The organism is Micromonospora sp. DT47, assembly GCF_049844475.1.
Taxonomy (GTDB): domain Bacteria; phylum Actinomycetota; class Actinomycetes; order Mycobacteriales; family Micromonosporaceae; genus Micromonospora.
The window spans coordinates 221,961-277,965 of record NZ_JBNCLC010000007.1 but is presented as its reverse complement, the minus strand read 5'-3'; the positions used below and the strand labels follow the sequence as shown (position 1 = coordinate 277,965).

At 71.0% G+C, this 56,005-nt stretch carries 48 protein-coding genes and 1 pseudogene (2 of these 49 only partly in view); 24 read left to right on the top strand and 25 right to left on the bottom strand.

Translation table 11 applies throughout. From position 1 onward, the window contains the following. Positions 1–1,113, top strand: partial view of an O-antigen polysaccharide polymerase Wzy gene (gene wzy, locus ACLQ2U_RS14295; protein WP_425751097.1) — the 3' portion only. Its footprint begins 123 nt before the window's first position; 1,113 of the gene's 1,236 nt are visible here — the last part of the coding sequence; its start codon lies beyond the left edge, outside the window; its stop codon occupies positions 1,111–1,113. 54 nt (positions 1,114–1,167) lie between these two features. Further along, positions 1,168–2,175: an NAD-dependent epimerase/dehydratase family protein gene (locus ACLQ2U_RS14290; RefSeq protein ID WP_425751096.1), complete on the top strand. Its 1,008-nt coding sequence runs from the start codon at positions 1,168–1,170 to the stop codon at positions 2,173–2,175. A gap of 148 nt (positions 2,176–2,323) precedes the next feature. On the opposite strand, the gene ACLQ2U_RS14285 is transcribed toward ACLQ2U_RS14290, so the two are convergent. The 3 genes from ACLQ2U_RS14285 to ACLQ2U_RS14275 form a co-directional block, all read right to left on the bottom strand. Beyond that, complete coding sequence (locus ACLQ2U_RS14285; protein WP_425751095.1) at positions 2,324–3,526, bottom strand: glycosyltransferase family 4 protein; 1,203 nt, start codon at positions 3,524–3,526, stop codon at positions 2,324–2,326. Positions 3,527–3,799: 273 nt separating this feature from the next. Continuing rightward, on the bottom strand, positions 3,800–5,671 hold the full coding sequence (locus tag ACLQ2U_RS14280) for a polysaccharide biosynthesis protein (RefSeq protein WP_425751094.1): 1,872 nt from the start codon (positions 5,669–5,671) through the stop codon (positions 3,800–3,802). Positions 5,672–6,058: 387 nt separating this feature from the next. Beyond that, positions 6,059–7,321, bottom strand: a complete 1,263-nt coding sequence (locus ACLQ2U_RS14275) for a nucleotide sugar dehydrogenase (RefSeq protein ID WP_425751123.1) — start codon at positions 7,319–7,321, stop codon at positions 6,059–6,061. A gap of 395 nt (positions 7,322–7,716) precedes the next feature. Here ACLQ2U_RS14275 and ACLQ2U_RS14270 point away from each other — a divergent pair, with 395 nt between their 5' ends. From ACLQ2U_RS14270 to ACLQ2U_RS14250, 5 genes are all read left to right on the top strand, one after another. Beyond that, a complete protein-coding gene (locus ACLQ2U_RS14270; RefSeq protein ID WP_425751093.1) occupies positions 7,717–8,934 on the top strand; it encodes a glycosyltransferase family 4 protein in 1,218 nt (405 codons plus the stop codon). Between the two features lie 272 nt (positions 8,935–9,206). After that, the gene (locus tag ACLQ2U_RS14265; RefSeq protein ID WP_425751092.1) at positions 9,207–10,358 is read left to right on the top strand and encodes a DegT/DnrJ/EryC1/StrS family aminotransferase; all 1,152 of its coding nucleotides are present in this window, start codon (positions 9,207–9,209) and stop codon (positions 10,356–10,358) included. A 317-nt stretch (positions 10,359–10,675) separates the two neighbouring features. Then, on the top strand, positions 10,676–11,404 hold the full coding sequence (locus ACLQ2U_RS14260) for a nucleotidyltransferase family protein (RefSeq protein ID WP_425751091.1): 729 nt from the start codon (positions 10,676–10,678) through the stop codon (positions 11,402–11,404). A gap of 101 nt (positions 11,405–11,505) precedes the next feature. After that, positions 11,506–12,822 carry a nucleotide sugar dehydrogenase gene (locus ACLQ2U_RS14255; RefSeq protein ID WP_425751090.1) on the top strand — a complete coding sequence of 439 codons (1,317 nt, stop codon included), beginning with the start codon at positions 11,506–11,508 and terminating at the stop codon, positions 12,820–12,822. Next, entirely contained in the window at positions 12,822–13,787 is a 966-nt protein-coding gene (locus tag ACLQ2U_RS14250) for an NAD-dependent epimerase/dehydratase family protein (protein WP_425751089.1), read from the top strand. Before ACLQ2U_RS14255 ends, ACLQ2U_RS14250 begins: the two co-directional genes overlap by 1 nt. A gap of 396 nt (positions 13,788–14,183) precedes the next feature. On the opposite strand, the gene ACLQ2U_RS14245 is transcribed toward ACLQ2U_RS14250, so the two are convergent. The 4 genes from ACLQ2U_RS14245 to ACLQ2U_RS14230 all read right to left on the bottom strand — a co-directional run bounded on the left by ACLQ2U_RS14245 (position 14,184) and on the right by ACLQ2U_RS14230 (position 18,690). Then, a complete protein-coding gene (locus tag ACLQ2U_RS14245; protein ID WP_425751088.1) occupies positions 14,184–14,843 on the bottom strand; it encodes a sugar transferase in 660 nt (219 codons plus the stop codon). 74 nt (positions 14,844–14,917) lie between these two features. Continuing rightward, positions 14,918–16,015 carry a hypothetical protein gene (locus ACLQ2U_RS14240; RefSeq protein WP_425751087.1) on the bottom strand — a complete coding sequence of 366 codons (1,098 nt, stop codon included), beginning with the start codon at positions 16,013–16,015 and terminating at the stop codon, positions 14,918–14,920. 441 nt (positions 16,016–16,456) lie between these two features. After that, positions 16,457–17,539 (bottom strand): GNAT family N-acetyltransferase, encoded by a 1,083-nt coding sequence (locus ACLQ2U_RS14235; protein ID WP_425751086.1) that lies wholly within the window; start codon positions 17,537–17,539, stop codon positions 16,457–16,459. Next, a complete protein-coding gene (locus ACLQ2U_RS14230) occupies positions 17,536–18,690 on the bottom strand; it encodes an aminotransferase class I/II-fold pyridoxal phosphate-dependent enzyme (protein ID WP_425751085.1) in 1,155 nt (384 codons plus the stop codon). The genes ACLQ2U_RS14235 and ACLQ2U_RS14230 overlap by 4 nt, the downstream gene beginning before the upstream one ends. Before the next feature lie 317 nt (positions 18,691–19,007). Here ACLQ2U_RS14230 and ACLQ2U_RS14225 point away from each other — a divergent pair, with 317 nt between their 5' ends. Next, positions 19,008–20,033: a DUF389 domain-containing protein gene (locus ACLQ2U_RS14225; protein ID WP_425751122.1), complete on the top strand. Its 1,026-nt coding sequence runs from the start codon at positions 19,008–19,010 to the stop codon at positions 20,031–20,033. Here ACLQ2U_RS14225 and ACLQ2U_RS14220 read toward each other — a convergent pair. After that, positions 19,945–20,310: pseudogene (locus ACLQ2U_RS14220) on the bottom strand (hypothetical protein); the annotation flags it as partial. The gene ACLQ2U_RS14225 and the pseudogene ACLQ2U_RS14220 sit on opposite strands and share 89 nt — an antisense overlap. On the opposite strand from ACLQ2U_RS14220, the gene ACLQ2U_RS14215 reads away from it, so the two are divergent. Beyond that, the gene (locus ACLQ2U_RS14215; protein ID WP_425751125.1) at positions 20,197–20,424 is read left to right on the top strand and encodes a hypothetical protein; all 228 of its coding nucleotides are present in this window, start codon (positions 20,197–20,199) and stop codon (positions 20,422–20,424) included. The pseudogene ACLQ2U_RS14220 and the gene ACLQ2U_RS14215 sit on opposite strands and share 114 nt — an antisense overlap. Positions 20,425–20,692: 268 nt before the next feature. Further along, positions 20,693–21,691 (top strand): LCP family protein, encoded by a 999-nt coding sequence (locus tag ACLQ2U_RS14210; RefSeq protein WP_425751084.1) that lies wholly within the window; start codon positions 20,693–20,695, stop codon positions 21,689–21,691. Positions 21,692–21,811: 120 nt separating this feature from the next. Here the strand turns inward: ACLQ2U_RS14210 and ACLQ2U_RS14205 are convergent, their stop codons facing one another. Then, complete coding sequence (locus tag ACLQ2U_RS14205; RefSeq protein WP_425751083.1) at positions 21,812–24,238, bottom strand: Tex family protein; 2,427 nt, start codon at positions 24,236–24,238, stop codon at positions 21,812–21,814. A 103-nt stretch (positions 24,239–24,341) separates the two neighbouring features. Here ACLQ2U_RS14205 and ACLQ2U_RS14200 point away from each other — a divergent pair, with 103 nt between their 5' ends. Then, entirely contained in the window at positions 24,342–25,853 is a 1,512-nt protein-coding gene (locus ACLQ2U_RS14200; RefSeq protein ID WP_425751082.1) for a deoxyguanosinetriphosphate triphosphohydrolase family protein, read from the top strand. A gap of 3 nt (positions 25,854–25,856) precedes the next feature. Here ACLQ2U_RS14200 and ACLQ2U_RS14195 read toward each other — a convergent pair whose 3' ends face one another. The 5 genes from ACLQ2U_RS14195 to ACLQ2U_RS14175 all read right to left on the bottom strand — a co-directional run bounded on the left by ACLQ2U_RS14195 (position 25,857) and on the right by ACLQ2U_RS14175 (position 31,049). Further along, entirely contained in the window at positions 25,857–27,002 is a 1,146-nt protein-coding gene (locus ACLQ2U_RS14195; protein WP_425751081.1) for an MBL fold metallo-hydrolase, read from the bottom strand. Between the two features lie 135 nt (positions 27,003–27,137). Then, positions 27,138–27,443, bottom strand: coding sequence for a hypothetical protein (locus tag ACLQ2U_RS14190; RefSeq protein ID WP_425751080.1), 306 nt, complete (start codon positions 27,441–27,443; stop codon positions 27,138–27,140). A 176-nt stretch (positions 27,444–27,619) separates the two neighbouring features. Further along, the gene (locus ACLQ2U_RS14185) at positions 27,620–28,381 is read right to left on the bottom strand and encodes a succinate dehydrogenase/fumarate reductase iron-sulfur subunit (protein WP_425751079.1); all 762 of its coding nucleotides are present in this window, start codon (positions 28,379–28,381) and stop codon (positions 27,620–27,622) included. Then, positions 28,378–30,315, bottom strand: a complete 1,938-nt coding sequence (locus tag ACLQ2U_RS14180) for a fumarate reductase/succinate dehydrogenase flavoprotein subunit (protein WP_425751078.1) — start codon at positions 30,313–30,315, stop codon at positions 28,378–28,380. Before ACLQ2U_RS14180 ends, ACLQ2U_RS14185 begins: the two co-directional genes overlap by 4 nt. Before the next feature lie 2 nt (positions 30,316–30,317). Beyond that, positions 30,318–31,049, bottom strand: coding sequence for a succinate dehydrogenase cytochrome b subunit (locus ACLQ2U_RS14175; RefSeq protein ID WP_425751077.1), 732 nt, complete (start codon positions 31,047–31,049; stop codon positions 30,318–30,320). 35 nt (positions 31,050–31,084) lie between these two features. Between ACLQ2U_RS14175 and ACLQ2U_RS14170 the strand changes: the two genes are divergently transcribed. Next, a complete protein-coding gene (locus ACLQ2U_RS14170) occupies positions 31,085–32,014 on the top strand; it encodes a LysR family transcriptional regulator (protein ID WP_425751076.1) in 930 nt (309 codons plus the stop codon). Between the two features lie 139 nt (positions 32,015–32,153). Here the strand turns inward: ACLQ2U_RS14170 and ACLQ2U_RS14165 are convergent, their stop codons facing one another. The 3 genes from ACLQ2U_RS14165 to hrpA all read right to left on the bottom strand — a co-directional run bounded on the left by ACLQ2U_RS14165 (position 32,154) and on the right by hrpA (position 39,148). Continuing rightward, entirely contained in the window at positions 32,154–33,719 is a 1,566-nt protein-coding gene (locus ACLQ2U_RS14165) for a Rieske 2Fe-2S domain-containing protein (RefSeq protein WP_425751075.1), read from the bottom strand. Positions 33,720–33,999: 280 nt separating this feature from the next. Beyond that, on the bottom strand, positions 34,000–34,740 hold the full coding sequence (locus tag ACLQ2U_RS14160) for a DUF998 domain-containing protein (protein ID WP_425751074.1): 741 nt from the start codon (positions 34,738–34,740) through the stop codon (positions 34,000–34,002). Positions 34,741–35,107: 367 nt separating this feature from the next. Beyond that, the gene (gene hrpA / locus ACLQ2U_RS14155; RefSeq protein WP_425751073.1) at positions 35,108–39,148 is read right to left on the bottom strand and encodes an ATP-dependent RNA helicase HrpA; all 4,041 of its coding nucleotides are present in this window, start codon (positions 39,146–39,148) and stop codon (positions 35,108–35,110) included. Between the two features lie 154 nt (positions 39,149–39,302). Between hrpA and ACLQ2U_RS14150 the strand changes: the two genes are divergently transcribed. Continuing rightward, positions 39,303–39,776, top strand: coding sequence for a cytidine deaminase family protein (locus tag ACLQ2U_RS14150; protein WP_425751072.1), 474 nt, complete (start codon positions 39,303–39,305; stop codon positions 39,774–39,776). 5 nt (positions 39,777–39,781) lie between these two features. Here the strand turns inward: ACLQ2U_RS14150 and ACLQ2U_RS14145 are convergent, their stop codons facing one another. Then, a complete protein-coding gene (locus ACLQ2U_RS14145) occupies positions 39,782–40,141 on the bottom strand; it encodes a YciI family protein (RefSeq protein ID WP_425751071.1) in 360 nt (119 codons plus the stop codon). Positions 40,142–40,325: 184 nt separating this feature from the next. On the opposite strand from ACLQ2U_RS14145, the gene ACLQ2U_RS14140 reads away from it, so the two are divergent. The 4 genes from ACLQ2U_RS14140 to ACLQ2U_RS14125 are packed head-to-tail and all read left to right on the top strand — an operon-like array spanning position 40,326 to position 44,488. Continuing rightward, on the top strand, positions 40,326–41,372 hold the full coding sequence (locus ACLQ2U_RS14140; RefSeq protein ID WP_425751121.1) for a FecCD family ABC transporter permease: 1,047 nt from the start codon (positions 40,326–40,328) through the stop codon (positions 41,370–41,372). Continuing rightward, positions 41,369–42,544 carry a FecCD family ABC transporter permease gene (locus ACLQ2U_RS14135; RefSeq protein WP_425751070.1) on the top strand — a complete coding sequence of 392 codons (1,176 nt, stop codon included), beginning with the start codon at positions 41,369–41,371 and terminating at the stop codon, positions 42,542–42,544. The genes ACLQ2U_RS14140 and ACLQ2U_RS14135 overlap by 4 nt, the downstream gene beginning before the upstream one ends. 25 nt (positions 42,545–42,569) lie before the next feature. Then, positions 42,570–43,541 carry an ATP-binding cassette domain-containing protein gene (locus tag ACLQ2U_RS14130; protein WP_425751069.1) on the top strand — a complete coding sequence of 324 codons (972 nt, stop codon included), beginning with the start codon at positions 42,570–42,572 and terminating at the stop codon, positions 43,539–43,541. Then, positions 43,541–44,488, top strand: coding sequence for an ABC transporter substrate-binding protein (locus ACLQ2U_RS14125; RefSeq protein WP_425751068.1), 948 nt, complete (start codon positions 43,541–43,543; stop codon positions 44,486–44,488). The genes ACLQ2U_RS14130 and ACLQ2U_RS14125 overlap by 1 nt, the downstream gene beginning before the upstream one ends. A gap of 113 nt (positions 44,489–44,601) precedes the next feature. Here the strand turns inward: ACLQ2U_RS14125 and ACLQ2U_RS14120 are convergent, their stop codons facing one another. The 3 genes from ACLQ2U_RS14120 to trmB form a co-directional block, all read right to left on the bottom strand. Continuing rightward, positions 44,602–45,246, bottom strand: coding sequence for a hypothetical protein (locus ACLQ2U_RS14120; RefSeq protein WP_425751067.1), 645 nt, complete (start codon positions 45,244–45,246; stop codon positions 44,602–44,604). A 118-nt stretch (positions 45,247–45,364) separates the two neighbouring features. Next, positions 45,365–47,869 (bottom strand): DEAD/DEAH box helicase, encoded by a 2,505-nt coding sequence (locus tag ACLQ2U_RS14115; protein WP_425751066.1) that lies wholly within the window; start codon positions 47,867–47,869, stop codon positions 45,365–45,367. A 162-nt stretch (positions 47,870–48,031) separates the two neighbouring features. Further along, positions 48,032–48,742 carry a tRNA (guanosine(46)-N7)-methyltransferase TrmB gene (trmB, locus tag ACLQ2U_RS14110; protein ID WP_425751065.1) on the bottom strand — a complete coding sequence of 237 codons (711 nt, stop codon included), beginning with the start codon at positions 48,740–48,742 and terminating at the stop codon, positions 48,032–48,034. A 136-nt stretch (positions 48,743–48,878) separates the two neighbouring features. Here trmB and ACLQ2U_RS14105 point away from each other — a divergent pair, with 136 nt between their 5' ends. After that, the gene (locus tag ACLQ2U_RS14105) at positions 48,879–49,451 is read left to right on the top strand and encodes a hypothetical protein (RefSeq protein ID WP_425751064.1); all 573 of its coding nucleotides are present in this window, start codon (positions 48,879–48,881) and stop codon (positions 49,449–49,451) included. A gap of 2 nt (positions 49,452–49,453) precedes the next feature. Next, a complete protein-coding gene (locus ACLQ2U_RS14100; RefSeq protein WP_425751063.1) occupies positions 49,454–50,125 on the top strand; it encodes a class F sortase in 672 nt (223 codons plus the stop codon). A gap of 6 nt (positions 50,126–50,131) precedes the next feature. On the opposite strand, the gene ACLQ2U_RS14095 is transcribed toward ACLQ2U_RS14100, so the two are convergent. From ACLQ2U_RS14095 to ACLQ2U_RS14085, 3 genes are all read right to left on the bottom strand, one after another. Continuing rightward, positions 50,132–50,452: an antibiotic biosynthesis monooxygenase family protein gene (locus tag ACLQ2U_RS14095; RefSeq protein ID WP_425751062.1), complete on the bottom strand. Its 321-nt coding sequence runs from the start codon at positions 50,450–50,452 to the stop codon at positions 50,132–50,134. Between the two features lie 88 nt (positions 50,453–50,540). Then, positions 50,541–51,338: an exodeoxyribonuclease III gene (locus tag ACLQ2U_RS14090; RefSeq protein ID WP_425751061.1), complete on the bottom strand. Its 798-nt coding sequence runs from the start codon at positions 51,336–51,338 to the stop codon at positions 50,541–50,543. A 37-nt stretch (positions 51,339–51,375) separates the two neighbouring features. Beyond that, positions 51,376–52,296, bottom strand: coding sequence for a proteasome assembly chaperone family protein (locus tag ACLQ2U_RS14085; protein ID WP_425751060.1), 921 nt, complete (start codon positions 52,294–52,296; stop codon positions 51,376–51,378). Positions 52,297–52,715: 419 nt separating this feature from the next. On the opposite strand from ACLQ2U_RS14085, the gene ACLQ2U_RS14080 reads away from it, so the two are divergent. The 3 genes from ACLQ2U_RS14080 to ACLQ2U_RS14070 all read left to right on the top strand — a co-directional run bounded on the left by ACLQ2U_RS14080 (position 52,716) and on the right by ACLQ2U_RS14070 (position 54,626). After that, the gene (locus ACLQ2U_RS14080) at positions 52,716–53,597 is read left to right on the top strand and encodes a peptidase M23 (protein WP_425751059.1); all 882 of its coding nucleotides are present in this window, start codon (positions 52,716–52,718) and stop codon (positions 53,595–53,597) included. Positions 53,598–53,670: 73 nt separating this feature from the next. Next, entirely contained in the window at positions 53,671–53,820 is a 150-nt protein-coding gene (locus ACLQ2U_RS14075) for a hypothetical protein (protein WP_425751058.1), read from the top strand. 32 nt (positions 53,821–53,852) lie between these two features. Further along, positions 53,853–54,626 carry a hypothetical protein gene (locus ACLQ2U_RS14070; protein ID WP_425751057.1) on the top strand — a complete coding sequence of 258 codons (774 nt, stop codon included), beginning with the start codon at positions 53,853–53,855 and terminating at the stop codon, positions 54,624–54,626. Positions 54,627–54,731: 105 nt separating this feature from the next. Here the strand turns inward: ACLQ2U_RS14070 and ACLQ2U_RS14065 are convergent, their stop codons facing one another. Continuing rightward, positions 54,732–55,343 carry an antibiotic biosynthesis monooxygenase gene (locus tag ACLQ2U_RS14065; protein ID WP_425751056.1) on the bottom strand — a complete coding sequence of 204 codons (612 nt, stop codon included), beginning with the start codon at positions 55,341–55,343 and terminating at the stop codon, positions 54,732–54,734. A 213-nt stretch (positions 55,344–55,556) separates the two neighbouring features. On the opposite strand from ACLQ2U_RS14065, the gene ACLQ2U_RS14060 reads away from it, so the two are divergent. Both ACLQ2U_RS14060 and ACLQ2U_RS14055 read left to right on the top strand, forming a co-directional pair. Then, entirely contained in the window at positions 55,557–55,820 is a 264-nt protein-coding gene (locus ACLQ2U_RS14060) for a DUF6343 family protein (RefSeq protein ID WP_425751055.1), read from the top strand. 13 nt (positions 55,821–55,833) lie between these two features. Further along, positions 55,834–56,005, top strand: the start of a protein-coding gene (locus tag ACLQ2U_RS14055) for an NADP-dependent succinic semialdehyde dehydrogenase (protein ID WP_425751054.1). It continues 1,241 nt past the right edge of the window; only the first 172 of its 1,413 coding nucleotides appear in the window; its start codon is at positions 55,834–55,836; the stop codon falls past the right edge of the window.

Below are 56,005 nucleotides of genomic sequence, written 5' to 3'. Positions count from 1 at the left end.
TACTTCAGTCTCGGGCCGGCGGTCAACTTCGCGCTCGGTAACGAGATCTACTCCGGCATCGTGCAGAGCAAGATCGGTCAGGCGTTGGTGGGCATTCTGCTGGCGCTGATCGGGATGCTCGTGGTCGGCCTCCTGGTGCCCGCCCGCCGGACCGCCATGGACCGGTCCCGACTCAGGAACGCCGAACGCCGGTACCACTTCCCGCCGTTCCTGTTTTTGGGGCTGGCGAGCTACGCGCTGGTGGTGATGCTCATGCAGGGGCCAGCGGGGTTCACCGGCGACAAGCTGGAGCGCATCGAGCTGAGCGGGCCGTGGCACTACAAGTACCTACTCCTGCAGACCCTTGCCTGCGCGCTCTACTTCACCGCCACGACCCGTTTCGGGCGGGTGGCCTACTGGACGAACTTCGCCTGCTACGTGGGCTACTGCCTGGTCACCAACGAGCGGGACTTCATCTTCATGGCGTTCAGCCTCCTGCTGCACATCCAACTCTTCCGCCGTCGGCCGATGTCCCTACGGCTGGGGCTGGCGGGCGGGACCGGCATCGTCGGCGCAGTCTTCCTCTCCTATCTGCGTGATCCGACAAACGACGAGGGTGTCTCCCGCGCGTTGAACGAAGGCAGCACCCTCTTTCCCGACACGTTCGTCATGGCGCTGGTTCCGCACTTGACCCCCTACGCCTACGGCGAGACCTACCTGCGGAGCCTGATCAACCTGGTGCCGGGCGTCCCTTCGCAATCCCTGGCCGAGTGGCTGGTCGAGGCGTACAACCCGGGCTCGGACTACGGATACGGGTTTTCGCTTACCGCAGAGGCGTACCTGAACTTCGGGCTGGTCGGCATTCCCGTTCTCTTCGCAGCGCTCGCCTTGGTGCAGCGCTTGCTGGTCAACCGAGTCGATCAGGGTCACTTCTGGGCGTACGCCAGCATCCTGTTCACGGCGACCTGGATGTACCAGTTCCGGGGCGAGAGCTTGGCGATGGTGGCGACGCTGACGTATGGCGCGGTCCTCTTCGGCGTGGTCCGGCTTCTGTCCACACCGGCGCCGGCAGCCCCGAGCGCCGACGGACGCCCCGTCCGCCAAGCGTCACCCGCATCGCCCGCTACTCGTTGACATGACGACATCACTCCTGGTGATGCCGAGGCGGAGAGCGGGATGTTGATCTGAATGCGACTATTGGTCACCGGCGGCGCCGGCTTCGTAGGTAGCAATCTTGTCCGGGTGGTGCTGCGAGACGCTCCCTACGCGGATGTCCGCGTCATCGACAACTTTTCCACAGGCCTGGAGCGCAACCTCGCGGGGCTTGACGTCGAGGTGGTGAGCGGCTCGATCCTGGACGAGCAGGCATTGACTCGCGCAACAGCGGGCCGGGAGGCGGTTGTGCACCTTGCCGCGCTTCCGAGCGTGCCCCGCTCGATCGCTGACCCGGTCTCGACACACGAGGCCAACGCCACCGGGACGCTCCGCGTGCTGGAGGCGGCCCGCCGGGCCGACGTGCCCCAGGTCGTCGTGGCTTCCTCGTCCTCGGTCTACGGCGCGAACCCCGTTCTGCCCAAGGATGAGCTGGCCTGGACCAGGCCGCTGAGCCCGTATGCGGTGAGCAAGCTGTCAACCGAGGCGTACGCCCTCGCCTACCAGGCGTCCTACGGGCTGCCCACCCTCGCCTTCCGGTTCTTCAACATCTTCGGCCCCGGGCAGCGCCATGACCACGCGTACGCCGCGGTGATTCCCCGGTTCGTGCACGCGGCGCTGCGGGGCGAGCCGGTGATCGTCCACGGCGACGGCCGGCAGTCCCGCGACTTCACCTACGTGGACACCGTCTGCCGTGTCCTGCTGGACGCGGTGACCCGCGGCGTGCAGCACGCGCAGCCGGTGAACCTGGCGTTCGGCAACCGGATCGATCTTCAGACGGTCCTGACGCAGCTGGAGCAGATCATCGAACGGCCGATTGAGCGAACCCTGCTCGCCCCCCGGCCTGGCGACGTCCGGCATTCCCAGGCCGACACCGCCACCCTGCGCCAACTCTTTCCCGACATCCTTCCGACGCCGATCGAGGACGGACTCCGAGCCACGGTGGAGTGGTTCCAAGGCTGGCTGGCGGCACCGGCGCCGCGGGAGCGCGCCGGTCACGCGGAAGAGTTGGGTTCAACCGTCGCCGTGCCCTCCCCGTCCTGATGCCGGGCGCCGATCCCGGGGACCGGCAGCGTGCGGGGGCCGGAGTTGATCCGGGAGGGCGCACGCAGCATGCGGGGCGCCGACTTCGGGGCTGACCGGGGGCGCCCGCCGGACTGCGGGACTGACGGGCCGGCCCGCGTCAGCCGCTCTACACGTTGCTGGTCCCCGGAACACGGCGCTCGGTGACCTCCCGCAGCCGGTGGTAGAACGCCTCCCTCCGCTCGGCGAGGGCTTCTGCCGAGTAGCGCCGGGAGTGCGCGAGGTTCCGGGCGGACGCCGTTGCCATTCGGGCCGGGTCGGCCAGCATGCGAGCGATCGCGTCCGCCAACCCGGTTGGGTCGTCCGGCTCCACCAGGTCCTCATCGGCCAGCAGCTCGGGCACTCCGCCGACTCTGGCCCCGATCGCCGGCAGCCCTCGTGCCATCGCTTCGATCAGCGCCCGCGGGAGCCCCTCCGCCCGCGACGGCAGGACGAACAGGTCGGCCGCGTCGAGCCGCTGCCGTACGGGTTCGCCGGCGGGCACCTCGCCGAGCAGGACCACCCGGTCCGCCACGCCGAGCCGGGCCGCGAGCTGTTCGAGCCGGGACCGGTACGCGCCGCCGCCGAGGTGGACCAGGCGCAGGCCGGTGCCGGCGGACGTCAACCGGGCGACCGCCTCGATCAGGGTGTCGATGCCCTTGTACAGCTGGTCCAACGATCCCACCGACACCAGGGTCCAGGTCCCTGGCGACGCTGAACACCGCCTCAGCTGCAGGGCGTACGCGGCCGGCGGAAGGTCGACGCTCGAGTAGGCCGCGACGACGGCGTCGCGACGGGCGGGATACCGGGCCTGCAGGCACTGCTCCGTCACGTAGGACACCGCCTTGGCGGACGCGCACTGATGACGCAGCGTCCGGAACGACCACTGCCGCAGCAGCGGTCGCAGCGGATGGCTCACCACCCCCGGCGCGAACACGTCGTACGGGTCGCCCACCACCTCCAGCCCGTACGGCAGCCCTCGCCGCTGACGGGCGCTGGCCAGCAGCGCGCCGATCGGCGAGGGGACCCGCAGGATCACCGCGTCGGCGTGATCCGCCGCGGCGCGTACCGCCGCACCGACCCTCCGCCGGAACCGCAGGTACTCCCGCGGCCCGACGTAGTGGGGCACCGGCCACACCTCGACCTGGCTCCCGTCGACCCGTACCGCGTCGTCGGCGGGCGTCGGGACGTCGAGCGTTCGAGCCACCACGCGGACCTGCTCGAAGGTTGTCAGGTAGCGCGTCCAGAACCGGTGGCTGGCGCTGCCGACGGTCCAGACCGCGCCGTCCGGCGTACGTGAGAACCGGGTCTCGGCAGTCACCACCACCCTCATCGGCGCACCACCGACCCCTCGACGACGTCGGTCGCCCGGGTGGCGCGCGCCTTGGCGCCTCGCTCAGCCAGCTCGGCCCGGTCGACAAGCCTCTCGCGGGGGGCTAAAGACGGCAGCGGCGAGGGGCGGGACGAAGGACGGTAGGTGGCCATGTTGTCTCCAATCTGGATCGTGTGGCCCTTGGGGCCGCCGATCACGAGCCGGTACTCGCTGCTCGGCTGGTGTGCGCCGCGTGGCCCTCCGGCGCGCCGGCGCCGGAGGGCCACGTCGCTCCTAGTCGCAAGAGCCGACTGCAGGCTCTTCACCACCGGCCTCCGCCGGCTGTTGGCAGAGCCAGGAGAGGCGTTCGATGATCTTCTCCGGGTCGTCGAACGGGTCGAGCGCGGTGACCTCGGCGGGGCTGAGCGGTGGAACCGGCACGTGCGAGATAAGCGGGTGCAGCGGACGCAGGTCCGGCTCGTCCTCACCGAAGAGGTCCTCGTGCAGCTTTTCGCCGGGACGGAGGCCGGTGTAGACGATGCGCCTAGGCCCGGGGGCCTGGGCGGCGAGCTGGACGGCGAGGTCGTTGATGCGTACCGGTTCGCCCATGTCGAGGACCAACGCCTCGCCGTCCCGCCCGATCGTCGCGGCTTGCAGGACGAGGTGGACCGCCTCCTGGACCGTCATCAGGTAGCGGGTCACGTCGGGGTGGGTCACGGTGATGGGCAGCCCCGCCTCGATCTGGGCGCGGAACGCCGTCACCACCGAGCCACGGCTGCTCAGCACATTGCCGAAGCGGACGCTGAGAAAGGTGCCGGGGTAGGCTTGCGCGGCGTGTGCAGTCAGCCGCTCGGTTATCCGCTTGGAGTAGCCAAGCACGCTCACCGGGTCGGCGGCCTTGTCCGTGGAGATGTTGACGAACTTCGCCACGTCCCAGCAGGCGTCGAGGACTGCCTGGGTACCCCAGACGTTGGTCTTGACCGCCTCACCGGGATGTTGCTGCAGCAGCGGGAGGTGCTTGAGCGCGGCGGCGTGGAAGATGATGTCCGGTCGCCGCCGTTCGATGATCCGTCGGATTCCCTCGTGGTCGCGGAGGTCGGCGAGAATCAGCTGCGGGTCGTCCAGCAGGGCCCGTCCGGAGAGGGCAAGCTGCAGGCTGTGCAGCGCCGACTCGTCGCGGTCGAGCATCATCAGCTCGCCCGGGTTGGCCCGCATGATCTGCCGGCACAGCTCGGAGCCGATCGACCCGCCAGCTCCGGTCACCAGGATCCGCCGTCCGGCCAGCCCGCTCTCGTTGGTCACCGGATCGGTCACCACCTGCCGCCGGCCGAGCAGGTCGTCGACGTTGGGGCTGCGCACGTCGCTGACGCGGATCCGGTGGTCCACGAGTTCGCGGACCGGTGGGAGCACCTTGAACTCCGCGCCGGCCGCCAGCGTGAGCCGGCGAATCTCGCGGATGAGTTCCGCGTCCGCGTTGGCCATGGAGAAGACCAGCGTCCGGGCACCGGTCCGTTGGATGGTGCTGGCGATCTCGTAGCGGCCGCCGAGGACCGGCACGCCGTTGATGCGAAGGTGTAGCTTCGCCGGGTCGTCGTCGAGCAGCCCCACCGGGAGGTAGCGGCCCCGCGGCTCGCTGAGCAGCGCCCGCAGCAGCGCCTGCCCGGCCGAGCCCAGCCCGAACAGCAGCACCGGGGTCGCGGAGCGCGCGTCCGGGCGCAGCGCCCGGTCGTGTCGGCCCCGGTACGCGGAACGGATGGTCAGCATGCAGAGCAGAGCGATCGCGGCCCCGACGAGGGGCGAGCTGGCGGGCACGGGCCGTTCTACGAGCGCGATGACGGTGAGCAGGACAGCGGCGGCGGTGCAGGCGGTCGTGGCGGCCAGAGCCTGTGCTTCCTGCATGCTCCCCAGTGGAAAACGGCCCCAGTGCCTGCGCTGGACCCACGAGATGCCAAGGTGCAGGACTGAGGCCGCCAGACCGATGCTTGCGGCCCGGGCCAGTTCAGCGGCGGTGACGTGGAACTCGTACCTCGTCCACGTCGCCGCGGTGAGGCCGGCCGTCCATGCCGCGCAGTCCCAGGGGACCAGCGGAGCCGTTGACAGGTGCCAGGCCCTCCTGCGAGCAGGAGCCGCGGGGACGGGCCGGGGTGTGGTGGCGATGGGCGGCATGCGACCTCCGGGTTGCATACGAGGTAGAAGAGAGCGCGGTCGTTGACAAGTCCGCGCGCCGGTCCGGTAATCGGCCAGAATGACCGTAACCAGGACCTTTGGTGCTTAAGTCGCCATTTGAACATTAGCCCGGTGGATACACCCAGTTGGGTGGAGCGGCTGAAGTTCGTCATCGGCCGGTCCGGATGGTGGCCGGGTGCGACGACCGGACCCGACGCTGCCTCACCGAATAGCGTCAGGTCGGACGGCCCGGCCAGGCCGCGGCCGTAGCGCGGTCGTGGCTCGCGCGCCCACGCTGGTTCTGACGGACGCCTTTGGAGCGACAATCACGTCACGACCGTCCCGTGGTCCGCGTCGGCCGGCGACTTCCCGCTCCCGGGCGTGCGGTTACAGCCGTTCGACGTTGTCACCGTGACAGCGGCTACGAGCGTCGAAGACGTAGCCCGCCTCACGCGCGACAAGGTCGTAGTCGAGCGAGTCATGGTCGGTGACCACCACCACCGCGTCCGCCGCGCGCAGCTCGTGTTCGGTCAGCCCCACGATGACCACGCCGGCCGGGACGTGGTCCGCCTCGGCGTGCGGCTCCACCGCGCGGATCTCGGCGCCGAGCGCTTGGAGGCGGCGGGTGATGTCGACGGCGGGCGAGTCGCGCATGTCGCCGGTGTTTTTCTTGTACGCCAAGCCGAGCAGCAGCAGGCGGGACCCGTTCACCGGCCGCCCCTGTCGATTCAGACCCGCCGTGATCCGCAGGACCACGTGCTCGGGCATCTGGTGGTTGATCTCGTTGGCCAGCTCCACGAAGCGGAACTGTCGGCCGAGCGTGCGCTTCACCTGCCAGGACAGGTAGCAGGGGTCGATGGGCAGGCAGTGGCCACCCACTCCGGGACCGGGCCGAAAGGACATGAAACCGAACGGCTTGGTCGCCGCTGCCTCGATCGCCTGCCAGACGTCGATGTCGAGTTCGTGCGACAGCATCGCCAGCTCGTTGATCAGGGCGATGTTGACCTGCCGGAAGGTGTTCTCGATCAGCTTGGTGAGCTCGGCCACCCGGGTCGAATCCACGGGCACGGTCCGCTCGACGACGCGCTGGTAGAACTCGTCGACCCGGCGTAGGGCGGCCTCATCCACACCGGACACCACCTTCGGGGTGTTCTCCAGTCGCCACCGGGGATTGCCCGGGTCGATCCGCTCCGGGCTGTAGCCGAGGTGGAAGTCGCCGGGGCTGTGCAGGCCGCTTCCCGTCTCCAGCAGGCGACGGAGCAGTTCCTCCGTGGTGCCGGGGTAGGTGGTGGATTCGAGAATCACCGTGCAGCCCGGCCGCACGTACGGGGCGAGAGCGACGCCGGCCTGCTCGATGTGGCTGAGGTCGGGGGCGCCGTCGCGCAGCGGCGTCGGGACGGTGATGACGCAGACGTCAAAGCCGGCGGCGTCGGCGTAGTCGGTGGTGGGGTGGTATCGACCGCTGCCCAGGGCCCGACCGAGGCGGCTGGCGGGGATGTCCTCGATGAAGGAGTCCCCGGCGGCGAGCCGCTTGACCCGGCTCTCATCGAGGTCGACGCCGGTCACGTCGAACCCCGCCTCCACCCCACGCATCCCAAGCGGGAGACCGACATATCCCTGGCCCACGACGACCAGCTTCCCCAGGCTCACCATGGGCCCCGATCCCGACATATACGACATGGCAGCAGAGTAGCCATCTAACGTGCGCATGTCCGCAGAATGGCCGACACGGGGTGAGGCCGCATCCTGTTCAGCCTGCTCGGCGCCATGGTGGTCCGGCCGTGGCATCATGACGACAAAACGGGCGTAACGGGTATACAGTCCCAAGGGTTAATCAGGGTCGAGGCCGAGTTCCGTCGGAGTAGTTGCGGGCTACCGCCTCGGCCGGCTCAGCGACTTGTCGACCATGGAACGCCCCCCGCCGCGAGCGGGGCCCTGTTGCGACGAGGACCACGTTCTTCGCCGAGCTGGAGGCGATGGCCGAGCGCCACCTGGTCCTGGGGCCATCCACGAGGCGACCAAGTTGGAAGGAAGGGTCACGTCACATGGCAGGACTTCGCGTATCGGTCCTACTGAAGACAAACAGCGGGGGCCTGTGGACGATCCCCCAGATCGAGGAGCTTCGTCGTCGCGACCACCACGTCACGGTCGTCATCCCGCCCGGCCCCGGGCGGTTGAGGACCGAACTGGAGACGCGAGGCATCCCGGTCGTCGACGCTCCCTTCGACTTCAGATTTCGGCCGACCGTCTCCACGTTGCGGGGGCTGTGGCAACTACGTCGCCTCATTCGACAACTCCGACCGGATGTCCTCAACTACCACCTGTACGCTTCGGCGCTCGCCGCCCGCCTCGCCGCGCTGCGGCTTCCGCTGCGCCGGGTACACGTCGTCTGCGGACCGCTGTACCTCGAGTCCTGGCTGATCCGCCCGATCGAGCGGCTCATGCGGCGGATGGACGACGTGACGATCTGCTGCACGCAGCACATCTCGGAACTCTACGGCCAGCTCGGCTGCCCCGCCGAGCGCCGACCGGTTGTCCAGTTCGGCATCGATGTCAACTACTTCACCCCGCCCCACCTCACGTCCGGCGGCATGGAAACCCCCGATTCCCGAAAAGGCGCCCGCGAAAAGGCGCGAGCGGAGATCGGCGTGGACCCGGCCAGCTTCATCGTCGTCATGGTCGGGTACGTGTATCCGCCCAAACGCCTGGCGCACAGCGGGCGCGGCATCAAGGGTCATGACACCCTGCTGGCCGCCTGGTCGTCCTTCCACGCCAAGCACCCGCGGTCACATCTGGTCCTGGTCGGCGAAGGCTTCACCGCGGCCGGCAAGGCGTACCGGCAGGAGCTGATCGACCGGTTCGACGTCGGGCAGGATCCCAGCATCACATGGTTGGGTTGGCAGCCCGACCTTCGCCCTTATTTGACGGCCGCCGATGTCGGCGTCGTCCCCTCTCTGTCTGAGGGAAGCAACGGCGTGGTGCGTGAGGCGTTGGCCATGGGTGTGCCGAGCATCGTCAGCGACGCGGGGGGCCTTCCCGAAGCCGTCGACGCCTCAGTCGGCTGGATATTTCCGCGGGGTGACGTCGGCGCGCTGATTTCCGCCCTGGATACCGCGTACCGGGACTTCGAGAGCGGCCAACTGACCGCCCGCAGTGGGCGCGCTCGCGAGCACGCGGTGCGGACATTCGACAGAACCCAGACAGCGGCGGTCATGGCCGACATCATCGAGCGGGCCGGCGGAGTGCGGTCGGGCAGCAGGTAGGCCCAGGTCTCCGGCAACGTCGCCCGCACCGAAACGCCCGCTGCCCCTGGGGGCGCGGCAAGGTGGGAACCTCGCCCCGCCCAAGGCGCAACACGCGCGGGCTCCCTGCGCGAGCGGCACACATCGCACCGGGGCGCAGCCCCTTACCGGCGGCTAACCCCTCGGTTCACGAAGGTGCAGGTACCAATCGCTGAAGTAGGGGCTCGGGCGGAGTCGGGCATTCTATTCTTATCAATAAATAATACGAAGATGTCTCGACCAGGAGGACTGGGATGGATGATCGGCTTCCGTTCGCACTGCCCGACATCACTGAGGAGGAGATTGCCGCGGTGACGGCGGCACTGCGGTCCAGATGGTTGTCCAACGGTCCAATAGTGGAAGAGTTCGAATCCCGCTTCGCCGAGCGGTGCGGCGCAGGTGTCACGGCGATTGCCCTGAACTCAGCGACCGCCGGCCTGCACCTCGCACTCGAGGCTCTCGGCGTCGGGCCGGGAATGGAGGTGCTGGTCCCGAGCTGGACCTTCACCGCTTCTGCAGAGGTCGTCGTTTACCTCGGCGCCGACCCGGTCCTCGTGGACGTCGATCCCGAAACTCTCAACATCGACCTAATTGACGCCGGTCGCAAGGTCACATCCCGGACAGCGGCCATCATTCCCGTGCACTTCGCGGGCCAGCCGGTGTCCCGGTCAGGACTACAGGCGTTCGCCCGTTCCCATGGACTTGCGGTGGTGGAGGATGCCGCCCACGCGTTCCCGGCCGTCAGCGAGGGTGCGCCCGTCGGAGCGGGCGACAGCGCTGCGACAGTGTTCAGCTTCCATACCACCAAGACGATCACGACCGGTGAGGGCGGCATGCTCGTCACCCGCGACCCCGGTCTCGCCGCACGGGTTCGCACGATGAGGCTGCACGGTCTCGACAGGGAGGGTTTCGACCAGCGCCGCAGCGACCGACCAGCGTGGCGTTACGACGTCGTCGCAGCCGGTTTCAAGTACAACCTCACGCAGCCTGCGGCTGCCATGGGACTCGTCCAACTCAAACGGGCGGAGTCGATGCGCGTACGGCGGGAGGAGATCGCCGAGCGTTACCGGAGGGCCTTCGCCGGCTTGCCGATTGAACTGCCGCCTTCCCCAGCGGCGGGTGATGTCCACGCATGGCACCTGTTCGTCGTTCGAATGGGGCCGGACTCGTTCCTGAGCCGGGACGAATTCATCGCCGGGACGTCCCGGCTAGGTGTGGCGTGCAGCGTCCACTTCATCCCTCTGCACAAACACTCGTACTGGCGGGAGCGGTACTCGCTCGCCGACAAGATGTTCCCTGTCGCCAGCGCGGCGTCCGATCGCGTCGTCAGTCTGCCCTTGTTCTCCGCGATGACTGACGACCAGGTGGAGCGCGTAATACACGCAGCCACCAAGGTCCTGCAATGATCAAACGCCTCCTCGGCAGGGCTGCGGCCCGCCAAGGGTGCAGCGTGGCGACGGACTGGCAAACGAGCCGGTGACCTGCGGCGGCGAGTCGGCAATGGCAATTCTCGTTGATCGGACCAGCCGGTATCCGCGCCTGCCGCACAGGTGGACGATGGCCGCGCCCAGCCGACCAGCCGACAGTGTGCCGGTTTTATTCATTCTCATCCCTTTTGCGGTACATGTTCCGTAGAGTGCAAACCAAGGCCCCATCTAGCCCGTTGGCGTTGCCAGCCCACGACTCCCGTCTCCAAGCGGAGCTACACAGATCGGACTGTGACATGCACGCGGTGATCATGGCTGGCGGTAAGGGAACGCGCCTCAAGCCATACACGACGGCTCTGCCGAAGCCGCTCATGCCCATCGGCGAGGATCACGCCATCCTCGAGATAGTGCTGCACCAGTTGGCGTCGCAAGGGTTCACTGTCGTCACGCTGGCGATAAACCACATGGGGTCGTTGATCCGGGCGTTCGTCGGGGACGGCTCCCGCTTCGGGCTCCGAGTGCAGTACATCGAGGAATCCGTGCCACTGTCGACAATCGGCCCGCTCTTTGGCATCAGGAACCAGTTGCCCGAGTACTTCCTGGTTATGAACGGGGATGTCCTGACCGATCTCGACTACGCTGATCTGCTGCATTCCCATGCATCCTCCGACGCCCCCCTGACTGTTGCCACCTATCAACGGACAGTCAAGATCGATTTCGGTGTCCTCGAGGTGTCGGGCGGAAAGGTCGTGCAGTTCAGGGAGAAGCCGAAAATCGACTACCGCGTCAGCATGGGCATCTACGGTTTTTCCCGGCGAACTATCGCGTCGTATCCGCAAGGGCTCCCCTTTGGGTTCGACCAGCTGGTCCTCGACCTGCTCGCCAAGGGAGATCTCCCGGCCACTTACAACTTCGACGGCTATTGGCTCGACATCGGCCGTCCGGAGGACTATGACGAGGCCAACCGCAGGTTCGAGAGCCTCAAGCCGATCCTGCTTCCAGCGCGCATCCCAGAGCCGGTATGAGCGCCCCACCGGTCCTCGATTTCGCAGCTGTCCCATAGACGCTGTTCGGTCCGCTCCAGCTACACAAAGAAAGGCGAAAGGTGTTCCAAAGAATAGGTGTTGTGGGACTGGGCTACGTCGGTCTCACCCTCGCTGCCGCCTTGGCGCGGCGGGGATACCAGGTGTACGGTGTCGACGCGAATCCCGCGGTGCTGAAGTCGCTCTGCGCCGGGCGCATGCACATCTACGAGCCGGGCCTTGAGGAGGTGTTCGCAGAGCACCTCGGCCGTTCTCTTCTCGTCGGCCCGGAACTGCCGGATGCCCTCGACGCGGTCGTCCTCTGCGTCTCCACTCCTGTTGACGAACAGTCTCGCCAGCCTGACCTGAGCAACCTGGCGGCGGCCGCCACGCAGGTAGCGCGTTGGTGTGGGCGGGACACCCTCGTGGTGGTTCGCAGTACCGTACCGGTCGGGACCAGCCGACGCGTCGTACTGCCTCCGCTGCAGCGCGCCTGGGGGAACGTGCAACTGGTGATGGCGCCTGAACGGACGATCCAGGGACAGGCGCTGCGGGAGCTGGTGGAGCTGCCGCAGGTGGTCGGTGGCCTGGACGAGGAGAGCCTGGCAGCGGGCGTCGAGATGTTCGGCGGCCTGTCCACCGAGGTGGTTCCGATGTCCAGCCTGGAGGCGGCTGAGCTCGTCAAGCTGTCGAACAACTGCCACACCGACCTGATCTATTCCTTCGGAAACGAGGTGGCGTTGATCGCCGAGCGGCACGGTCTGGACCCGCTGGAGGTCATCCGGGCGGCGAATCTTCACTACCCGCGGCCGGACCTGAGCAGGCCGGGGTACGTCGGTGGTGGCTGCCTCTCCAAGGACCCGTATCTCATGATGAGTAGCGCCGAGGGACCCGCTCCATTCCTCATCGGCGCCGCCCGGCGGCTCAACGAGTACCTGCCCGTGCACGTCGCCGCCAGGGTCGTGGAACTCGTCAGACAGGAGTGCGGACGGACGCGGGGAGCGCGGTTGGCGGTCCTGGGCTGGGCCTACAAGGGATGGCCGGCGACCGACGACATGCGTGGCACGCCCATCGCCTCGATGATGCCGGTCTTCAACGAGGCTGGACTCACGGTGCTTGGCCACGATCCGCTGGTCACCGAAGATGTCATCCGACAGTACGGTGGCGAGCCAACCAGCCTCGACAAGGCGTTCAGCGACAGTGACGCCCTGCTCGTCATCAACGACCACCCTGACTACCGGGCGATCGAGATCGGCCCGCTGCTCGGCGAACGCGGCCCGAAGCTGGTCTTCGACTCCTGGCGGATCCTCGACGAACGGGTGCTGCGGTCGGCTGGCGTCCGGTACGCAAGCATCGGTTACCTTCCCGAGCCGGGCCCCACGGAGCGCCTGACGACGGTTCGGTCGGATGTGAACGCCTGATGCGAGCCCTCGTGCTGGGAGGTGCTGGCTTCATCGGCCTGCATCTTGCCGACCGCCTGGTCGCCGACGGGCACCGGGTCACCATAGTGGATGACTTCTCCAGGGGGCGCGACGACGAGCGGCTGGCGGCCATGCGGGCCCGACCTGCGGTCCACGTCATTTCCGCGGATCTGACATCGGCTGCCGCCTGGACGGCGCTGCCGCGCGACTTCGAACAGATCTATCTGCTGGCAGCAGTGGTAGGCGTCCGCAACGTCGAGGCTGACCCCGCCCGTGTGGTGCGGGTCAACACCCTGACGGCGATGCATCTGCTGGATTGGGTGGCACCGGGCCAACGGGTGTTCTTCAGCTCGACCAGCGAGGTGTACGCCGGCGGCGTGGATGCCGGCATAGTGCCGGTGCCGACCGCGGAGGACGTACCGGTCATGGTCGCCGACGTGACCTCGCCCCGGTTCGCGTACGGGATCAGCAAGCTGCTCGGGGAGGCTGCCTTTGTGCACGGCGCCCGCGCGAAGCGCTGCCAGCCGATCGTCGGCCGCTTCCACAACGTCTACGGGCCGCGGATGGGTGCGGATCACGTCATACCGGAGATGGCCTTGCGCGCGCTGCGGCGGGAGGATCCCTTCAGAATCTGGGGAGCCGACCAGTATCGGGCCTTCTGTTACGTCGATGACGCGGTCGAGGCAGTCATCCGGCTGATGGACAGCCCCGGCGCGGTCGGGGAGATCGTCCATATTGGAAACGACATGGAGCAGACGAACATCACCGACCTGGCCAAGCTGGTGCTCCGGCTGGCGGACGCTGCTCCGCAGCTGCAGCCGATGGCGGCACCACCGGGATCAGTCGTGCGGCGCTGCCCCGACCTTGGAAAACTGCGCCGGTTGACCGGGCTCGAACCGGTCGTGTCGCTCGAGGAGGGCGTGCGGCGGACCTTCGACTGGTACCGCGATCACGTCCCGTCGTAGTCAGCGGGGTGGCAGGCAGAATTCTGTCCCGTACGTCCACCGGGTGCGGCGAGGTTTCCACCTTGCCGCACCCTTCGGCGCAGCGGAGCGTTTCGGTGCGGGGACGTTGCCGGGAGACCTGGGCCTACCTGCTGCCAGGCCGCACTCCGCCGGCCCACTTGACGATGCCGACCATTGCCGCCGCTGCCTGGACGCTGTCGAATGTCCGCACCGCATGCTCGCGGGAGCGGCCGTGAAGGACGGGCGAAGGTCGGGGCTGCCAACCAGGGACGGGAGCTCGTCCAGGCTGGTGAACCGGAGCCGGCGACCGGACCGGGTCAGCGGGCATGCAGGGGGATCGCCGACCACGGCCGGTCCTTGAGGCGCCGTTGCTTCCGGCCGGGTAGGACGGTGTGATCAACGCCGGGGCGCGCCGCCACCGTCGACGTTCGCCAGCGACCCCGAGTCTGCGGTGCCGAGGAACTCGGGACCGGTCGCGTAACCGTCCGCCGTGACGCCCTCGCGGTGGAGGACCAATACCACCGTTTCCAGCAGGATGCGCAGATCGAGGCGGAGACAGCGGGTGTCGACGTACTGCACGTCGTAGGTGAACCTATCCTCGAAGCTCAGCGCGGCGCGCCCGCGTACCTGGGCCAGTCCGGTTATACCGGGCCGCACCTCGTGGCGGCGCGCCTGCTCCGGCGTGTATCGCTCGAGATATGACACCAGGAGCGGGCGCGGCCCTACCAGGCTCATGTCGCCGCGCAGGACATTCCAGAGCGTCGGCAGTTCGTCCAGGCTGGTCGCGCGCAACCACCTGCCGAAGCGGGTCAGCCGTACGCCGTCGCTGACCCGATCCGGACGCACCGGGTGCATCGTGCGAAACTTCCGAAGCTCGAACAACCTGCCGCCGAGACCTGGCCTGGTCTGCCGGAAGAGCACAGGGCGGCCCATCGCCAGGGCAACCGCGACGCCTACGCCCAGCAGGACCGGTGACAGGACCAGCAGGGCGAGGCCTGCGAAGAGCGCGTCGAGTCCCCGTTTGACGCGGTCGTAGGGCTGACCGTGGGCGGTCACGGAACCACCGAGTTTCCGTGTGCCTGCATCCGCCCGGTCAGAGCGGCTCGGCCTCGCACTGTTCATTCTTGCTCCTAAATGGGAGAAACACTCGGCTGTCGGTCCGGGGGCGTCGTGATCGGGTGGGGAACGGAGGTCGGGCGGTGCCGCGACGGATACCGTTGGCACATCTCGCGCACGACCGTCGCCACCTGCCGCATGTCGCTGCTGTCCCACCGGAAGTCGGTGTGCAGGTGGAGCATCCGGCGGCAGAAATCCAACTGGTGCGCTGGTGGGTTGTCCGGGGTGATGTCCCAGAGCACAGCCGGGTAGACGTTCCTGGCGATCAGTCCGTGGCGGACGGATTCGCGCCGTTCGGGCGAGTCGAACTCCAGCACCACGCCGAAGGTGTGGGTGTGGACTACTACGCCGGGCAGGTCCCGCAGCCACGAAGTGAGCTCCGCGGCGTTGGCGATCCGGTGCCGGCGCAGGTCCTGAGCGGGGAGGGCGTGCAGGGCGTGCCGGGAATAGTCGGAGATGCCGCTCACGGTGGTCGAGCGCAACCCCGCATCCCCCGCCGCATAGAGCGGGAGATATTCCTCCTTCAGCAGCGGTGCGCCGTCCAGATAGGCCGCCTTCAGGCACATCGCGGAGAGGATCCGGCTGACCGTGGCGAGGTGACCCTCGGTCGGCGGCACGGCGGGCGGCAGCGGGCGGCCGTTGCCCGACCAGAGCATTCCACCGTCGGGCAACGGCAGGGTCTTGTACAGCGAGGCGAAGACGTAGTCGGCCCGTGACCGGTCGAGCCAGGGTGCGACCGGGTCGTGCGTCACGTCGATGATCAAGGTTGCCGGAGTTGACGGCAGTAGGGGCGGCTCGCCGAAGTACGAAACGGTGATCACCGCGTCCGCGGGACCGGCCACGGGCCGCGGGTGGGGACCCAGCGGTCCGCTGTCGTACCGCCGCACGGAGATCAGGTCGACGATGCTGTCCACCACCGCAGGGCAGTAGTAGGCCGGAACGTGAACCGCCTCCCACCCGTACTCCCGCCGGCCGAACTCGACGAGGGCCCGCAGCGCCTGCCGTCCGGACCCGAAGAACCGGACGTGCTCGGGCGGTTCAACGCGGCTGTCGCCGGAGGGCGGCATCAGCGGGAACGCCGATCCGACCTCCCAGCGGTCACCGTTTCTCATTCGGCCAGTTCCATCCGGAACCACATCTCTCTCCTTGTTCGTGCAGCAGCGAGGCGGGGATCCGACTTCCCGAATCCCGTCCGACGGCGGCTGCGCCAGCACGTGAACGCCGAGCCCGGCGACGGCGTAGGGACCGCGAGGCGGGCCATGCCGGCCGGGGCTGATCGCGAATTGTCGATGCATGTGAGCCGGTGGATCAGCCCGGCTCGCACCGGATCCTCCGGCTGGCGGGCATACCGACTAAACCGTTTCTATCAGGACTCAGCCGGCAATATCCCTAATTATCCCCGATTAGGAGGGCTCTCGGGAGTTCGCGAATGGGACCGCTGCGGGCGGTGGCGTGGCTGGCACCCACCGCCTCGACATCAGCCTGTTCGGACCGATGCGGGCCCATCCTGGACGCCCCACGCCTGGCCGTGGACGGGCCGCGGGGACAGCCGGTCAGGCCGGTACGGGCGGCAGGTCCTGGCGGTATCCGGGGAAGAAGCCGGGATCCGGTTGCCAGTCGGCGAGTCGGCGCCGCGCCTGCGCCTGGTGCGCGTCGACCAGGTGCGCGTACGTCCGCTGGTCGAAGATTCTCGTGCCGGCCGAGTAGGGGACCAGGCCGTGGGGGGCGAAGGCCCGCTTGTAGCGGAAGATGCCGTCGTCGGGTTCGTAGCCGCCGCCGAGTACGACATGCGTCTTCCCGTGCTCCTGCCCCCACCGGAAGATCTCGAACGTCAGCAGGTAGTTCGGGCGCAGGTCGAATGCGGACCGGTCAGTGCCACCCACGAAGCAGTACAGCGTGTGGGCTGAGGCGAGGACGAGTCCAGTGGAGATGACGCGCTCGTCATGCAGGGCGTGGAAGAACACGAACTGTCCGGGTAGTTCCTGGATGATCGTCTGGAAGAACTCACGGGGGAAGTAGTAGCCCTCCCTGGCGTGGCGGCGGTCCATTGTGCCGTAGTAGATCTCGAGGAAGTCGTCCAGGCGGGCACCGGTCTCGTCGACCTCGATCTGAACACCCAGCCGCTTGGCCTTGTTGATGTTCTTGCGGATCTGGTGGTCGAACTCCCGCCACATGCGCTCCAGGGGCGGCCGCAGGTCCTGCACCACGTTCAACTTCTGTCTGGTCTGGCCCGGATACGGTAGGCGCCGGTCCTCGAACAGGCCGAGGCGGGTGAACTCCGACACCACGTTGCGGGTCCGGCAGAAGTCGTCGAACGCCGACCAGAACTCCTTGGCGTCCACCTCTCCAGCACCGGTGTGGAACGCTCCGCCGTAGCCGTACGGGCTGGTGATGTCGAAAACCGGCCGGCCAGGGCTGACCAGATGCGGCGCGGTGACCGGCCGGAGCACGAACGGGTACAGGATGAACCCGGACGGCGTCTCGGCGTACGCCGCGAGCGGCTCGTCCTGCTCGCCGGCGAAGAGGCGTACGTAGGAAGGGTGGGCGAACACCTCCCGGGCGGCCCACGCCTGGTGCACAGCCAGCCATCGGGCGGCGTCCGCGGTCCTTCGGGCGTTCCAGATCTCGAAGTTCATCTCACTGTCTCCCCCCGGGGGCATCGGCCCTCGAGGAACTGTTCGATCGAATTGAGGACCCGGACAACCTGGCTCTCGGTCATCGCGGTGCCGCTGGGCAGGGTGAGGCCGTTCTCGAAGAGCCGCTGCGCGGCGCCGGTGAGCAGCGCGCGCGCACCGGCGAAAACAGGCTGAAGATGCATCGGCTTCCAGACTGGCCGGGTCTCGATGTCATACGCGCCGAGGTGGGCGGCGAGGTCCGCCGCCCGCCAGCCGGCGGCTGCCGGATCGACGGCGATAGTGGTGAGCCAGCAGTTGGCACCCACGTCATCGTCGGCGAGCAGGCGCACGCCAGGGACCGCGGCGAAGAGTTTCGCGTAACGCTCCCGCAGCCGGCGCCGTCGCGCCACGACCTCGTCCAACCGGCGCAGCTGTGCCCGACCGAGTGCGGCGAGCACGTTGCTCAGCCGGTAGTTGTAGCCCACCTCGATGTGTTCGTAGTGGGAAGCCGGCTGGCGGGCCTGGGTCGACAGGTAGCGGCTGCGGGCGATCAGGTCGGCGTCGTCCGAGAGGAGCATCCCGCCGCCGGACGTTGTGATGATCTTGTTGCCGTTGAACGAGAGCACCCCGGCTCGGCCGAACGACCCGGCGGCTCGGCCGTGCCGGGTCGCCCCGAGCGCCTCCGCGGCATCCTCCACGACCGGTACCTCGGCCTCGGCGCAGAGCGGCAGGATCCGGGAGTAGTCGGCGCAGGCTCCGAACATGTCCACCGGCATCACGGCGGCGATCCTTCGGCCCCGGGCGGGTAGGTTGCGGAGCAGTTCATCCAGCAACGCCGGATCGAGGTTGCCGGTGGCGGGCTCGCAGTCGACGAAGACCGGTTCCGCTCCCGTGTAGACCACGGCGTTGGCCGTCGCGACGAACGTCAGGGTGGGGACCACGACGACGTCCCCGGGCCGTACGCCGAGGGCGAGGAGGGCCAGGTGCAGACTGGCGGTGCCCGAGGCCAGCGCCACCGCGTGCGCGCGGCCGACCCGCTGGGCGACCTCGCGTTCGAACGCCTCCAGGTGCGGACCCGCCGGTGCGACCCATCCGGATCGGAGCGCGTCGAGGACGTACGACTCCTCGAGCGGGCCGACATCGGGAGGCGACAGGAGGACCGGATCGGTCACGGGACATACTCCTTGGTGGATGCGAACACCGGTCGCCCGCGCAAGGGGCGGGTCTCGGCACCGAGGGCATCCGGCGCTCAGTGTGCGGTTCGGGCACGCACGTCCGACCCGCTGGAATGTTCTTTTGAGGCTAACGAGGAGAATGTCGGTCCGTGGCGGTATCGCCATCTTTGGGGGGATAAGTGATGCACCCTCGACGCGGCGATCATCCACGGTGGGCGCAGGCTGGAGGGCGGCCGAGTCGGTGTTCGATGCCCGGGAAACTGCCCCGTAGAGTGGGCCGACCACGATGTCGCCGAATGGCGGATGGGGGAGGCATGCTGCACCTGAGGATCATCGCTCCCGCCGACCAGTCGGCGGCGGTGGCCGACCTGCTGGCCGCGGATCCCGGGGTCACTCACCTGGCCGTGCTCAACGGAGCCGGCCGCCAGCCCGCGGGCGACCTGATCCTCTGCGACGTCGTGCGGGAGAGTGCGGACGGCGTGCTGCACGGACTCCGGCAGTTGGGGGTCGAGGCCGGCGGTGGGATCGCCGCCGACGATGTGGAGTTGACCCTGTCGACCGCCGCCGACCGGGCCGCCCGAGAGGCTCCGGGCAGCGGCGCCGACGCGCTGGTCTGGGACGAGATCGCCGCCAAGACCGGTGAGCAGACGGAACTGTCCGGGACCTACCTGGTCCTGATCGTCGTCGCCACCATGATCGCCGGAATCGGCGTGCTCCTCGATCAGCCCATCCTCATCGTCGGTGCGATGGTGGTCGGCCCCGAGTTCGGTCCGCTCGCCGCACTCTGCGTCGCGCTGCTGCGGCGCAAGGCGAAGATCATCGTGCGGTCGGTGCAAGCCCTCGTGGTCGGGTTCCTGGTCGCCATGGTCGCCACGGTGCTGAGCACCTGGGCGCTCACCGCCGCCGGTCTCGTCAGCCGGGAGATGCTGCTCGCCGAGCGGCCCCTGACCGATTTCATCTGGCGGCCCGACGCGCTCTCCTGGGTGGTCGGCCTGCTGGCCGGGGTCGCCGGGATGCTCTCGCTCACCTCGAAGAAGTCCGGGTCACTCGTCGGGGTGCTGATCTCGGTCACTACCGTGCCCGCGGCCGCGAACGTCGCCGTCGCCGCCGCGTACGGGGTCTGGCACGAGGCGGTCGGGTCGGCGCTTCAGTTGGTCATCAACCTCTGCGCCATCGTCGTCGCCGGCCTCGTGACCCTCGCCCTGCAACAGCTGTGGTGGTGGAATGTGGCTCGCCGCACCACCGGGCCGATCACTCCCAGGCGTCCCCGCCCTCCAGCCGACGATCGAGCAGCGTCCGCGGGGGGACGGATTCGCCATCCCGACCGCCCGCTCCGATGACCAGCGGCGGCGCTCGCGGTCGCGGGTCGGCGCCGAGCAGCCGGGCCCGCAGGCTGGCCGCGACGGTCAGCAGGTAGAACCGTCCGTCGGCGTCGACCGCCCGGGACCGGGCCCGGTCGATGTACCACCCGGTGAGCCGGGTCCGGTAACGACCGGGGCCGTCGTGAGGCTGGGCGGCCAGCGGCACGGTGCGCAGACCGCGCCGGGTCGCTTCGGCCGCGAACCGGGCGACGAGTTCCGCGGCCTCGGCCTGTTCGGCCGCGCGGCGCCGCTCCTCGTCGAAGCCCACGACGAATGGCAAACCGGCGACCGCCGCTACCTCGCCGAAGGCTCCATGGCCCAGATCAACGCACCAAAGACGGCCGCCACCAGCCAACTCGTCGCCGCCTGACCAGAATCGTTGTCAACCCGACCGAGAACCGGAAAACTGAACAGCGCACAGAGCCTCACGCAGGCGATCTACACCACGCCACGGGACGTGACCCCCCTCCCGCAAGCCCATACTGGCCATACACCGGTTCGACTGCCTGCATCGCCTTTAGCGGGTAATGTCCGGATTCATGGTGGAGCAGGTTCATCCTGGCGAGATAGGTCGGTCGTCCCGACCGCCGTGGAATCCGCAGGGCGACGACACCGGTCGACGGCGACGTCGACGGTGGTTGCCGAGGAGCCGGTGGGCCCGGGCGACCATCCTCGTCGCCGCCCTCGTGCTGCTGCTGGTGATCGGCGGAGGTGGGGTCGGCGGGTGGCTCTACGTGCGGTCACTGGAGAAGCAGGTCGAGAAGGTGGACGCCTTCAACGGGCTGCAGGAGGAGCAGCGACCGGTCCGGGCCGCGGATTCCGCGCTCAATTTCCTCATCGTCGGCAAGGATCAGTCCGAGCCGGGCGACACCGTCTCGCGTACCGACACCATCATGCTGGTTCACGTGCCGCACAGCCGGGACCGGGCGCAGGTCATCTCGATCCCGCGGGACACCTGGACCACCATCCCGGCGTCCCTCCCCGAGGACGGCGGCGGTCCGAGGAAGGCCAAGATCAATGCCGCGTACGCCTGGGGCGGGACGCCCCTGCTGGTCCGGACGATCGAGGGCTTCACCGGAGTACGCATCGACCACGTCGTCGTGGTGGACTTCGCCGGCTTCGGAAAGGTCATCGACGCGCTTGGCGGTGTGGATGTCAACGTCGACGTTCCCTTTACCTCCGAGGTGTCAAACGGACGGGTCTACCAGCCGGGAGTCCATCACATGGACAGCACCGTCGCCTTGGACTACGCACGGCAGCGCAAGCAGTTCGCCGACGGCGACTACAGCCGGATGCGCCACCAGCAGGCCATCATCAGCGCGGTGATGCAGAAGGCCAGCCGCACGGGCATCCTCACGAACCCCGCGCAGCTCAACGACTTCCTCCGGGCGACCGCCAGCGCCGTGCAGGTCGACCAAGAGCTGTCGGTCTTCGACACCATCTGGGACCTGCGCGGCGTCAGCGCCGGGGACGTCACCATGTTGACCAGCCCCACAACTGGCGTGGGGATGGTCGGCGACCAGAGCGTGTTCTTCCCCGACATGGCAGCCTCGGCGAAGCTCTTCGCGGCGGTCAAGAACGACACCATGGACGAGTGGCTGGCTGAGAATCCAAACGCCCGCAACTCCCCGAACTGACCGAGTCCCGCGGGCTGGTGCCGAACCCACTTCGACGGTGGGCCCGGCAGCACTCCAGCAGATCGCCCCGGGTCCGGCCGGCGTGGCCCGCTCCGAGGGGCCCGACGCGACGGTGATCCGTCAGGCCAGACCGGCCCGGCGAAGGGCGTTGGCCATCGCGTCGTTGGTCGGCGGCGGGGCGGAGCCGCCGCGGCCCTGCTGCTGCTGCGGTCCGCCCCGGCCGCCGCCGCGATCGCCCCTCGCGACACCCCGGTCGCCGCGCGAGCCGCTCTGTCCGCCGCGGGTCCCGGCCTGGTCGCCACGCGCACCGCCGCGCTCGCGGCGTCCGCCCTCCGGCTGCGGCCGGCCGTCGCCGGAGGACGCCGCGTCCTCCAGCCGCAGGGTCAGCGAGATCCGCTTGCGCGGCACGTCGACGTCGAGCACCTTGACCCGGACCACGTCGCCGGACTTCACCACGTCGCGCGGGTCCTTGACGAAGGTGTGCGACATCGCCGAAACGTGCACCAGACCGTCCTGGTGCACCCCGACGTCGACGAACGCGCCGAACGCCGCCACGTTCGTGACCACGCCCTCCAGCAGCATGCCGGGGACCAGGTCGCCGATCTTCTCCACGCCCTCGGCGAAGGTGGCCGTCTTGAAGGCCGGCCGCGGGTCGCGCCCCGGCTTCTCCAGTTCGGCCAGGATGTCGGTGACGGTGGGCAGGCCGAAGGTGTCGTCGACGAAGTCGGTGGCCTTCAGCCCGCGCAGGATCGCCGACTTCCCGATCAGGGAACGCAGGTCCTGCCCGGTGGTGGCGAGGATCCGGCGCACCACCGGGTACGACTCCGGGTGGACGCTGGAGGAGTCCAGCGGATCATTGCCGCCGGGGATGCGCAGGAAGCCGGCGCACTGCTCGAACGCCTTCGGGCCGAGCCGGGCCACCTTCTTCAGCTCGGATCGGGAACGGAACGGGCCGTTGGCGTCCCGGTGCAGCACGATGTTCTCCGCCAGCCCGGCGCCGATGCCGGAGACCCGGGTCAGCAGGGGAGCCGAGGCGGTGTTGACGTCGACGCCGACCGCGTTGACGCAGTCCTCGACCACCGCGTCCAGCGAGCGCGACAGCTTCACCTCGGACAGGTCGTGCTGGTACTGCCCGACGCCGATCGAACGCGGGTCGATCTTGACCAGCTCGGCGAGCGGGTCCTGCAGGCGGCGGGCGATGGAGACCGCGCCGCGCAGCGAGACGTCCAGCCCGGGCAGCTCCTGCGAGGCGTACGCGGAGGCGGAGTAGACCGACGCGCCGGCCTCGGAAACCACCACCTTGGTCAGGTTGAGCTGCGGGTGCCGCTTGATCAGGTCACCAGCGAGCTTGTCGGTCTCCCGGCTGGCGGTGCCGTTGCCGATCGCGATCAGCTCGACGTCGTGCGCCCCGGCCAGCCGGGCCAGGGTCTCGATCGAGGCGTCCCACTGCCGGCGCGGCTCGTGCGGGTAGATCGTGTCGGTGGCGACCACCTTGCCGGTCGCATCCACCACCGCCACCTTGACGCCGGTCCGCAGGCCCGGGTCGAGGCCCATGGTGGGCCGGGTGCCGGCGGGCGCCGCGAGCAGCAGGTCGCGCAGGTTGGTGGCGAAGACCCGCACGGCCTCCTCCTCGGCCGCCTGCCAGAGTCGCATCCGCAGGTCCGCGCCGAGGTGGATGAGGATCCGGGTACGCCAGGCCCAGCGCACCGTGTCCGCCAGCCACTTGTCGGCCGGTCGCCCCGCGCCGGTGATGCCGAAGCGGCCGGCGATCGCCGCCTCGTACCGGCTGGGGCCGGTCGGCACGGCGTCGGCCTCGCCGGCCTCCTCCGGCTCCATGGTCAGGTCGAGCACGCCCTCCTTCTCGCCCCGCAACATGGCCAGGATCCGGTGCGAGGGCAGCTTCGGGTACGGCTCGGAGAAGTCGAAGTAGTCGGCGAACTTGGCGCCGGCGGTCTCCTGACCCTCGCGTACCCGGGAGACCAGCCGGCCCCGCGACCACATCTGCTCGCGCAGCGTGCCGATCAGGTCGGCGTCCTCGGCGAAGCGCTCGATCAGGATGGCGCGTGCCCCCTCCAGCGCGGCGGCGGCGTCGGCGACGCCCTTGTCCGCGTCGACGAAGCCGGCGGCCGTCTCGCGAGGGTCCTGCGCCGGGTCGGCGAGCAGCGAGGCGGCGAGCGGCTCCAGCCCGGCCTCGCGGGCGATCTGCGCCCGGGTCCGCCGCTTCGGCTTGTACGGCAGGTAGATGTCCTCCAGCCGGGACTTGGAGTCGGCCGCCATGATCTGCGCTTCCAGGGCCTCGTCCAGCTTGCCCTGGCCACGGATGGACTCCAGCACCGCGGCCCGCCGCTCGTCCAGCTCGCGCAGGTAGCGCAGCCGCTCCTCGAGGGTGCGCAGCTGCGCGTCGTCGAGCAGGCCGGTGGCCTCCTTGCGGTAGCGGGCGATGAACGGCACGGTGGCGCCGCCGTCGAGCAGCTCCACGGCCGCCCGCACCTGACGCTCCGCGACGCCGAGCTCCTCGGCGATCCGCTGATGAACAGACTGGGTCACGATGATGATCCGCCTTCGCTGTGGGTTCCGTGCTGCATTCTGCCGGCCGCCTCCGACGGCGCTCGCCACACCCGCCCGACGCGCCTGTACTAGCGTGGCGATCATGGAACAACCTGCGGATCCGCGGGCGCGCCGGCTCTTCGGCGGCAGCGCCCGGGCGCTCGGCGACCTGGCGGCCAGCCCGTTCCGGGCCGACCGGGACCGGATCGTGGCCTCGCCGTTCTTCGCCCGGCTGGGCGGGGTGACCCAGGTAATCAGCCCGGTCGGCTCCGGCCTGCTGGTGCACAACCGGCTCACCCACAGCCTAAAGGTCGCCCAGGTGGCCCGGGCGGTCGCCGAGCGGCTGACCGCCGACGAGGGGCGCCGGCGCCTGCTGGACGAGTTGGGTGGCTGCGACCCGGACGTGGTGGAGGCCGCCGCGCTCGCCCACGACCTGGGCCACCCGCCCTTCGGGCACCTGGGGGAGCGGGTGCTGGACCGGCTGGCCCGGCAGCGACTCGGGCTGGCCGACGGGTTCGAGGGCAACGCCCAGTCGTACCGGATCGTCACCAGCACCGAGATCCGGGGCGCGGCCACCACCGGGCTCGACCTCACCGCGGCGGTCCGGGCGGCGATGCTGAAGTATCCGTGGACCCGGCTGGACCACCCGGACCCGCACCCGCGCCACCTCACCCCGGCGCCCCGCGGCGCCGCCGTGCCGCCGGACGACCCGGACAGCGGCTCGTCGAAGTTCGGCGCGTACCGGACCGAGCTCGACGACCTGCGGCAGGCCCGGGAGCTGTTCGCCGGCCGGATCCCGGACTGGCAGCAGACCGTCGAGGCGTCCATCATGGACACCGCCGACGACATCGCGTACGCCATCCACGACGTGGAGGACTTCTACCGGGTCGGGGTGCTCCAGCAGGGGGCGGTCGCGGCGGAGCTGATGGCCTGGCAGCGCGAGGGCGGCCACCTGCGGGCGGTCACCGACGCGGCGTTGACCGGCGCCGCCCGCCGGCCCGGTTCGGCGATCGAGCGGCTGCGCCGCCAGCTGCACCGCAAGGACGACTGGATCGCCGACGACGACGCGTTCGCCGCTGCCGTCGAGCACGTCCGGCAGGAGCTGGTGGAGGGGCTGCTGGCCATGCCGTTCGACGGCTCGATCGAGGCCGAGCAGTACGTGGCCCGCTTCTCCGCCCGCTGGACCACCCGGTTCGTCGACGCGATCAGGGTGGTCGACGAGCCGTCGGTGCGCTCCGGGCACGTGCTGCTGGGCCGGGCCCAGTGGCACGAGGTGCAGGTGCTCAAGTTCGTCCACCACCGGTTCGTGCTGGCCCGCCCCGACCTCGCCCTGCACCAGCGCGGGCAGGCCCGGTTGCTGGGCACCCTGGTCGAGGCGCTCTGGGAGTGGCTGCTCGACCCGGAGGAGGAGTCCCGGCTGCCGCGGCGCCTGCACGACCTGGTGGAGCTGGCCGAGGCGGAGCTGCACCCGCGGACCCCGGACCGGATCGGCAAGGCCCGGGGGCGGGCGATCATCGACTTCGTCGCGCAGCTCACCGACGGGCAGGCCGTCGCCATGCTGGACGTGCTCTCCGGCCGCTCCGGGGCGCTCTGGACCGACGCCTTCGTGCTCTGAGCGTCAGGCGACCGCCTGCCACCAGCCGTCCACCGGCGGCGGGTCGTCCACCACCACCCGCTCGCCCGGGCGGGGCACCGCCAGCCGGACGTCGCGGGCCTTGGCCTCGGCCCAGAGCCGGTCGACCGGCTCCGACCAGTCGTGCAGGGCGAGGTTGAACGTCGCCCAGTGCACCGGGAGGAACAGCCCGCCGCGCAGGTCGAGGTGGGCGGAGACCGCCTCTTCGGGGAACATGTGGATGCTCGGCCAGGCCCGGTCGTACGCGCCGATCTGCATCAGCGTCACGTCGAACGGCCCGTACGCCGCGCCGATCTCGGCGTAGCCGTCGAAGTAGCCGGAGTCGCCGGTGTAGAAGACCCTGCGGTGCGCCCCGGCCACCACCCAGGAGCTCCAGAGCGTGCCGTCGCGGCGCAGCCCCCGGCCGGAGAAGTGCTGGGCCGCGGTGGCGGTGATCTCCAGGCCGCCCACCCGGTGGCACTCCGACCAGTCCAGCTCGACGATCCGCCCCGCCGGTACGCCCCAGCGGTCCAGGTGCGCGCCGACGCCGAGCGGCACCACGAACGGCGCGGACTGCCGGCGGGTCAGCTCCTGCACGGTGGCCATGTCGAGGTGGTCGTAGTGGTCGTGCGAGATGAGGATCGCGTCGACCGGGGGCAGGTCGTCGAGGCGTACCGGAGGTTCGTGCAGCCGCCTCGGCCCGACCGCGGCGGACGGGGAGCAGCGGTCGCTCCACACCGGGTCGACCAGCACCCGGTGTCCCTCGATCTCGATCAGGGCCGAGGCGTGGCCGTACCAGACGATGCTGAGCTCGCGCTCGGCGGCGGTCTCCGGGGCGGGGGCGGGGCGCAGCAGCGGCACCGGGGCCGTCGGGCGGCGGCGCTGCTTGCCGAAGATCAGCTCCCAGAGCAGGTTGCGGCCCGGTTCGCCGCCCGGCATCGACCGGCTGGCGGTCCGGTTGTGGAAGGTGCCGTTTCGGAACTGCGGGGAGCGGGCCGCCCGCTCCGCCCGGGCCCCGGTCAGCCGACCGCCCATGGCCGCCGGCACGTCCCGGGCCGTCCACGCCAGGCCGGCCATCGCGGCCAACCCCGCCATCCGCCACAGCCGTCCGCCGAGTGCCCGCTCGACCGCCCGCTCCGCTGGTTCCCGCATCGCTGAGTCCCCTCCACCGTTTCCCGGAGTACACGGTAGCCACCGCCGCGCCACCGCGCTCCCGCGAAGCCCTTCGGTCCGTTCGGGCGCCGCCTGGAAGCGGAGCCGGACGGCACCGGGTGGTCGGGTCGAGCGTCAGCGCAGCCGGCGCAGCACCGCGCCGCCGACCGCGGCGGCGGACCCGCCGACCGCGGCGGCGGACCCGCCGACCGCGGCGGCGGACCCGCCGAACGATCGGGCCAGCTTCGGCAGGTCGGGCAGCCAGCTGCCGCGTACCGCCGCACCGGCCGGGTTCGGCGCGAAGCCCACGCCCTCGTTGAGCCGGCCCACCGAGACCTCCCGTCGGGGCCGGTCGGCGCAGGCCACGATCGCCCGGGCCACCCGCTCCGGGGTGGTGATCGGCAGCGGGGGCCGGCCCACCCGGCCCACGTAGGCCTTCATGCCTGTCTTCCCCTCTCGGCGCCGTCCATGGGACTGCTACCCGCGCTCGGGGACTTGAACCGGCCCGCCCAGCGCTCCCGGGCGTGGCGTGCCGCTGGAAAACGCCGACCGCCGCACCCCGGCGGGGTACGGCGGTCGGTGACAGGCGTGGCGGGCGGCGGACCCCGCCGCCGGCGTCAGGAGCCCGGGGTGTCGCCGCGCGTGGCGGTCGCCTTCAGGTAGTCCCGGTTGAGCCGGCCGATGGTGTTCAGCGGGATGCCCTTCGGGCAGACCGCGGTGCACTCACCGGCGTTGGTGCAGCCACCGAAGCCGGCCTCGTCGTGCGCGTCGACCATGCCGATCACCCGGGTGTAGCGCTCCGGCTGGCCCTGCGGCAGCAGCGAGAGCTGGGTGACCTTGGCCGCGGTGAAGAGCATGCCGGAGCCGTTCGGGCAGGCCGCCACGCAGGCGCCGCAGCCGATGCAGGCGGCCGACTCGAAGGCGGCGTCCGCGTTGGCCTTGGCCACCGGGGTGGCGTGCGCCTCCGGGGCGCTGCCGGTCGGCGCGGTGATGTACCCACCGGCGGCGATGATCCTGTCGAAGGCGCCCCGGTCGACGACCAGGTCCTTGACGACCGGGAAGGCCCGGGCCCGCCACGGCTCGATGTCGATCGTCTCGCCGTCCTTGAACTGCCGCATGTGCAGCTGGCAGGCCGTGGTGCCGCGCTGCGGGCCGTGCGCGTTGCCGTTGATCACCATGCCGCAGGCGCCGCAGATGCCCTCGCGGCAGTCGTGGTCGAACGCGACCGGCTCCTCGCCGTTGAGGATGAGCCGCTCGTTGAGCACGTCGAGCATCTCCAGGAACGACATGTCCGGGGAGACGTCCTCGACCTGGTAGGTCACCATCCGACCCTTGTCGTTCGGGCCGGTCTGGCGCCAGATGCGCAGGGTCAGGTTCACTTGTAGCTCCGCTGCGTGGGGTGGACGTATTCGAAGGCCAGGTCTTCCTTGTGCAGCACGGACGGCGTGCCGCTGCCGGTGTACTCCCAGGCCGCGACATAGCTGAAGCGCTCGTCGTCGCGCTGCGCCTCGCCCTCGGGGGTCTGGTGCTCGGCCCGGAAGTGGCCGCCGCAGGACTCCTCGCGGTGCAGTGCGTCGATGCACATCAGCTCGGCCAGCTCGAAGAAGTCGGCCACCCGGCCGGCCTTCTCCAGCGACTGGTTGAGCCCCTCGCCGTCGCCCGGGACGCGGACCCGCTGCCAGAACTCGTCGCGCAGCGTCCGGATCTCGTCGATCGCCTTGCGCAGGCCGGCCTCGCTGCGCTCCATGCCGCAGTGCTCCCACATGATCTGGCCGAGCTCGCGGTGGAACGAGTCCACGGTCCGGTCGCCGTTGACGGCGAGCAGCCGGGCGACACGGTCCTCGACGTCGCGGCGGGCCGCGACCGCCTCCGGGTGGCTGGCCTCGACCTTCTCCAGCGGGCCGGAGGCGAGGTAGTTGGCGATGGTGTTGGGCAGCACGAAGTAGCCGTCCGCGAGACCCTGCATCAGCGCCGAGGCGCCGAGGCGGTTCGCGCCGTGGTCGGAGAAGTTCGCCTCACCGACCACGAACAGGCCCGGGATGCTGGACTGCAGGTCGTAGTCGACCCAGAGGCCGCCCATCGTGTAGTGCACGGCGGGGTAGATCCGCATCGGGACCTCGTACGGGTCCTCGCCGGTGATCCGCTCGTACATCTCGAAGAGGTTGCCGTACTTGGCCTCGATCGCCTTGCGGCCGAGCCGGTTGATGGCGTCGGCGAAGTCGAGGTAGACGCCGAGCTTGGTCGGCCCGACGCCGCGACCCTCGTCGCAGACGTTCTTCGCGGCGCGGGAGGCGATGTCCCGGGGTACCAGGTTGCCGAAGGAGGGGTAGATCCGCTCCAGGTAGTAGTCGCGCTCGTCCTCGGGGATGTCCCGTGGCGCGCGGTCGTCGTCCTTGGCCTTCGGCACCCAGACCCGGCCGTCGTTGCGCAGCGACTCGCTCATCAGGGTCAGCTTCGACTGGTGGTCGCCGGAGACCGGGATGCAGGTCGGGTGGATCTGCGTGTAGCAGGGGTTGGCGAAGTACGCGCCCTTGCGGTGCGCCCGCCAGCTGGCGGTGACGTTGCAACCCTTGGCGTTGGTGGAGAGGTAGAAGACGTTGCCGTAACCGCCGGAGGCGAGCACGACCGCGTCGGCCATCTCGGTGGTGATCTCACCGGTGATCAGGTCGCGCACCACGATGCCGCGGGCCTTGCCGTCGACGGCGACCAGCTCCAGCATCTCGTGCCGGCTGTTCATCTCCACGTTGCCCAGGCCGATCTGCCGCTCCAGCGCCTGGTACGCGCCGAGCAGCAGCTGCTGGCCCGTCTGGCCCCGGGCGTAGAAGGTGCGCTGCACCTGCGCGCCGCCGAAGGAGCGGGTGTCCAGCAGGCCGCCGTACTCGCGGGCGAAGGGCACGCCCTGGGCCACGCACTGGTCGATGATGTTGACCGAGACCTCGGCCAGCCGGTGCACGTTCGACTCGCGGGAGCGGAAGTCGCCGCCCTTGACGGTGTCGTAGAAGAGCCGGTGCACCGAGTCGCCGTCGTTGCGGTAGTTCTTGGCGGCGTTGATGCCGCCCTGCGCGGCGATCGAATGCGCCCGGCGCGGGCTGTCCTGGTAGCAGTAGCTCTTGACCCGGTAGCCCTGCTCGGCCAGGGTCGCGGCGGCCGAGCCGCCGGCCAGGCCGGTGCCGACCACGATCACCGTCATCTTGCGGCGGTTGGCCGGGTTGACCAGCTTGGCCTCGAAGCGGCGGCGTTCCCAGCGGGTCTCGATCGGGCCCTCGGGAGCCTTGGTGTCGGCGATCGGGTCGCCCTTGGTGTAGAGATCCATGGTCAGGACACCAATCCGGTGAGTACGGCGAACGGGACCACGAGGTAACCGGCGCAGAGCACGACCGCGAAGACCAGCGCGGCGCTGCGCGCCCGGCGCTCGCCCTTGGGGCTCTGCTGGCCGAGGCTGCGGAACGCGCTGAAGGCGCCGTGCCGCAGGTGGAAACCGAGCGTGACGACCGCCAGGGTGTAGAAGAGCGTGACGTACCAGCGCTCCGGCGCGAAGTCGGCGACGACGTTGCCGTACGGGTTGCTGGCGTCGCCGACCGGGTTCAGCGTGCCGGTGGTGAGGTCCAGGATGTGGTAGATCACGAAGAGCAGGATGATCACCCCACCCCAGCGCATCGTGCGGGCCGCGTAGCTGCCCCGGACCGGCTTGCGGTGGGCGTACTTGACCGGGCGGGCGGCGCGGGCGCGGCGGGCCAGCACGGTGGCGGCCACGATGTGGGCAACCACGGCGACGGTGAGCACGGTGCGCTGCAACCACAGGTACCAGGTGCTGGGCAGCAGCGGCGTGCCGATGTCCCGCAGCCAGTGCGCGTAGTGGTCGAAGGACGTCTCGCCCGTGAAGATCTTGAGGTTCCCCAGCATGTGGACGATGAGGAAGAGCACCAGGAGGATGCCCGTCACCGCCATGACGGCCTTGAGGCCGACGTTCGAGCGGATGGGCGACCGAGTTTTCGTGATTACCACATGACCGACGCTAGGAGCACTTTGATCAGTCGTCCAATGCATCGACCTCGCAGTCTTGATAGCCGTAGGCTATGTAGATGCAGCTCCATCAGCTGAAGTACTTCGTCGCGGTGGCAGAAGTACGACATTTCACCCAAGCCGCCGACATCGTCGGCATAACCCAGCCCTCGTTGAGTAAGCAAATTCACGCCCTGGAGACCGACCTCGGGGCTCCGCTCTTCGAACGGGTAAGGGGCAACATCACCCTCACCGCTGCGGGCGAGGTGCTGCTGCCGTTGGCCAAGCGGATCCTGGCCGACGTCGACACCGCCGCCCGCGAGGTGCAGGAGCTGGTGGGGCTGCGCCGGGGCCGGGTCCGGCTTGGCGCGACCCCGAGCCTGGCCACCTCACTCGCCCCGCCGGTGCTGCGCCGCTTCCGCGACGCCCACCCCACCGTCGACCTGCGGGTGGAGGAGAGCGGCTCGCAGGACCTGGTCCGCGACCTGCTCCGCGGCGACCTCGACCTGGCGCTGATCATCATGCCGGCCCAGGGCGCCGACCCGGGCCTGCGCGCTGACCCGATCCTGCGGGAGAGCCTGGTGGTCGCCTCGGTGGACCCGCTGCCGGCCGCCCAGGAGACCGGGCAACTGCGCATCACCGACCTGCGCGACCAGCCCCTGGTCATGTTCCGCGAGGGCTACGACCTGCGCGACGTCACCATCCAGGCCTGCCGGGAGGCCGGCTTCGAGCCCACCTTCTCGGTCGACGGCGGCGAGATGGACGCCGTGCTCAGCTTCGTCGAGGCCGGGCTGGGCGTGGCGCTGGTGCCCGGCATCGTGGTCGCCCGCCGGCCCGGCGTCCGGGTCACCCGGCTCGCCCCGCCCGGCGTACGGCGGACCATCGCGGTGGCCCGCCGCCGGGACGTGGTGCCCACCCACGCCGGTCGGGAGCTGCGCCGGATACTGCTGGAGTACGTGCACGACGCCACCGGCAACGACGAGCTCCCGCCGGGCGTCGAGCCGCTCTAGTTCGGCTCTAGTTCCCCTCTAGTCGATCAGCGTCGACTCGTCGTCACACGCAACGATCCCGGCAGGCCCTGCGTCCGGCGCATCGGCGGCGCGAGGTCCGTCGACCTCGGGACATGCTCGGGCACGTCGGCCACGTGCGTCAGGAGTCCTCCAGCCCGATCGCCTCGATCGTGTGGGAACTCGTGTCGGCCCGGCCACCCTCGAGCAGATCGAAACGCCAGCGGTGCCTCGCGCATACGAGATACCGGTCCTCCTCTATCCAACCCTGGGCCAGATCGGCTCCTTGATGCGGGCAGAACCTGTTGACGGAGTACCGGCACCCCTGGGCCTCGACGATGAACCGCTCGGTACTTGCTTCCAGATCGAGCAGGCGCGCGCAGAAGTGGTTGAGATCCTCGGACTCCATGATGAGGAACCCGTGAACGAGGGTTTGGTAGACGTCCGGTTCGCGGCTCAGGCGCATCCGGAGCGTCAGTGAGAAGTCTTCCCAGCTCAGCCGCCCGTCAAGCACCCGCTCGATCTCCCACGACGGGGCTGACATCGAATAGTAGTTGTCTTTTTCGTCGAATGTGTCAACCGGATCGACCCACCCGCTGCGGAAATCAACCCGGAGGAGCTCCCGTGGGCGGTCAAGGAGCCCTACGTACAGGATCCTGTCGATCCGCTCCCGTAGCGTGAACGCATCGAGCTTGCGCTCGAGTTCCTCCTGCAGGCGCTTCAGGACAAGGTCACTGCGGCCGGGTGCGTCGACGTAGCGGCGCGCACGGAAGAAGCCCTCGTATCGGGCGATGTATGCCCGCATGTAGCTCTCGTAGTTGTCCTCGTTCACCCGATCGGGGGCCAGATGGACCAGGGATGCCGTGGCCACGTCGACGACATCCCCCGGCATGATGTCGGGGATCTCAGCCTGGTGCGACCTCCTGAGCCTCTTATCGAGATAGGACAGGAACCGGGGGGCACGTGGGAAGATGTTCACCTCCTCGAAGTTGAGATGGGACAGCAGGGGGTCGAGGAAAGCCGCTGGACCTGCTGACGGCAGAAACATCCGAGGCTCGACGGCTTCGATCGCCTTCGCCGTGGCCTCGAACTTGCTCATCATCTTCTTGCGCGAGATCCTTTGGTAGGTCTCCTTCGAGTACTCGTAGCAGGTGGGATGCCACAGCGCTCCCGAGAACTGGCACGCGAAGGCGTCGATGTCGCCCGCGTTCTGCCGGATCTCCGGCAGGCGGTCGTGGATTTTGCAGTCGTTCATGTTAAGGAAGCTGTGGCCATCGGCCGTCAGGAGGATCGCGGAGTCGCGGTCCAACTCGGAGTCGTTTAGATAGAGCGTCACACTGCCGCCGGCAATCGGGATTTCCTGACCGTCGTGGCAGGCGATGAGGCCGTTGCACTGGTAGTCCGCCAGCAGTTCACGGATCGCCGGGCGGCGGTAGTGCGGAACGATGAGCGTGAAGTCCCGCGCCGGGAGGCTGTTCAGGAACGGCAGGTCGAAGTGGTCCTTGTGCTCGTGGCTGATGTAGAGGTACCGGTGCTTCGCCGTGTCCTGGAGCTTTTCCTGAACAAGAGCGGCGAGATGATGATTGCAAGGGAACTGGAACCACGCCGAGTCGAACGCTCCGGTCGGGGACATCCAGGGATCCATGACGACAATCGACTGAGAAGTCTCCACGCAGAACCCGGCATGCCCGAGATAAGTGATCTGCATCCGTTGCCGCTCCATTCGACATGTCATAGTTGTTCCCACGCCCTTGACCAGCCTGTCGTTCCCGGGCATCGACCCGCTTACGAAGAAGTCTGTTCGCTGGTCAGGCGCTTCGTGCGAGCTGGCGGACCCGCCTCGTACGGCGGGCTTCCGCGACGAAGGGTACTGCACTAGACGCGTAGATTGTGCGACTTTGGGCGTTTTGAGGTGCGGGGCGAGTCACCTCACGCCGAGGCATGATCAACAAGGCTGTACGCAAGCGTCGGTGGCGGCGCCCAGCCGGCTAGTACGGCTCTAGTTCCCGCCGTCGCCGGCCCGACGAGCCGCGGGGTGGACCGTCGGCGGGCCGGCACAGCCGGGTGGTGAGCAGCAGCACGACGACCTCGCCCACGCTGACGGTGCGTTCCAGCAGCCCCACGGCCGGGCGCAGCGGCGAGCCGACCAGGTAGGCGGTCGCGAAGGGCAGCAGCGCCACCAGGCAGCCGGCCGAGGCCACCACCACGGCAGCCACGCACCGCCCCGGATGCCGTACGGCGGTCAGCAGCGCGCCCACCGGCAGCCCGCACAGGGCGGCGACGGCGGCCCAGCGGTGGATGTCGCCGGCCGCGGTCGTCGCCGCGCCCACCGGATCGCGGGGGAATACGACCAGCACCGTCAGGCCCAGGCACCACGCGGCGAACGCGGCCCGGGCCGCGGTCCGCCGCCACCCGGCGTGCCGCCCGGCCCCCCGGTGCCGCCTGGCCCCTCCGGAGAGTGGGGCGAGCAGCAGCGCCGACCCGGCGGCCAGGACGAGCACGGCCAGGTCGAACAACCAGCGGTCGCGGGTCAGCGCGTAGTCGCTCAGCGTGTCCCGGACCGGGTGGACGCCGTGGGCGCCCACGTGCAGGACAGCGAACAGCAGCATGCTCAGGCCGGTGGCGGCGAGACCGGCGGCACGGAGGGCGGTCGCGGCCGGTCCGGCGCCGTCGCGGACGGCAGATCCGGCCCCGATCGGGCGCACGACGGCGGGACGGACGGCGGTCACGGGCGCGGCTCCTCACCCCGCAGCGACAGCGCGGGGCGAGCGGCGTTCCCGATTCACGGCGTCGCACACCCACCCGACCGGGTGACGGGTCGCGCCGACGCGCCGGGTGGGGGCCGTGCCGGTGGGGGCCGCGCCGGGCGCGTGTCGGCGCCGCGGTCGCTACCGGCGCCGTGAAGCGCGCCACTCCTCGGCCGCCGCCACCGCCCGCTTCCCGGGCTCACGGTTGGCCCGGCGCTCCTCCCGGTGCCGGAAGCCCTGGTACAGCTTGTGTCCCACCCCAGGGATCGAAGCCGGTCGCCCGACGACCGGTGACGCAGACGATAACGGAGCGACGGCCTCCGCACCGCCTCGTGCGGCGCTCAGCGGCTCAGCGGCCCTCGGCGTCGTCCATGGCGCGGTAGATCCGCTGCTCCGACACCGGGTACGGGGTGCCGAGCGCCTGGGCGAAGACGTTCACCCGCAGCTCCTCGATCATCCAGCGGATCTGCCGTACGGCGGCGGACTGCCGGCGCGAGGGCGGGAGCGCGGCGAGCATGTCCGCGTACTCCTTCTGCACCACCGCGATCCGGTCCTGCTGCTGCTTGTCCCGCTGCGGGTTGCCGGGCAGCCGGTCCAGCCGCCGCTCGATCGCGGTGAGGTAGCGCAGCAGGTCGGGCAGGCGGGCGTACCCGGCCTCGGTGACGAAGCCGGCATGCACCAGGCCGGAGAGCTGGGCCCGGATGTCGGCCAGGGCGGCCACCACGGCGAGGTTCTGCGTCCGGCCGAGCCGCTGCTCCACCGCGTACCCGGCGGCGAGCACCCGGCGGACCCGGTCCATCACCTCGACCACGGTGTCGACCAGGTCGGCGCGGACCTTGTCCCGCAGCGCGGCGAAGCCCTCGGCGTCCCAGGCTGGCCCGCCGGCCTCGGCGATCAGCTTGTCGATCGCCGCCCCGGCCGCGTCCTCGATCAGCTGCTGCACTCCGCCGTGCGGGTTGCGGCTCAGCGCCAGCTTCGCCTCGTTGCTCAGCCGTCCCTGGAGGAACTTCGCCGGCGACGGGACGGTCAGCCGCAGCAGTCGTCGGGTGCCGGCCCAGTGCGCGGCGGCCTGCTCGGCCTCCGAGTCGAAGACCTTCACCCCGACCGTGCCGCCCTCGTCGGCCAGGGCCGGGTACGCGGTCACCGCGTAGCCGGCACGGACCTGCTCGATGGTGCGCGGCAGCGCCCCGATGCTCCACTCCTTGAGGCCGGTGCGGGCCACGTCCGGCGCGGCGGCCGCGACGACCTGGCGTACCTCCTGGCGGAGCTGGCGTTGCAGGGTGGGCAGGTCCTTGCCCTCGGCGACCGGCTTGTTCTCCTCGTCGAGGACCCGGAAGCTGACCCGCAGGTGCGCCGGGAGCCGGGCCAGGTCCCACGCCTCGCGGGGCACGGTGACCCCGGTCATCCGGCGCAGCTGCCGGGTGAGCGCGTCGAGCAGCGGCTCCTGGCCTGGGGTGATCGCGGCGAGCGCGGCCCGGGCGTAGTCGGGTACCGGGACGAAGTTGCGCCGGACGGCCTTGGGCAGCGACCGGATCAGCGCGATGACCAGCTCCTCGCGCAGCCCGGGCACCTGCCAGTCGAAGCTCTCCGCCGGCACCTGGTTGAGCAGCGGCAGCGGGATGTCCACGGTCACGCCGTCGGTCTCGGTGCCCGGCTCGAAGCGGTAGGTCAGCGGCAGGGTGACCCCCTCGGCCCGCCACTCGTCCGGGTAGTCGTCCTCCTCCAACCCGCCGCGACCCGCGTTGATCAGCAGCTCGCGGGTGAAGGTGAGCAGCTCCGGCTGCTCCCGGCGGGTCTTCTTCCACCAGCTGTCGAAGTGCCGGCCGGAGACCACGTCGGCGGGGATCCGCTCGTCGTAGAACTGGAACACCGTTTCGTCGTCGACCAGGATGTCCCGGCGGCGGGCCCGGTTCTCCAGCTCCTCGATCTCGGTGAGCAGCCGCTGGTTGTCCTGCCAGAACTGGTGGTGGGTCTGCCAGTCGCCCTCGACCAGGGCGTGCCGGATGAACAGCTCCCGGCTCAGCGCCGGGTCGATCCGGCCGAAGTTGACCTTGCGAGAGGTGACCAGCGGGATGCCGTAGAGGGTCACCTTCTCGTAGGCCATCACCGCGGCCTGCTTCTTCTCCCAGTGCGGCTCGCTGTAGCTCCGCTTCACCAGGTGCTGGGCGAGCGGCTCGACCCACTCCGGCTCGATCCGGCCGTTCACCCGGCCCCAGAGCCGGGCGGTCTCCACCAGCTCGGCGGCCATCACCCAGCGCGGTGGCTTCTTGAACAGCGCCGAACCGGGGAAGAGGGCGAACTTCGCTCCGCGCGCACCCAGGTACTCGTGCTTCTGTGCATCCTTGAGCCCGATGTGCGAGAGCAGGCCGGCAAGCAGCGACTGGTGCACCTTCGGGGTGTCGATCTCTTCCGGCAGGTCCGCGCCGGCCCCGCGCCGGCCGCCGTCCGCGCCGCCGCCGTCCGCGCCGGCGTCGAGCGCCGGTCGCCCGCCGCGTCCCGGCTCGGGGGTACGCAGCACCTGGCGCAGCTGGCTGACGATGTCCTGCCACTCGCGCACCCGCAGGTAGTTCAGGTACTCCGCCTTGCACATCCGGCGGAACGCGCTGGACGACAGCTCCCGCTGCTGCTCGCGCAGGTAGCGCCAGAGGTTGAGCAGCGCGACGAAGTCCGACTCCTTGTCGGCGAACCGGGCGTGCGCCTGGTCCGCCTGGGCCTGCTTCTCCGCCGGCCGCTCCCGCGGGTCCTGGATGGAGAGCGCGGCGGCGATCACCATCACCTCGGTGGCGCAGCCGTTGCGCTCGCCCTCGACCACCATCCGGGCCAGCCGCGGGTCGACCGGGAGCTGGGCCAGTCGCCGGCCGAGCGGGGTGAGCCACTTCGCCGGGTCGGTCTCGGCCGGGTCGAGCGCGCCCAGCTCGTGCAGCAGGTTGACACCGTCGGTGACGTTGCGTCGGTCCGGCGGGTCGATGAACGGGAACGCGGCGAGGTCGCCGAGCCCGATCGAGGTCATCTGGAGGATGACCGAGGCGAGGTTGGTGCGCAGGATCTCCGGGTCGGTGAACTCCGGCCGGGAGAGGAAGTCCTGCTCGTCGTAGAGGCGGATGCAGATGCCGTCCGAGGTGCGGCCGCAGCGCCCCTTGCGCTGGTTGGCCGAGGCCTGGGAGACCGGCTCGATCGGCAGCCGCTGCACCTTGAGCCGGCTGGAGTAGCGGGAGATCCGGGCCGTACCCGGGTCCACCACGTACTTGATGCCGGGCACGGTCAGCGAGGTCTCCGCGACGTTGGTGGCGAGCACCACCCGGCGCCCGGCGTGCGGGGCGAAGACCCGGTGCTGCTCGGCGGCGGAGAGCCGGGCGTAGAGCGGCAGGATCTCGGTGCCGAACAGGGACCGTTTCTTCTCCACCAGCTTGCCCAGCGCGTCGGCGGTGTCCCGGATCTCCCGCTCGCCGCTGAGGAAGACCAGCACGTCGCCGGGGCCCTCGGCGGCGAGTTCCTCGACCGCGTCGCCGATCGCCTGGATCTGGTCGCGGACGTTCTCCTCGTCCTCGCCCTCCTCGTCCTCGGCGACCTCGAGCAGCGGCCGGTAGCGCAGCTCCACCGGGTAGGTACGGCCGGACACCTCGACGATCGGCGCCGGCTCGCCCTCCGCGTCCGCGAAGTGCCGGGCGAAGCGGTCGGTCTCGATGGTCGCCGAGGTGATGATCACCTTGAGGTCGGGGCGGCGGGGCAGCAGCTGCCTGAGGTAGCCCAGGATGAAGTCGATGTTGAGGCTGCGCTCGTGCGCCTCGTCGATGATCAGCGTGTCGTACTGGCGCAGCATCCGGTCGGTCTGCAGCTCGGCCAGGAGGATGCCGTCGGTCATCAGCTTGACCAGGCTGCGGTCGCTCACCTGGTCGGTGAAGCGCACCTTGTAGCCGACCACGTCACCCAGCTCGGTGCCGAGCTCCTCGGCGATCCGGTCGGCCACCGTCCGGGCCGCCAGCCGCCGCGGCTGGGTGTGCCCGATCAGCCCGTTGATCCCGCGTCCCAGCTCCAGGCAGATCTTCGGCAGCTGGGTGGTCTTGCCGGAGCCGGTCTCGCCGGCGACGATCACCACCTGGTGGTCCCGGATCGCGGCGGCGATGTCGTCCCTGCGCTCGCTGACCGGCAGCTGCGCCGGGTAGGTGACCACCGGCACCGCGGCCCGCCGGGCGGCCAGTCGCGCCTCGGCCCGCGCCACGTCCGCGGCGATCTCGGCCAACGCGCCGTCGCGCCGCTGCGGGTCCCTGAGCTTGCGTACGCCGTCCAACCGCCGCTGCAGGCGACGCTGGTCGCGGAACATCAGGAGGTCGAGGCGGCGGTGCAGCTCGCGGACGGTGACGGCCTCGGCGGGTGCGGCTGGATTCTGCATGTCGTCGCCAAGGATAGGCAGCCCGCGGCCGGACCGCCCCCGGGTTACCGTCCGGTCCCGCGATGGCCCCGGCCACACCCCGGGTCGCTGCCCGGAGACGGGTGTCCCGCGGGCTACGCTGGCCGGCGAGCGACACCGAGCACCGGGGGCCGAGATGACGATGCTGGACACCGACCGCGCGCTCGTGCAGGCCGCCACGGCGGTCGCCAAGCTGCGCTGCCGCAGCGAGAACCACACCGTGGCCGCCGCCGCCCGGACCGCCGACGGTCGGATCTTCACCGGGGTGAACGCCTACCACTTCACCGGTGGCCCGTGCGCCGAGGTGGTCACCATCGGCGCGGCGGCCACCCAGGGCGCGGGCGAGCTGGAGACCATCGTCGCGGTGGGCGACCGGGGGCGCGGGGTGATCCCGCCCTGCGGCCGGTGCCGGCAGGTGCTGCTGGACTACTTCCCGTCGATCCGGGTGATCGTCGGGCCGATGGACGCGCTACGCGCGGTGCCGGTGCGGGAGCTGCTGCCGGACACCTACGTCTGGGCCGACCACCAGGTCGAGTCGGCGCTGACGGTCCCCAGCGGGCGGTGGCCGATGCCGACGGTGCCGAGCACCCGGCCGGCCTCCGAGGACTGACCCGGTCAGTCCCCGGCCGCCGCCTCCAGCATCGACCGGGGCACCGGGACGCTCTCGAACCGTACGTTTCCCTCCGGCACCATCCAGCTCGCCACCCGTACGGCCAGCCGGCCGGCCCGCACCGCGGGGTCGTTGGCGTACAGCTCGCGGGCCATGGTCGGGTCGACGGATAGCACCGCGAAGCCGCGCAGCCGTTCGTCGTCCTGGTCGACGAAGGGCCCGGCGGCGATCACGTGCCCCTGCTCCACCAGACCCGCCTGGTGGGCCAGGTGTGCGTCCTGCAGCCGGTCGGCCGCGTCCAGAGGCAGCTCCGGCGCGTCCGCCGGACGGACCAGGAGGACGACGGTGTGCTGGTCGAATCGCATGTCACCAGCGTAGGGGCGGATCGGGCCCGGTCGTCCCCTTGTCGGCTGATGACGACCTTCAACCCTGCTCGGGAAAGTCGTTCCTCTTGGTCTCGGTGCGGCGGCGATCGAGGATCCTCGGTTAGGTCGCCCTAAGCGCCTCGGTTAAGGTAAGGCGAACCTTAGTCGAGTGCCCAGGAGCATCGTGACCATCGTCGCCGCACGTCCGGCACCGCCCGCCGGACGTACCGGCGGGCAGCGCAGCCGCCGCGCCGGGATCGCCGGCGTCGCCGCACTGGTGCTCACGCTCACCGTGCTGGCCAGCCTCGCCCTCGGCAGCCGGCCGCTGGGCGTGGGCCAGGTCTGGGACGCGCTGGTCGCCCCGGACGGCGGTGCCGCCAGCACCATCGTGCGCGAGCTGCGGCTGCCGCGTACGGCCCTGGGCCTGCTCGTCGGCCTCGCCCTCGCCGTCGCCGGGGTGCTCTTCCAGGCGCTCACCCGCAACCCCCTCGCCGAGCCGCGGATCCTCGGCATCAGCGCCGGCGCCTCGTTCGGCGTGGTGCTCGCCATCGCCGTCCTCGGCGTCGGCAGCCTCGCCGGGTACGTCTGGTTCGGCATCGCCGGCGCGCTCCTCGCCGGCCTGCTGGTCTTCGCCGTCGCCAACCGCAGCCGCGACGGCGCCAGCCCGGTCACCCTCGCGCTGGTCGGCGCGGCCCTCGACGCCAGCCTCGCCTCCGTGGTGTACGCGCTGCTCAGCATCGACGCGCGCACCTTCGAGGAGTACCGCTTCTGGGTGGTCGGCGGGCTGGCCGGCCGGGACCTCGGCGTGGCCGGGCAGGTGCTGCCGTTCGTCCTCGCCGGGCTGGTGCTGGCCGCGCTGGTCGCCCGCGGCCTCGACGCGCTCGCCCTCGGCGAGGACGTCGCCCGGGGCCTCGGCCACCGGATCGGCCTGGTACGCCTCGGCGGCGGAGCCGCCGCCGTGCTGCTCACCGGCGCCGCGGTCGCCGCGGCCGGGCCGATCGCCTTCGTCGGGCTCGCCGTGCCGCACCTGGCCCGGGCCCTGGTCGGCGCCGACCACCGGTGGACCCTCGCGGTCTCCGCCCTGCTCGGGCCGGCGCTCCTGCTCGGCGCGGACATCGTCGGCCGGCTGATCGCCCCGCCCGGCGAGGTGCCCGCCGGGATCGTCACCGCGCTGATCGGCGCTCCGCTGCTGGCCTGGCTGGTCCGCCGGGCGAAGGTGGTGACCGCGTGAGCACGCCCGACCGCACCACCGCCGACCGGGAATCGGGGGCCGGCCCCGCCCTGGGCGTGACCGCCGCGACCGGCCCCGCCGGCGCCGGTCCGGCCGCCTCCGCGCGTCCCGCGCCGGCCCCGACCACCCGGCGGACCGCCAGTGGTCTGCCCGGCCGGTCGCTGCTGCGGGTCGGGCCGGTCAGCGTGCAGGTCCGCCGCCGTTCCGTGCTCGTCGCGCTCGCCGTGACCGCGCTGCTCGCTGTCGCCGTCGTGCTCAGCCTCTCCCTCGGCAACCCGTACGTCGCCCCCGTCGACGTGCTCCGAGCGCTCTCCGGCGCCGGCACCCCGTACGACCTGGTGGTGCTCGACCTGCGGCTGCCCCGGATCGGGCTGGCCGCGGCGGCCGGGGCGGCCTTCGGCATCGCCGGCACTCTCATCCAGAGCGTGGCCCGCAACCCCCTTGCCAGCCCCGACGTCATCGGCATCACCCAGGGCGCCGGGCTGGCCGCGACCGTCGCGATCACCACCGGCGCCGCCGCGATCCTGGTCGCCCCGGCGGCGCTGCTCGGCGGGCTGGTGGCCGCGTTGCTGCTGCTCGCCCTCGGAGCCCGGCACGGGCTCGCCGCGCAGCGGTTCGTGCTGGCCGGCCTGGCCGTGGCCTTCGCCCTGCGGGCGCTGACCGAGGTGGTCATGCTCTCCGCCGACCCGATCGACGGGCTGCGGGCACAGATCTGGCTGATCGGCACCCTCGCCGGCAAGGGCTGGACGGAGACGCTCTGGATCGCGCTCACCCTGGCCGTGCTGCTGCCGGTGCTCGCCTGGGCCGGCTGGGCGTTGAACGGTTCGGCGTTGGACGACGACACCGCACGGGGGATCGGGCTGCGCCCGGTGGCCCGCCGGATCGCCCTGGCCACCACCGGCGTGCTGGTCGCCGCGACCGTCACCGCCCAGGTCGGCGCAGTGGACTTCGTCGCGCTGGTCGCCCCGCAGGTGGCCCGCCGGCTGGTCCGTGCCGAGCGCCCCCCGCTGCTCTGCGCCGCGTTGCTCGGCGCGTTGCTGCTGGTGCTGGCCGACCTGGCCGGGCGGCGGCTGTTCGCCCCCACCCAGCTGCCGGCGGGCGTGCTCACCGCCGCCATCGGTGGGCCGTACCTGATGTTCCTGCTGATCCGCGGCCGTCGGCGGTCGTCGTGATGTCCCTTCCCGGCAAGGAGGCGTGATGCTCTCCACCCGCGACCTGGTGGTCGGCTACGACGAGCGGACCGTGCTGGACGGGCTGGACCTGACGTTGCCCGCCGACGCGTTCACCGTGATCGTCGGGCCGAACGCCTGCGGCAAGTCCACCCTGCTGCGCACCATGGCCCGGCTGCTCACCCCACGTCGCGGCGCGGTGCTGCTCGACGGCACCGCGATCCGCGACCTGCCCACCCGGGAGGTGGCCCGCCGGCTCGGCGTGCTGCCGCAGAGCCCGCTGGTGCCCGAGGGGGTCACCGTCGCCGACCTGGTCGGGCGGGGACGGCAGCCGTACCAGCGGTGGTGGCGGCAGTGGTCCGAGGAGGACGGCGTGGCGGTGGACCGGGCGATGGCGCTCGCCGACGTCGCCGCGCTCGCCGACCGGCCGGTGGACACCCTCTCCGGCGGTCAGCGGCAGCGGGTCTGGATCGCGATGACTCTCGCCCAGGACACCGGGGCGCTGCTGCTGGACGAGCCGACCACCTTCCTCGACCTGGCCCACCAGGTGGAGGTGCTGGACCTGCTGCACCGGCTGCGCGCCGAGCGGGGCCGCACCGTGGTGGCCGTACTGCACGACCTCAACCAGGCGGCCCGCTACGCCGACCACCTCGTCGCGATGCGCGCCGGCGCCGTGGTGGCCGCCGGGCCGCCCCGCGAGATCCTCACCGCCGACCTGGTCGGGGAGGTCTTCGGGCTCGACTGCGTGGTCGTGCCCTGCCCGGTCACCGGCGCGCCGCTGGTGGTGCCCGCGCTCACCAGCCCCTCCCTGGCGCCCCTTCCCGGCGCCGGCCCGGCCGGCGCCGCCACCCCTCCCGGCCCGAAGCCGGCCGGCGCCGCCACTGTCGCCGCCGATCTGGACGGCTCCACCTCGACGGGCCCGACCGCTCCGGCGGCCCGCCCTTCCGTCGACGACGCGGGCGACCCGCGCGTCGGCTCGTACCCCTCGAAAGGACACTGATGCGTCGTCTCGCTGCCGCCCTCACCGCGGCCCTCGCCCTCGGCGTCGGTCTCACCGCCTGTGGTGAGAGCGACCCGGTCGCCGGTACCGCCACCGGGGAGACCCGGGAGATCACCCACGCCATGGGCACCACCAAGGTTCCGGCCGAGCCGAAGCGGGTCGTGGTGCTCGACACCGACAAGATCGACACGGCGCTCTCGCTGGGCGTCACGCCGCTCGGCGCGGCCACCGCGGGCGAGGCGAAGAGCTGGCCGACCTACTTCGGCGCGGAGAAGCTGGCCGGCATCAAGGAGGTCGGGGTGCTCACCGAGCCCGACCTGGAGGCGATCACCGCGCTCAAGCCGGACCTCATCCTGGGCAGCAAGTTCCGCCAGGAGAAGTTCTACGACGAGCTGAGCGCCATCGCCCCGACCGTCTTCACCGAGAAGGTCGGCATCACCTGGAAGGAGAACCTGCTCCTCGACGGCAAGGCGCTCGGCAAGGAGCAGCAGGCCCGCGACCTGCTCGCCACCTACGAGAAGCGGGCGAAGGACTTCGGCGCGAAGCTCGGCGACGCCGCCGCCCGCAAGATCTCCATCGTCCGGTTCATGCCGACCGAGATCCGCGTGTACGGGCCGGCTTCGTTCTCCGGCATCGTGATCGGTGACACCGGCCTCGGCCGCCCCGAGCGGCAGCTGCTCGCCGGCAAGGAGGACAAGCGGATGGACCGGGTCAGCCCCGAGCGGATCAACGACGTCGACGGTGACGTCATCTTCGTGACCGCGTACGGCGAGAAGGCCGCCGCCGAGCAGGCCAAGGTCACCGGCGGCACGCTCTGGCAGGGCCTCTCCGCGGTCAAGACCGGCAAGGCGCACGTCGTCTCCGACGAGATCTGGATGACCGGCATCGGCGTCGGCGCCGCCAACAAGATCATCGACGACCTGGAGAAGCACCTCCCCACCGCCTGACGGGTCCCCGCCCCCTCCCCAAGATCCGCGCACTGTCACGGAAAGGGTGGCTATTCCGCTCGGAATAGCCACCCTTTCCGTGTATTAGGTGTTCGGGTGGGGTGGGGAGGGGTTCAGGCGGCGGTGGACCAGATGGCGCGGAAGGCGGCGGCTTCGCCCGACAGCCACTGCTCGATCTGCTCGGGCTTGACGCTGTCGGGCATCCGGTGGGCCTCGCCGCGGCGCACGTCGACCAGGACCGGCTCGGCGTGCGGGAGCACCGCGTCCATGTGCCGGGCCATCAGGTGCAGGGTGGCGAGGGTCGCCTCCTCGCTCGGCGGGGCCTCGTCGAAGTGCAGTCGGACGGCCTCGGCGTGGCCGTCGGCGTACCGGACGCCGAAGTGGGGGTTGATCTTGACGGGCAGGTCGCCGAGCATGGCCAGGGCGTCCCGGGTCTGGGCCAGGTCGACGCCGGCCGGCTCACCGAGCGACCGGAGCCAGCTGGTCGCCCCGGGGACGAGCGCCTGGTAGAGCGGGCGCCAGCGGGGCTTGACCAGATCGGCCACCCCGGCCAGGTGGGTGCCGCCGGTGTGGAAGGCGACGTCGGCCTTGAGCGCCTTGACGAACTGGCCGTGCGGGTTGAAGCCGTGCCGGCTGGCTCGCTGCTTGCGCAGGCCGCCGACGAAGGTGGCCTTGGTCGGCCCGGTGCGGTCGACGTAGCGGGTGAAGCCGAGGAGCGTGGCGTACGGCGTGAGCGGTGCGGAGGCGGGCGCGGTCATGAGCGTCCTCCCAGTTCAGGAGCTCGATTAGTACATACATTCTAATCGACGGGGCTGACATCGCCCAGGGAAGAAAAGGGGCCGTCCGGACGCACCGGACGGCCCCTGGAAAGAGATCTCAGAGCTGGCCCACCGAGGTGATCCGGACGACCGCGGCGCCGGCCTCGTCGGAGGCGGCCAGGTCGACCTCGGCGCTGATGCCCCAGTCGTGGTCACCCTCCGGGTCGTCCAGGATCTGCCGGACGGTCCACCGCTCCCGGCCCTGCTCGATCATGAGCAGCGCCGGCCCGCGCGCGTCCGGCCCGACCCCGATTGAGTCGTAGGAGTCGAAGTACGGCACCAGCGCGTCCGCCCAGGCGTCGGCGTCCCAGCCGGCGGCGCCGTCGAGTTCGCCGAGGTCGTACCAGCGGCGCAGGGCGGCGAGCTCGACCCGGCGGAACAGCGCGTTGCGCACCAGGACCCGGAAGGCCCGGGCGTTGCGGGTGACCGCCGGGACCCGGTCGTCCAGGGCCACGGCCGCCTCGGCGACGTCGGACGGGTTGCGCAGCCGCTCCCACTCGTCGATCAGGCTGGAGTCGACCTGGCGGACCAGCTCGCCCAGCCACTCGATGAGGTCGACCAGCTCCTCGGTCTTGGCGTCCTCGGGGACCGTCTGCCGCAGCGTCTTGTACGCGTCGGCGAGGTAGCGCAGCACCAGGCCCTCGGAGCGGGACAGCCCGTAGAACTGCACGTACTCGGTGAAGGTCATCGCCCGCTCGTACATGTCCCGGACGATGGACTTGGGGGAGAGCTGGTGGTCGGCGACCCAGGGGTGCCCCTGGCGGTACATCTCGTACGCGTTGTCCAGCAGTTCCGCGAGGGGCTTGGGCCAGGTCACCTCGTCGAGCAGTTCGAGGCGGGCCTCGTACTCGATGCCCTCGGCCTTCATCGCGGCGACCGCCTCGCCGCGGGCCTTGAACTGCTGCGCGGAGAGGATCTGCCGCGGGTTGTCGAGGATCGACTCGATGACGGAGAGCACGTCGAGGGCGTACGACGGGGACTCGACGTCGAGCAGTTCGATCGTGGCGAGGGCCAGCGGCGACAGCGGCTGGTTGAGCGCGAAGTCGAGCTGGAGGTCGACGGTGAGCCGGACCCGGCGGCCGGCCGCGTCGGGCTCGTCGAGCTGTTCGACCACACCGCCGGCGCGCAGCGCCCGGTAGATGGCGATCGCCCGGCGGATGTGCCGGCGCTGGGCGGCCCGGTCCTCGTGGTTGTCGGTGAGCAGGTGCCGCATGGCGGCGAACGCGTCGCCGGGGCGGCCGATGACGTTGAGCAGCATCGAGTGGCTGACCTGGAAGCTGGAGGTGAGCGGCTCCGGCTCGGCCTCGACCAGCCGCTGGAACGTCGGCTCGCCCCAGCCGATCGAGCCCTCCGGCGGCTTCTTCTTGACCACCTTGCGCCGCTTCTTCGGGTCGTCGCCGGCCTTGGCCAGCGCCTTCTCGTTCTCGATCACGTGCTCGGGGGCCTGCACCACGACCCGGCCGAGGGTGTCGAAGCCGGCCCGCCCGGCCCGGCCGGCGATCTGGTGGAACTCGCGGGCCTTGAGCAGCCGGGTCCGCACCCCGTCGTACTTGGACAGGCCGGTGAAGAGCACGGTGCGGATCGGCACGTTGATGCCGACGCCGAGGGTGTCGGTGCCGCAGATGACCTTGAGCAGGCCGGCCTGGGCCAGGGTCTCCACCAGCCGGCGGTACTTGGGCAGCAGGCCGGCGTGGTGCACCCCGATGCCGTGCCGGACCAGCCGGGACAGGGTCTTGCCGAAGCCGGAGGTGAACCGGAAGTTCCCGATCGCCTGCGCGATCATGTCCTTCTCGGCCCGGGTGCAGACGTTGACGCTCATCAGCGCCTGGGCCCGCTCCAGCGCGGCGGCCTGGGTGAAGTGCACGACGTAGACCGGGGCCTGCTTGGTCTCCAGCAGCTCCTCGAGGGTCTCGTGCAGCGGGGTCATCGCGTACGAGAAGAGGAGCGGGACCGGCCGCTCGGCCGTGCGGACGACGGCGGTCGGCCGGCTGGTGCGCCGGGTCAGGTCGTCGACGAACCGGGTGGTGTCCCCGAGGGTGGCCGACATCAGGATGAACTGCGCCTGGGGCAGCTCGATCAGCGGCACCTGCCAGGCCCAGCCCCGGTCCGGCTCGGCGTAGAAGTGGAACTCATCCATGACCACCTGGCCGACGTCGGCCCTGGTGCCCTCGCGCAGCGCCAGGTTGGCCAGGATCTCGGCGGTGCAGCAGATGATCGGGGCGTCCGCGTTGACGCTGGCGTCGCCGGTGAGCATGCCGACGTTCTCCGCGCCGAAGACCTCGCAGAGCGCGAAGAACTTCTCCGACACCAGCGCCTTGATCGGCGCGGTGTAGAAGGTCGTCCGGTTGTCGGCGAGGGCCGCGAAGTGCGCGGCGATGGCGACCAGGCTCTTCCCGGAGCCGGTCGGGGTGTTCATGATCAGGTTGGCGCCGGAGACGATCTCGATGACCGCCTCCTCCTGGTGGGGGTAGAGGTCGAGGCCGCGCTCCTTCGCCCAGGCGGCGAACGCGTCGTAGAGGGCATCGGGGTCAGCGCTTGTCGGCAGCGCGGCGGTGAGCGTCATAGCGCGTCCATGGTGCCTGGATCATGGGCCCGCCCGCCAACCGGGGCGTCCGCGACGGCCGCCGGGGTGCGGCGCGTCCCGCGCGTCCCGGTTCCGCGCCCCGCCAACCACCCGGGGGTACGCCCCGGCGGGTCAGTGCCGGCGGCCGGGGTACGCGGCCGGTCAGCGGCGGCGGTAGATCAGGTCGAAGATCTGGTGCCCGGCCTTCACCCCGCGCCGCTCGAACTTGGTCACCGGCCGGTGGGCCGGGCGGGGCGCCCAGCCGTCGTGCGCGTCGCGCAGGCCCGCGTCGGCGGCCAGCGTGCCCCGCATCGACTCCGCGTACTCGGCCCAGTCGGTGGCGCAGTGCAGCGTGCCGCCGGGGGCAAGCCGGGAGCGCAGCAGCGCGACGTGGCCCGGCTGGATCAGCCGCCGCTTGTGGTGCCGGGACTTCGGCCAGGGGTCGGGAAAGAAGGCGTGCACCGCGTCCAGCGAAGCCTCCGGCATCGCCCGGACCAGGTCCAACGCGTCGCCCTCGGCCACCCGGACGTTGCTCAGCCGGTGCCGTTCCACCAGGTCGAGCAGGTTGGCGATTCCCGGCGTGTGCACCTCGACCGCCAGATAGTCTCGGTCCGGATCGGCCGCCGCCATCGCGGCCGTGGCGTCCCCCATGCCGGAGCCGATCTCCAGCACCACCGGGGCGCCCCTGCCGAAGAACGCCGCCGGGTCGACCGGCCCGTCGAGGGAGGCGATGTCGATCCCGTACGCCGGCCAGAGCCGCTCCAGCGCGTCCGTCTGGCGGCCGCTCATCCGGCCGCGGCGGGGGTGGAAGGTACGGATCCGGGCGGCGGGTGGCGCCGCCGGGACGGCGGGGTTCTGGTCGGTGGAGGTCACAGCGACCCGAGCGTACGCGACGGTCCCGGCGTATCGGATGTGATGTACGCCCGGGGGTGAGACGATTCATCCCGTACGGCAGGCCGGCGGCTCCGCTAACCCCGGCGCTGCCCGAGGGCGCCGGAAGGGGGCAGGGGTGTCGGTCACGCTCCAGCGCACCGCGTTGGCGGTCGCGTTCGGTGTGCTCGGTCCGGCGCTGGCCGGGGCGGCCCCCGCGCTGGCCGCCGCGCCGCCCGCGCTGGCTCCGGCCCCGGGCGGGCCCGACCAGGGCGGCCAGCCGCAGGCGCCACCGGGTGGCGTGGTCTTCGTCGAGGTGAGCCCGAGCACCGTCGAGGCCGGCTTCCTGGTCGGCATCCGGGCCAGCTGCCGGGACAATTCCATCCCGGCGACGGTCGTCTCCGACGCCTTCGGGCGGATCCAGGTGCAGCCGCAGCGCGGCGAGCTGACCGCGTCGCCGATGGTCAGGGAGCGCACCCGGCCGGGCAACTACCGGATCAAGCTGGAGTGCCCCAACGGCGCGACCGCCTCGACGATGCTCCAGGTGGTCAACGGGGTGAAGCCCAGCCGCGGCCCGCACACCGGGTTCGGTGGCGCCACCGGTCCCGACCTCGGCGGCCTGCTGGTCCCCGGTGGCCTGGCGCTGACCATCGGCGGGGCGGTCGTCGGCATCGTCGCCGCCCGTCGTCCCCGTGGCGTCGCCGGGCGCTGAGCATGGCCCCGCAGCCCGCCTCGGCCGCCGCCCGGCCCGACCGCGCGCCGGGGCGCGGCCCCTGGTCCGTACCGCTCGCGGTGGTGCTGGTGCTGCTCGGTGTCTTCGTCACCGGCGCCGGTCTCGGCCGCACGGTCGGGCCGTTCGACTGGGCCGCCGCCCCGCAGGGCCCCGCGGCCGAGGCCGGGAAGAAGGAGCGCGGCGGGCTGGCGGCCAGCCGCCCGGTGAGCCTCGCCGTCCCGGCGATCAAGGTGTCCGCCCCGGTGGCCCCGGTCGGTCGGGCCCGGGACGGGTCGATCGGCGTGCCGCCGCTGGACCGGCACAACGAGACCGGCTGGTACGACCGCGGCCCGACCCCCGGCGAGGCGGGCCGGGCGATCATCGTCGGGCACGTCGACTCCAAGAGCGGCCCGTCGGTCTTCTACGACCTGCGCAAGCTCAAGCCCGGCGACCGGATCGAGGTGACCCGGGACGATCGGCGGGTGGTGGTCTTCACCGTCGACTCGGTGGAGTACTTCGACAAGTCGAGCCTGCCCGCCGACCGGGTGTACGGCGACGACGGCCCGCCCGGCCTGCGGCTGATCACCTGCGGCGGGCAGTGGATCGGCGGGAGGACCGGCTACGCCGACAACGTGATCGCTTTCGCCTCGCTGACCGAGACCCGGGAACCCTGAGCCGGGTCAGCCCTTGCCGGCCACCTGCTGGACGACCTCGAACTCCAGCAGCGTCGCGCCGGAGGCCACCGGCCGGGGCTGCTCGCCACCCTCGCCACCGGCGTGCGCCGTGCGGGACGGACCGGCCGCCCATGCCTGGAACGCCTCCTCGGTCTCCCAGCGGGTGTAGACGAAGTAGCGGCTCTCCCCGGCGACCGGGCGGAGCAGCTCGAAGCCGAGGAAGCCGGGGGAGTTCTCCACCGCGCCGGCCCGGGCGGCGAACCGCTTCTCCAGCTCCTCGCCGGCGCCGGGCGGGACGTCGATCGCGTTGATCTTCACGACTGCCATGACCCCACCCTAGCCGTGGACCGGTCCCGCGCGGCCCGGCCGACGACCGCGGCGCACCCGGCAAGCCCCGGCCGGCGTCCCGGGTGGGTCAGAACGACTCGACGGCCGGCACCAGGTCGGCGTCGACCACGATCGGGGCGTGGTCGGACGGGCCCTTGCCCTTGCGGGCCTCCCGGTCGACGTACGCCGAGGTGACCGCGCGGGCGAACGGCGCGGAGGCGTACACCAGGTCGATCCGCATGCCCTTGTTCTGGTGGAACATCCCGGCCCGGTAGTCCCAGTAGGTGTAGGGGTGCGGCCCCTTCATCGGGGTGGGCACCACGTCGGTGAGCCCGAGGTCGCGCAGGGCGGCGAGGGCCGCCCGCTCGGCCGGGGTGACGTGGGTGGAGGTGACGAAGAGTGCCGGGTCCCAGACGTCGTCGTCGGTCGGGGCGACGTTGAAGTCCCCGCAGACCGCCACCGGGGCACCGACGGCCAGCTCCGGTTCCAGCGCGTCCCGCAGCGCGGCGAACCAGGCCAGCTTGTACGCGTAGTGCGGGTCCTCCGGCGTGCGGCCGTTCGGGACGTACACCGACCAGACCCGGACCCCGCCGCAGCTGGCGGCGATGGCCCGGGCCTCGGGTTCGGGGAAGCCCGGCTCACCGGGGAAGCCGACGGCCACGTCGGCCAGGCCGACCCGGGACAGGATCGCCACCCCGTTCCACCGGCCGTCGCTGTGGCTGGCCGCCTCGTAGCCGAGTTCGCCCACCTCGGCGACCGGGAAGGCGCCGTCGGGGCACTTGGTCTCCTGCAGGCAGACCACGTCCGGCCCGGTGGTGGCCAGCCAGTCGAGCAGCCGGGGCAGGCGGGCCTTCACCGAGTTCACGTTCCAGGTCGCCAGGCGCATGACCTCAGCCTGCCGCATCCTGCCCCGACCCGCCGGGTCAGCTCCCCGGGGTGTCGCCCGGGCGGGTCTGCTCGGCCAGGAAGCGCTCCAGTTCGGCGCCGAGCTCGTCCGCGGTGGGCAGCGGGCCGGCCTCGGCGGCGAGCAGGTTCTTCTCGCCGCGGCCGCGGGCGAACGCGTCGTACTGCTCTTCCAGGGCCTGGACCAGGGCGGCGGCCTCGTCGGTCTGCGCGACCTGGCGGTCGATCTCGACCCGGACCACCTCGGCGGCGGTACGCAGGGTGTCGCTGGGCAGCAGCAGCCCGGTGGTGCGGGACACCGAGGAGAGCAGCACCTCGGCGGCGGCCGGGTACTCGGTCTGGGCGACGTAGTGGGGCACGTGCGCGGCGAAGCCGATGGCGTCCCGGCCCTGTTCGCCGAGCCGGTACTCCAGCAGGTGCCCGACGCTGCCGGGGACCTGCACCCGCTGCAGCCACGGCTCGTAGCCGGCGATCAGCTCGCGCCGGGTGGCGTGCGCGGTCACCCCGGTGGGCCGGGTGTGCGGCACCGCCATCGGGATGGAGTTGAAACCCGCGGTGAGCCGGACGTCGAGCCGGACGGCGAGCCCGCTCACGGCGGCCACGAACCGCTCCCACTGCAGGTCCGGCTCGGGGCCGGTGAGCAGCAGGAACGGGGTCTCGTCGTCGTCGTGCAGCAGGTGCAGGGCCAGCTCGGGCGCGTCGTAGTGCTCCCAGTGGTCCTCGACGAAGGTCATCACCGGGCGGCGGGAGCGGTAGTCGAAGAGCTGGTCGACGTCGAAGGTGGCGATCGGCCGCGACTCGAGCGAGGTCAGCAGCTGCTCCCGGGCGAGCCGGCTGGCGTTGCCGGCGTCGACGAAGCCGGTGAGCGCCTGGATCAGCACCGGCTGGCCGAGGTCGGGCAGATCGTCGGTGAGCTGGTACAGCTCGTGTGGGTCGAGCACCGGTCCGGACCTCCTGAGGAAACGCGTACGGGCTGCCGCGCGTGCACGGCACCCGGTTCGGGGAACGTACCCGCAGCCGTCATCCATTCCACCAGCGGGAGATCCGCCGGTAACCGGGTGATCAAAAGCGGAGAAAGCATCGCAATTCAACGATCATCCGGGGGTCTGCCGTCGTCCGGCCCACGAGCCGATCCTCCGAACGGTGGAGGTGAGGGATCATGAGATCGGGTCGGGAGATTGCTCCCTCGGCGTTCCCGTCCGGCCGACCGCCACCGACATGTCGGATCAGCCCGGCTCGCCGCTTCTGTCCGCAGGCGCGTCCGGCCAGCGGCGGATGTCCGGATCCGCGGCACCGGTTTGTGGGCAGCGCCACTCTGTGGCGGTGGGTGACCGCCGGTCGGCCTGCCTAGCCTCGTCAAATGCGTGACGACGGCACCATCGACGACCAGCCCGCCCCCGAAGGCACGACTGGCCGTTCGGACGATATTACCTCGTCCGTTCAGGTCGGCGTCTTTGGCGAGACCGTGGCGACCCCCTCCCTCCGTACCCGTCTCGGCGGCCTCGCTAACCCCCTGATCCGCGGCCCGCGCCGGGTGGCGCTGGCCGCCGGCGTGGTCTCCTGCCTCGGCGTCGCGGCCTTCGCCGGCGTGCAGAGCCTGCCCGCCGACCGGCTCGACCCGGTGGACGCCCGGCCGGCGCTCGCCGAGCGCGCCCAGGAGGACCCCGCCTCCCGGAGCATGGACCGGCCCCCGATCACCGCGACCCCCACCACCCCCGCCGCCGCCAGCCCGACCGCCTCCCCGACCCCGACCGCCACCAAGAAGGCCAAGCCCAAGGCGAAGCCGAAGCCGAAGCCGAAGCGGATCGCCCCGGTGGCCGGCCTCGACGAGGCCCAGATGGACAACGCCAAGGCGATCGTGAAGGCCGGCCGGAAGATGGGCGTGCCGCGGCAGGCGCTGGTCATCGCGGTGGCGACCGCGATGCAGGAGAGCAACCTCTACAACTACGCCAGCGGGGTGCTCCCCGAGTCGCAGGAGTACCGGCACCAGGCCATCGGCTGGGACCACGACTCCGTCGGGCTGTTCCAGCAGCGCCCCAGCAGCGGCTGGGGCGAGGTCGGACAGTTGATGGACCCGGAGTTCGCCACGGAGGCCTTCCTCACCGTGCTGCTGACGATCCCGGGCTGGCAGGACCTGCCGCTGACCCTCGCCGCCCAGGCCGTGCAGGTCTCCGCGTTCCCCGACGCGTACGCCCAGCACGAGTGGCGGGCCACCGAGGTCGTCGACGCCATCCTCAGCTGACCCGCAGCAAAGACAGATTCTCGGTTGACGGTTGCGGGTACACATGGGGGAGGATCACCAAACGGAGGATGACATGTCGGCATTGATGCAGAGGATCAGGGCGTTCCTGCGGTCGCCGCGGGGGCAGCAGCTGGTCGACCGGGGTCGGCGTGAGCTGGCCAAGCCGAAGAACCAGGCCAAGCTCCGGCAGATAGCCACCAAGCTCTCCGGCCGCCGCCGCTGACGACCCGTCCGACAACTCCACCGGGAGCCTCCGTGACCGACGCCGTGCCCGTCGACGACGGGCCCACCGTCCCCACCCCGCAGCCGGCGGCGACCCCGACCGCGACACCCGCGGCCGGCCTGACCGGTGACCCGGCCGACGCCCCGGAGGCGCCGCCGGCCAACCTCTGGGACCGGATGCGGGAGGACCCGCAGTACGCCCCGGAGCACCTCGCCCTGGAGGCGGTCCGCCGGCTGGGGCCGGAGGCCGCCGCCTGGGCGGCACGGGCCCGCGCCGAGCGGCCGGACGTCTCCGCCGACGACCTCGCCGAGCAGGCGGTACGGAAGTTCGTCAACCGGGCCCGCCTCTCCGGGGCGGTCTCCGGCGTGGCCGGACTGCCGGGCGCGGTCATCGACGTCGGCGTGCTGGCCTGGACCCAGGCGCGGCTGGTGCTGCACGTCGCCGCCGCGTACGGCGCCGACCCGGTCCACCCGGACCGGGCCACCGACCTGCTCGTGCTGCAGAAGGTGCACAAGGTCGCCGAAAGCGCCCGGCTGGCCCTCGGTGTGGCGGCGGGCCGCGAGCGCGCCGGGGCGCTCTTCGGCCACGGAGCGCAGAACCCGCTCGGCAAGGTGATGCTCCAGCTCGGCGTCCGGCTGGCCCGGATGCCGGGCGTCCGGGCGGCCAAGCGGCTGTTCGCCAAGGTCGTGCCCGGCGCCGCGATCATCCTCGGCACCTGGGCCAACTCGTCGGCGACCAAGGACCTCGCCGGGCGGGCCCGGACGCACTACCGGGGCGGCGGGGTGCCGCAACCCCGCCGCGCCTGACCGTCGTCCGACCACTCCGCCGCGCCCGGGCCGTCCGGGCGCGGCGGAACGCTGTCCGGCCCCCGTCCTGAGCCGCCAGCCGGCGGCCGCAGCCGTTGCCAGGGTTCAGCGCGCTGCCCGCCACGGCGGTCGCTGCCCGTGCAGCCACCAGTGCAGGGCCCGGGTGATCCGGGGCAGCACCAGGTAGGTCATCAGCGGGGTCAGGCAGAGCGTCATGACCAGCGTCCGTACGGCCAGCGGCACCCCGCCGATGAACTGCGCGGTGAGCAGGGTGGCGGTCAGGCTCAACGGGAAGAACGCCAGCCAGATGGTGACCGCCTGCTTCCACCGCGGCGGGGTGACCGGGACGGCCGGCTCGCCGGTACCCGCCGCCAGCGTCTCGACCACGTGGTCCACCGGCGGATCGAACCACCCCTCGATCCCGGTCCGCCGTTCCACCCGGTTGTGCTCGACGATGCCCTGCGCCGAGGTCAGCCACCAGCGCCGCTGCGGCGACTCCTCCCAGCGGTGCAACGTCTCGGAGTCGGCGAAGCGGTAGAGCATGTGCCACTCCGGCGAGCCGGGAGCGCTCTGCACCCAGCCGGCGCCGAGGAAGCCCGGGAAGGCCTCGGCCAGCGCCGTGCCCGCCCGCATCCACGCGACCATCTCGCTGGTGCGCGTGGGATCGGCGCGCCGGGCGATCGCGACGGTCACCGGCACCGCGTGGGTCATGGCCATGCCCCTCATCCTTCCCGCCATCACCGGTGTCGGCCCGGTCGCGGCGCACCGGTGTAACGCAACCCACCGGCCGGTCGCATCCAGGCATACCCGCTCCGTGGCCGGGATCACCGGACCCGGCCGGCCGGGCTCCCGACCCGGCGGACGTCGGCCCGGCGGCCACCCGGCGGCGGGGACCGGTTAGCCGCGCCCCTCCGGGGGTAGCCCGAAGAAATGACGAGATCGCAGCCCCGGCGCGCCCGTGGCACGGTCGGCCACGCGTACAGCGCCTTGAACCTCCGGCTCGTGCTGGCCCTGTTCGGCCTGGTCACCATGACCGTCTTCGCGATCGTGGCGTTCCGGATCGGCGTGGCCTGGCTCGGCGTGGCGTGCGCGCTCTTCGCCGTGGTCGCCGTGGTCGACCTGGTCGTCATCCAGCGCCGTCGCGCCGCCCGGCACCGTGAGGAGCGGGGCAAGCGCCACTCGCTCTTCGAGTGACAGGAGTACGAGAATGCCCATCGCCACCACCAACCCCGCCACCGGGCAGGTGCTCAAGTCGTACGACCCGATGTCGGACGAGCAGATCGACGCCGCCATCGAGCGGGCCGATCTCGCCTTCCGCGACCTGCGCCGCACCACGGTCGCCCAACGGGCGCAGTGGATGAACGCCGCGGCCGACCTGC

Excerpts from the sequence above, each read along its gene's own strand:
- ACLQ2U_RS14100 (WP_425751063.1), top strand. The coding sequence starts at position 49,454 with ATGGCCCCGCAGCCCGCCTCGGCCGCCGCCCGGCCCGACCGCGCGCCG.
- ACLQ2U_RS14235 (WP_425751086.1), bottom strand. The coding sequence starts at position 17,539 with ATGAACTTCGAGATCTGGAACGCCCGAAGGACCGCGGACGCCGCCCGA.
- ACLQ2U_RS14290 (WP_425751096.1), top strand. The coding sequence starts at position 1,168 with ATGCGACTATTGGTCACCGGCGGCGCCGGCTTCGTAGGTAGCAATCTT.
- ACLQ2U_RS14285 (WP_425751095.1), bottom strand. The coding sequence starts at position 3,526 with ATGAGGGTGGTGGTGACTGCCGAGACCCGGTTCTCACGTACGCCGGAC.
- ACLQ2U_RS14280 (WP_425751094.1), bottom strand. The coding sequence starts at position 5,671 with ATGCCGCCCATCGCCACCACACCCCGGCCCGTCCCCGCGGCTCCTGCT.
- ACLQ2U_RS14265 (WP_425751092.1), top strand. The coding sequence starts at position 9,207 with ATGGATGATCGGCTTCCGTTCGCACTGCCCGACATCACTGAGGAGGAG.
- ACLQ2U_RS14240 (WP_425751087.1), bottom strand. The coding sequence starts at position 16,015 with ATGAGAAACGGTGACCGCTGGGAGGTCGGATCGGCGTTCCCGCTGATG.
- ACLQ2U_RS14170 (WP_425751076.1), top strand. The coding sequence starts at position 31,085 with ATGCAGCTCCATCAGCTGAAGTACTTCGTCGCGGTGGCAGAAGTACGA.
- ACLQ2U_RS14080 (WP_425751059.1), top strand. The coding sequence starts at position 52,716 with ATGCGTGACGACGGCACCATCGACGACCAGCCCGCCCCCGAAGGCACG.
- ACLQ2U_RS14195 (WP_425751081.1), bottom strand. The coding sequence starts at position 27,002 with ATGCGGGAACCAGCGGAGCGGGCGGTCGAGCGGGCACTCGGCGGACGG.
- ACLQ2U_RS14090 (WP_425751061.1), bottom strand. The coding sequence starts at position 51,338 with ATGCGCCTGGCGACCTGGAACGTGAACTCGGTGAAGGCCCGCCTGCCC.
- ACLQ2U_RS14260 (WP_425751091.1), top strand. The coding sequence starts at position 10,676 with ATGCACGCGGTGATCATGGCTGGCGGTAAGGGAACGCGCCTCAAGCCA.
- ACLQ2U_RS14065 (WP_425751056.1), bottom strand. The coding sequence starts at position 55,343 with ATGGCCATGACCCACGCGGTGCCGGTGACCGTCGCGATCGCCCGGCGC.
- ACLQ2U_RS14175 (WP_425751077.1), bottom strand. The coding sequence starts at position 31,049 with ATGCATTGGACGACTGATCAAAGTGCTCCTAGCGTCGGTCATGTGGTA.
- ACLQ2U_RS14120 (WP_425751067.1), bottom strand. The coding sequence starts at position 45,246 with ATGACCGCGCCCGCCTCCGCACCGCTCACGCCGTACGCCACGCTCCTC.
- hrpA (WP_425751073.1), bottom strand. The coding sequence starts at position 39,148 with ATGCAGAATCCAGCCGCACCCGCCGAGGCCGTCACCGTCCGCGAGCTG.
- ACLQ2U_RS14075 (WP_425751058.1), top strand. The coding sequence starts at position 53,671 with ATGTCGGCATTGATGCAGAGGATCAGGGCGTTCCTGCGGTCGCCGCGG.
- ACLQ2U_RS14115 (WP_425751066.1), bottom strand. The coding sequence starts at position 47,869 with ATGACGCTCACCGCCGCGCTGCCGACAAGCGCTGACCCCGATGCCCTC.
- ACLQ2U_RS14060 (WP_425751055.1), top strand. The coding sequence starts at position 55,557 with ATGACGAGATCGCAGCCCCGGCGCGCCCGTGGCACGGTCGGCCACGCG.
- ACLQ2U_RS14165 (WP_425751075.1), bottom strand. The coding sequence starts at position 33,719 with ATGCAGATCACTTATCTCGGGCATGCCGGGTTCTGCGTGGAGACTTCT.
- ACLQ2U_RS14125 (WP_425751068.1), top strand. The coding sequence starts at position 43,541 with ATGCGTCGTCTCGCTGCCGCCCTCACCGCGGCCCTCGCCCTCGGCGTC.
- ACLQ2U_RS14130 (WP_425751069.1), top strand. The coding sequence starts at position 42,570 with ATGCTCTCCACCCGCGACCTGGTGGTCGGCTACGACGAGCGGACCGTG.
- ACLQ2U_RS14180 (WP_425751078.1), bottom strand. The coding sequence starts at position 30,315 with ATGGATCTCTACACCAAGGGCGACCCGATCGCCGACACCAAGGCTCCC.
- ACLQ2U_RS14250 (WP_425751089.1), top strand. The coding sequence starts at position 12,822 with ATGCGAGCCCTCGTGCTGGGAGGTGCTGGCTTCATCGGCCTGCATCTT.
- ACLQ2U_RS14200 (WP_425751082.1), top strand. The coding sequence starts at position 24,342 with ATGGAACAACCTGCGGATCCGCGGGCGCGCCGGCTCTTCGGCGGCAGC.
- ACLQ2U_RS14225 (WP_425751122.1), top strand. The coding sequence starts at position 19,008 with ATGCTGCACCTGAGGATCATCGCTCCCGCCGACCAGTCGGCGGCGGTG.
- ACLQ2U_RS14145 (WP_425751071.1), bottom strand. The coding sequence starts at position 40,141 with ATGCGATTCGACCAGCACACCGTCGTCCTCCTGGTCCGTCCGGCGGAC.
- ACLQ2U_RS14190 (WP_425751080.1), bottom strand. The coding sequence starts at position 27,443 with ATGAAGGCCTACGTGGGCCGGGTGGGCCGGCCCCCGCTGCCGATCACC.
- ACLQ2U_RS14150 (WP_425751072.1), top strand. The coding sequence starts at position 39,303 with ATGACGATGCTGGACACCGACCGCGCGCTCGTGCAGGCCGCCACGGCG.
- ACLQ2U_RS14270 (WP_425751093.1), top strand. The coding sequence starts at position 7,717 with ATGGCAGGACTTCGCGTATCGGTCCTACTGAAGACAAACAGCGGGGGC.
- ACLQ2U_RS14095 (WP_425751062.1), bottom strand. The coding sequence starts at position 50,452 with ATGGCAGTCGTGAAGATCAACGCGATCGACGTCCCGCCCGGCGCCGGC.